Origin of the sequence: Candidatus Contendobacter odensis Run_B_J11 (assembly GCF_000531125.1) — a bacterium.
GTDB classification, from domain to species: Bacteria; Pseudomonadota; Gammaproteobacteria; order Competibacterales; family Competibacteraceae; genus Contendibacter; species Contendibacter odensensis.
Map to the genome: position 1 here is coordinate 1 of NZ_CBTK010000212.1, position 57,277 is coordinate 57,277.

Annotated in this window: 54 protein-coding genes and 1 pseudogene (1 of these 55 cut by a window edge); 36 read left to right on the top strand and 19 right to left on the bottom strand. The window is 57.7% G+C overall.

The window, feature by feature from the left end:
* The first annotated feature begins 20 nt into the window (after positions 1-20).
* The 8 genes from BN874_RS23700 to BN874_RS12430 all read left to right on the top strand — a co-directional run bounded on the left by BN874_RS23700 (position 21) and on the right by BN874_RS12430 (position 6,504).
* A complete protein-coding gene (locus BN874_RS23700; RefSeq protein WP_081756370.1) occupies positions 21-269 on the top strand; it encodes a type II toxin-antitoxin system HigB family toxin in 249 nt (82 codons plus the stop codon).
* Positions 270-272: 3 nt separating this feature from the next.
* Positions 273-503, top strand: a complete 231-nt coding sequence (locus tag BN874_RS12400; protein ID WP_034433814.1) for a hypothetical protein — start codon at positions 273-275, stop codon at positions 501-503.
* A gap of 233 nt (positions 504-736) precedes the next feature.
* Positions 737-1,159, top strand: a complete 423-nt coding sequence (locus BN874_RS12405; protein ID WP_051497790.1) for a hypothetical protein — start codon at positions 737-739, stop codon at positions 1,157-1,159.
* 79 nt (positions 1,160-1,238) lie between these two features.
* The gene (meaB, locus tag BN874_RS12410; protein ID WP_034433914.1) at positions 1,239-2,366 is read left to right on the top strand and encodes a methylmalonyl Co-A mutase-associated GTPase MeaB; all 1,128 of its coding nucleotides are present in this window, start codon (positions 1,239-1,241) and stop codon (positions 2,364-2,366) included.
* 42 nt (positions 2,367-2,408) lie between these two features.
* Positions 2,409-2,888 carry a Uma2 family endonuclease gene (locus BN874_RS12415; RefSeq protein ID WP_230314425.1) on the top strand — a complete coding sequence of 160 codons (480 nt, stop codon included), beginning with the start codon at positions 2,409-2,411 and terminating at the stop codon, positions 2,886-2,888.
* Between the two features lie 13 nt (positions 2,889-2,901).
* The gene (locus BN874_RS12420) at positions 2,902-3,954 is read left to right on the top strand and encodes an HpcH/HpaI aldolase/citrate lyase family protein (RefSeq protein ID WP_034433816.1); all 1,053 of its coding nucleotides are present in this window, start codon (positions 2,902-2,904) and stop codon (positions 3,952-3,954) included.
* Between the two features lie 296 nt (positions 3,955-4,250).
* Complete coding sequence (locus tag BN874_RS12425; RefSeq protein ID WP_034433818.1) at positions 4,251-5,438, top strand: iron-containing alcohol dehydrogenase; 1,188 nt, start codon at positions 4,251-4,253, stop codon at positions 5,436-5,438.
* Between the two features lie 31 nt (positions 5,439-5,469).
* The gene (locus tag BN874_RS12430) at positions 5,470-6,504 is read left to right on the top strand and encodes a metallophosphoesterase (RefSeq protein WP_081756371.1); all 1,035 of its coding nucleotides are present in this window, start codon (positions 5,470-5,472) and stop codon (positions 6,502-6,504) included.
* On the opposite strand, the gene BN874_RS12435 is transcribed toward BN874_RS12430, so the two are convergent.
* Positions 6,498-6,983: a CDP-archaeol synthase gene (locus tag BN874_RS12435; RefSeq protein ID WP_034433822.1), complete on the bottom strand. Its 486-nt coding sequence runs from the start codon at positions 6,981-6,983 to the stop codon at positions 6,498-6,500. The genes BN874_RS12430 and BN874_RS12435 overlap by 7 nt on opposite strands.
* 145 nt (positions 6,984-7,128) lie before the next feature.
* Between BN874_RS12435 and BN874_RS12440 the strand changes: the two genes are divergently transcribed.
* Positions 7,129-7,572, top strand: a complete 444-nt coding sequence (locus BN874_RS12440; protein WP_320411471.1) for a DUF2147 domain-containing protein — start codon at positions 7,129-7,131, stop codon at positions 7,570-7,572.
* Between the two features lie 50 nt (positions 7,573-7,622).
* Here the strand turns inward: BN874_RS12440 and folD are convergent, their stop codons facing one another.
* Positions 7,623-8,525 (bottom strand): bifunctional methylenetetrahydrofolate dehydrogenase/methenyltetrahydrofolate cyclohydrolase FolD, encoded by a 903-nt coding sequence (gene folD, locus BN874_RS12445; protein WP_034433824.1) that lies wholly within the window; start codon positions 8,523-8,525, stop codon positions 7,623-7,625.
* A gap of 175 nt (positions 8,526-8,700) precedes the next feature.
* On the opposite strand from folD, the gene BN874_RS22640 reads away from it, so the two are divergent.
* Both BN874_RS22640 and BN874_RS24590 read left to right on the top strand, forming a co-directional pair.
* Complete coding sequence (locus BN874_RS22640; protein WP_051497792.1) at positions 8,701-9,684, top strand: ACP S-malonyltransferase; 984 nt, start codon at positions 8,701-8,703, stop codon at positions 9,682-9,684.
* Positions 9,681-9,884, top strand: a complete 204-nt coding sequence (locus BN874_RS24590) for a hypothetical protein (RefSeq protein ID WP_154724913.1) — start codon at positions 9,681-9,683, stop codon at positions 9,882-9,884. The genes BN874_RS22640 and BN874_RS24590 overlap by 4 nt, the downstream gene beginning before the upstream one ends.
* A 120-nt stretch (positions 9,885-10,004) precedes the next feature.
* Here the strand turns inward: BN874_RS24590 and BN874_RS12455 are convergent.
* From BN874_RS12455 to BN874_RS12470, 4 genes and pseudogenes are all read right to left on the bottom strand, one after another.
* Positions 10,005-10,354, bottom strand: a pseudogene (locus BN874_RS12455) (transposase); the annotation flags it as partial.
* A 308-nt stretch (positions 10,355-10,662) separates the two neighbouring features.
* On the bottom strand, positions 10,663-11,502 hold the full coding sequence (locus BN874_RS12460; protein ID WP_051497794.1) for a trehalose-phosphatase: 840 nt from the start codon (positions 11,500-11,502) through the stop codon (positions 10,663-10,665).
* Between the two features lie 26 nt (positions 11,503-11,528).
* Positions 11,529-13,844, bottom strand: coding sequence for an alpha,alpha-trehalose-phosphate synthase (UDP-forming) (locus BN874_RS12465; protein ID WP_051497795.1), 2,316 nt, complete (start codon positions 13,842-13,844; stop codon positions 11,529-11,531).
* Positions 13,828-14,700, bottom strand: coding sequence for a diguanylate cyclase (locus tag BN874_RS12470; protein ID WP_154724914.1), 873 nt, complete (start codon positions 14,698-14,700; stop codon positions 13,828-13,830). The genes BN874_RS12465 and BN874_RS12470 overlap by 17 nt, the downstream gene beginning before the upstream one ends.
* 143 nt (positions 14,701-14,843) lie before the next feature.
* Here BN874_RS12470 and BN874_RS25750 point away from each other — a divergent pair, with 143 nt between their 5' ends.
* Both BN874_RS25750 and BN874_RS12475 read left to right on the top strand, forming a co-directional pair.
* Positions 14,844-14,972 (top strand): trehalase-like domain-containing protein, encoded by a 129-nt coding sequence (locus BN874_RS25750; protein WP_230314426.1) that lies wholly within the window; start codon positions 14,844-14,846, stop codon positions 14,970-14,972.
* Between the two features lie 420 nt (positions 14,973-15,392).
* Entirely contained in the window at positions 15,393-17,048 is a 1,656-nt protein-coding gene (locus BN874_RS12475) for a potassium channel family protein (protein ID WP_034433828.1), read from the top strand.
* Positions 17,049-17,063: 15 nt separating this feature from the next.
* Here BN874_RS12475 and BN874_RS12480 read toward each other — a convergent pair whose 3' ends face one another.
* The gene (locus tag BN874_RS12480) at positions 17,064-17,306 is read right to left on the bottom strand and encodes a hypothetical protein (RefSeq protein ID WP_034433830.1); all 243 of its coding nucleotides are present in this window, start codon (positions 17,304-17,306) and stop codon (positions 17,064-17,066) included.
* 188 nt (positions 17,307-17,494) lie between these two features.
* Between BN874_RS12480 and BN874_RS22645 the strand changes: the two genes are divergently transcribed.
* Together BN874_RS22645 and BN874_RS12490 are read left to right on the top strand one after the other, a co-directional pair.
* The gene (locus tag BN874_RS22645) at positions 17,495-18,184 is read left to right on the top strand and encodes a putative metalloprotease CJM1_0395 family protein (protein ID WP_051497796.1); all 690 of its coding nucleotides are present in this window, start codon (positions 17,495-17,497) and stop codon (positions 18,182-18,184) included.
* Between the two features lie 228 nt (positions 18,185-18,412).
* Entirely contained in the window at positions 18,413-19,330 is a 918-nt protein-coding gene (locus tag BN874_RS12490) for an energy-coupling factor ABC transporter permease (protein ID WP_034433832.1), read from the top strand.
* Between the two features lie 4 nt (positions 19,331-19,334).
* On the opposite strand, the gene BN874_RS12495 is transcribed toward BN874_RS12490, so the two are convergent.
* The 4 genes from BN874_RS12495 to gshB are packed head-to-tail and all read right to left on the bottom strand — an operon-like array spanning position 19,335 to position 23,933.
* Positions 19,335-20,702, bottom strand: coding sequence for a GH1 family beta-glucosidase (locus BN874_RS12495; protein WP_034433835.1), 1,368 nt, complete (start codon positions 20,700-20,702; stop codon positions 19,335-19,337).
* A 23-nt stretch (positions 20,703-20,725) separates the two neighbouring features.
* The gene (locus BN874_RS12500) at positions 20,726-21,850 is read right to left on the bottom strand and encodes an ABC transporter ATP-binding protein (RefSeq protein ID WP_034433932.1); all 1,125 of its coding nucleotides are present in this window, start codon (positions 21,848-21,850) and stop codon (positions 20,726-20,728) included.
* A 39-nt stretch (positions 21,851-21,889) separates the two neighbouring features.
* A complete protein-coding gene (locus tag BN874_RS12505) occupies positions 21,890-22,966 on the bottom strand; it encodes an energy transducer TonB family protein (protein ID WP_034433838.1) in 1,077 nt (358 codons plus the stop codon).
* Positions 22,967-22,982: 16 nt separating this feature from the next.
* Entirely contained in the window at positions 22,983-23,933 is a 951-nt protein-coding gene (gene gshB / locus BN874_RS12510; RefSeq protein WP_034433841.1) for a glutathione synthase, read from the bottom strand.
* Between the two features lie 185 nt (positions 23,934-24,118).
* Between gshB and BN874_RS22650 the strand changes: the two genes are divergently transcribed.
* The 7 genes from BN874_RS22650 to ligA all read left to right on the top strand — a co-directional run bounded on the left by BN874_RS22650 (position 24,119) and on the right by ligA (position 38,825).
* Entirely contained in the window at positions 24,119-24,688 is a 570-nt protein-coding gene (locus BN874_RS22650; protein WP_051497797.1) for a chemotaxis protein CheW, read from the top strand.
* Positions 24,689-24,756: 68 nt separating this feature from the next.
* Entirely contained in the window at positions 24,757-26,823 is a 2,067-nt protein-coding gene (locus BN874_RS12520; RefSeq protein WP_034433843.1) for a methyl-accepting chemotaxis protein, read from the top strand.
* Between the two features lie 104 nt (positions 26,824-26,927).
* Positions 26,928-31,706, top strand: a complete 4,779-nt coding sequence (locus BN874_RS12525) for an Hpt domain-containing protein (RefSeq protein ID WP_034433847.1) — start codon at positions 26,928-26,930, stop codon at positions 31,704-31,706.
* Positions 31,707-31,798: 92 nt separating this feature from the next.
* Positions 31,799-32,272 carry a chemotaxis protein CheW gene (locus BN874_RS12530; RefSeq protein WP_081756373.1) on the top strand — a complete coding sequence of 158 codons (474 nt, stop codon included), beginning with the start codon at positions 31,799-31,801 and terminating at the stop codon, positions 32,270-32,272.
* 28 nt (positions 32,273-32,300) lie between these two features.
* The gene (gene smc / locus BN874_RS12535) at positions 32,301-35,822 is read left to right on the top strand and encodes a chromosome segregation protein SMC (protein WP_034433851.1); all 3,522 of its coding nucleotides are present in this window, start codon (positions 32,301-32,303) and stop codon (positions 35,820-35,822) included.
* 141 nt (positions 35,823-35,963) lie between these two features.
* Positions 35,964-36,785, top strand: coding sequence for a cell division protein ZipA (locus tag BN874_RS22655; RefSeq protein ID WP_195912185.1), 822 nt, complete (start codon positions 35,964-35,966; stop codon positions 36,783-36,785).
* Positions 36,786-36,788: 3 nt separating this feature from the next.
* A complete protein-coding gene (gene ligA / locus BN874_RS12545; RefSeq protein ID WP_034433853.1) occupies positions 36,789-38,825 on the top strand; it encodes an NAD-dependent DNA ligase LigA in 2,037 nt (678 codons plus the stop codon).
* A gap of 48 nt (positions 38,826-38,873) precedes the next feature.
* Here the strand turns inward: ligA and BN874_RS12550 are convergent, their stop codons facing one another.
* The 4 genes from BN874_RS12550 to BN874_RS12565 are packed head-to-tail and all read right to left on the bottom strand — an operon-like array spanning position 38,874 to position 40,993.
* Positions 38,874-39,830 carry a peptidylprolyl isomerase gene (locus BN874_RS12550; RefSeq protein WP_051497799.1) on the bottom strand — a complete coding sequence of 319 codons (957 nt, stop codon included), beginning with the start codon at positions 39,828-39,830 and terminating at the stop codon, positions 38,874-38,876.
* Positions 39,831-39,851: 21 nt separating this feature from the next.
* Positions 39,852-40,139 (bottom strand): BolA family protein, encoded by a 288-nt coding sequence (locus BN874_RS12555; protein WP_034433854.1) that lies wholly within the window; start codon positions 40,137-40,139, stop codon positions 39,852-39,854.
* Positions 40,136-40,438, bottom strand: a complete 303-nt coding sequence (locus tag BN874_RS12560; protein WP_034433857.1) for a YciI family protein — start codon at positions 40,436-40,438, stop codon at positions 40,136-40,138. Before BN874_RS12560 ends, BN874_RS12555 begins: the two co-directional genes overlap by 4 nt.
* Before the next feature lie 3 nt (positions 40,439-40,441).
* On the bottom strand, positions 40,442-40,993 hold the full coding sequence (locus tag BN874_RS12565) for a septation protein A (RefSeq protein WP_034433861.1): 552 nt from the start codon (positions 40,991-40,993) through the stop codon (positions 40,442-40,444).
* A 122-nt stretch (positions 40,994-41,115) separates the two neighbouring features.
* On the opposite strand from BN874_RS12565, the gene BN874_RS12570 reads away from it, so the two are divergent.
* From BN874_RS12570 to rluB, 7 genes are all read left to right on the top strand, one after another.
* On the top strand, positions 41,116-41,736 hold the full coding sequence (locus tag BN874_RS12570) for an L-threonylcarbamoyladenylate synthase (RefSeq protein ID WP_034433863.1): 621 nt from the start codon (positions 41,116-41,118) through the stop codon (positions 41,734-41,736).
* A gap of 33 nt (positions 41,737-41,769) precedes the next feature.
* On the top strand, positions 41,770-42,414 hold the full coding sequence (locus tag BN874_RS12575) for a site-2 protease family protein (RefSeq protein ID WP_034433865.1): 645 nt from the start codon (positions 41,770-41,772) through the stop codon (positions 42,412-42,414).
* Between the two features lie 27 nt (positions 42,415-42,441).
* Positions 42,442-43,449 carry a tryptophan--tRNA ligase gene (locus BN874_RS12580; RefSeq protein ID WP_034433867.1) on the top strand — a complete coding sequence of 336 codons (1,008 nt, stop codon included), beginning with the start codon at positions 42,442-42,444 and terminating at the stop codon, positions 43,447-43,449.
* Positions 43,450-43,559: 110 nt separating this feature from the next.
* On the top strand, positions 43,560-45,320 hold the full coding sequence (locus BN874_RS12585; protein WP_034433869.1) for an AIPR family protein: 1,761 nt from the start codon (positions 43,560-43,562) through the stop codon (positions 45,318-45,320).
* 46 nt (positions 45,321-45,366) lie between these two features.
* Complete coding sequence (locus BN874_RS12590; RefSeq protein WP_034433872.1) at positions 45,367-46,158, top strand: segregation and condensation protein A; 792 nt, start codon at positions 45,367-45,369, stop codon at positions 46,156-46,158.
* A 9-nt stretch (positions 46,159-46,167) separates the two neighbouring features.
* The gene (scpB, locus tag BN874_RS12595; protein WP_034433875.1) at positions 46,168-46,767 is read left to right on the top strand and encodes an SMC-Scp complex subunit ScpB; all 600 of its coding nucleotides are present in this window, start codon (positions 46,168-46,170) and stop codon (positions 46,765-46,767) included.
* A complete protein-coding gene (gene rluB, locus BN874_RS12600) occupies positions 46,760-47,743 on the top strand; it encodes a 23S rRNA pseudouridine(2605) synthase RluB (RefSeq protein WP_081756374.1) in 984 nt (327 codons plus the stop codon). The genes scpB and rluB overlap by 8 nt, the downstream gene beginning before the upstream one ends.
* Here the strand turns inward: rluB and BN874_RS12605 are convergent.
* Both BN874_RS12605 and BN874_RS12610 read right to left on the bottom strand, forming a co-directional pair.
* A complete protein-coding gene (locus BN874_RS12605; RefSeq protein ID WP_034433878.1) occupies positions 47,712-48,455 on the bottom strand; it encodes a YciK family oxidoreductase in 744 nt (247 codons plus the stop codon). The genes rluB and BN874_RS12605 overlap by 32 nt on opposite strands.
* 68 nt (positions 48,456-48,523) lie before the next feature.
* Complete coding sequence (locus tag BN874_RS12610; protein ID WP_034433880.1) at positions 48,524-49,378, bottom strand: squalene/phytoene synthase family protein; 855 nt, start codon at positions 49,376-49,378, stop codon at positions 48,524-48,526.
* Between the two features lie 218 nt (positions 49,379-49,596).
* Between BN874_RS12610 and BN874_RS24595 the strand changes: the two genes are divergently transcribed.
* On the top strand, positions 49,597-49,767 hold the full coding sequence (locus BN874_RS24595; RefSeq protein ID WP_154724917.1) for a hypothetical protein: 171 nt from the start codon (positions 49,597-49,599) through the stop codon (positions 49,765-49,767).
* Positions 49,768-49,825: 58 nt separating this feature from the next.
* Here BN874_RS24595 and BN874_RS12615 read toward each other — a convergent pair whose 3' ends face one another.
* Positions 49,826-50,347 carry a universal stress protein gene (locus BN874_RS12615; protein WP_034433882.1) on the bottom strand — a complete coding sequence of 174 codons (522 nt, stop codon included), beginning with the start codon at positions 50,345-50,347 and terminating at the stop codon, positions 49,826-49,828.
* A 229-nt stretch (positions 50,348-50,576) separates the two neighbouring features.
* Here BN874_RS12615 and BN874_RS12620 point away from each other — a divergent pair, with 229 nt between their 5' ends.
* The 4 genes from BN874_RS12620 to BN874_RS12635 all read left to right on the top strand — a co-directional run bounded on the left by BN874_RS12620 (position 50,577) and on the right by BN874_RS12635 (position 54,192).
* Complete coding sequence (locus tag BN874_RS12620) at positions 50,577-51,665, top strand: SPM autocatalytic domain-containing protein (RefSeq protein WP_034433885.1); 1,089 nt, start codon at positions 50,577-50,579, stop codon at positions 51,663-51,665.
* 128 nt (positions 51,666-51,793) lie between these two features.
* Positions 51,794-52,792 carry a tRNA dihydrouridine(20/20a) synthase DusA gene (gene dusA / locus BN874_RS12625; RefSeq protein WP_051497800.1) on the top strand — a complete coding sequence of 333 codons (999 nt, stop codon included), beginning with the start codon at positions 51,794-51,796 and terminating at the stop codon, positions 52,790-52,792.
* Positions 52,793-52,795: 3 nt separating this feature from the next.
* Positions 52,796-53,254, top strand: a complete 459-nt coding sequence (locus tag BN874_RS12630; protein WP_051497801.1) for a CBS domain-containing protein — start codon at positions 52,796-52,798, stop codon at positions 53,252-53,254.
* The gene (locus tag BN874_RS12635; RefSeq protein ID WP_034433888.1) at positions 53,251-54,192 is read left to right on the top strand and encodes a histone deacetylase family protein; all 942 of its coding nucleotides are present in this window, start codon (positions 53,251-53,253) and stop codon (positions 54,190-54,192) included. The genes BN874_RS12630 and BN874_RS12635 overlap by 4 nt, the downstream gene beginning before the upstream one ends.
* Positions 54,193-54,308: 116 nt before the next feature.
* On the opposite strand, the gene BN874_RS12640 is transcribed toward BN874_RS12635, so the two are convergent.
* Positions 54,309-55,286 carry a quinone oxidoreductase family protein gene (locus tag BN874_RS12640; RefSeq protein WP_034433892.1) on the bottom strand — a complete coding sequence of 326 codons (978 nt, stop codon included), beginning with the start codon at positions 55,284-55,286 and terminating at the stop codon, positions 54,309-54,311.
* Between the two features lie 267 nt (positions 55,287-55,553).
* Here BN874_RS12640 and BN874_RS12645 point away from each other — a divergent pair, with 267 nt between their 5' ends.
* Both BN874_RS12645 and hyfB read left to right on the top strand, forming a co-directional pair.
* Complete coding sequence (locus tag BN874_RS12645) at positions 55,554-55,799, top strand: helix-turn-helix domain-containing protein (protein WP_034433895.1); 246 nt, start codon at positions 55,554-55,556, stop codon at positions 55,797-55,799.
* A gap of 58 nt (positions 55,800-55,857) precedes the next feature.
* A protein-coding gene (gene hyfB, locus BN874_RS12650) for a hydrogenase 4 subunit B (protein WP_034433897.1) crosses the window boundary here: on the top strand, positions 55,858-57,277 show its 5' portion. 596 nt of this gene lie beyond the right edge of the window; only the first 1,420 of its 2,016 coding nucleotides appear in the window; its start codon is at positions 55,858-55,860; the stop codon falls past the right edge of the window.

The following is a 57,277-nucleotide window of genomic DNA, read 5'->3' on the forward strand; positions in this document are numbered from 1 at the left end:
TTTAATTTTAGAAAAATAGAATGGTATCTAAAAATTCCACAACCTGCATAGGAGAGCTATATGAACTGGTGAAACAAAATAACTTTACTTCTTTTTCAGAGTTACGCTTGATGTTCCCTAACGCAGATCAGGTAGGCAAGCTAACGGTATTTAATGTTGGTGGAAACAAAGTAAGATTAGTTGCTGCTGTTCACTACAACAGGAGAAAAGTTTACATCAGAGCTGTTTTAACTCACTCAGACTATGATCAAAATAGATGGAGGAAATAAATTATGCAAAACATCAAGATAAAGCAAGCAGAAAAAGCCTGGATTCCTCTTGCGAATTTTATTTATGTCCCTCATACCGAAAAAGAATATGATCAACTTGTCCTTTTGCTAGATGATCTCGTTGATGAAGTTGGTGAAGACGAGACTCATCCTCTAGCTTCTATGATGGAAATACTCGGCATATTAATTGAAAATTATGAAACAAATTATGTGGCTGAATTGACCAATAGTTAACCTTGACTAGTGCGTAGAGCGGGTTAGTGCAGCGTAACCCACCGAAATTGAACGACTCTGTGCAATTAGCGGGTTACGGACTTACACCCTAACCCGCTCTACTTTACGGTTGCTGATGCGACCTAATGACGGGTACGCGATGCGTACCCTACTTGGCTACTGAATTCACTACAAGCGTCGTGGTCAATTAACGCTCTGAAAATATCCATGATACAACCGAACCAAAGGACAGCATGATGACAGCAAGAAAAATTCAAAAGTGGCTGGAAAGCATCATAAAAGTAAAAAGGATTCAAGAAGCACTGGAAAATGCTCTAATTAACGATAGTAAAATGAGATATGAATTATACGAATATGAACTGGAAGAACATCTGGATTACTGGAAGTCATCCATGATTATGGATAAGGATGATTTTGTTTTTGCCGTAACCGTGCGTAGAAATGATGTAACAATGGCGCTCGATATAGCCATGCTGCTCATTGAAAAATCCGAAGAGGCTTATATCAATGAATCTGCCAGAGAACGATTAAAAGAGTTATGGAAAAATGCCTACTCAAATAATATAAAAATGCTGGCGCCGCAATTTGCAAAGCAAATAAATAGCGGTGAAATAGCTTTCACTGGCGTTAAAACTTCCGATACCTTCAAAGCCTAGTCACTTTTGCCCATCACCCTTGGCCTTCTTCTTCGGCTATTCGCCGGGTCATTATTTCCAGCACACCAAAACTATCCCCATGAACGAAATCACACGTAAACCGGACTGGGTTCCTGCTGATGCCGGAGCCGAATTCACTACCAGCGTTATGATCGGCGTTGAAGGCGGTCATGATGGCATTCCCGGCCAAGCCAGCGTAGCCGTGCCGCGCCGACCGATCCCGCGTCGCCGTCGACTGAGCGTGGATGAATATGTGGCGGGAGTCTTGGCCGGCGACCGCAACATTGTCGCGCAGGCGATTACCTTGGTGGAAAGCAATGCTCCAGCCCATTTCGATATGGCGCAAGAGGTATTGCGGCAACTGATTCCCAATACCGGTAATTCCATCCGTGTGGGGATTACCGGCGTGCCGGGCGTCGGCAAAAGCACTTTCATCGAAGTTCTTGGTTTGCAACTGTGTGAACTGGGCCACAAGGTCGCCGTGTTGGCGGTAGACCCCAGCAGCACCGTGACTCATGGCAGCATTCTGGGCGACAAAACCCGAATGGAATTGCTTTCGCGTGATATTCGCGCTTTCATTCGCCCTTCACCCTCCAGCGGCACTTTAGGCGGCGTGACCCGCAAAAGTCGAGAAACCATTTTGATTTGCGAGGCTGCTGGCTTCGATGCGATTCTGGTGGAAACGGTGGGTGTCGGCCAGAGTGAAACTACGGTGCGCTCAATGGTAGATTTCTTCCTGCTGCTGATGTTAGCCGGGGCTGGTGACGAGTTGCAGGGCATTAAAAAAGGTATCATGGAGTTAGCCGACGCTCTGCTGGTTAATAAAGCCGACGGCGATAACAAGGTTCGCGCCAATGCCGCTAAAGCCGATTACAACCGCGCCCTGCACTATCTCGCTCCCGCGACCAAGGGCTGGCACACCCGCGCCTACACCTGTTCGGCAGCGAACGGCGAAGGTATTGAGGCCATTTGGAAAGTGATCGGCGATTTTCGCCAGCAAACTACCGCCAGCGGCGTATTTGAAAAGCGCCGACAGCGCCAAACCCTGGATTGGGTATACTCTATGGTTGAGGAGCATTTGCGTGCCAGCTTCTTTAGTCATAGTGGGGTCGACAGCATTCGCGCCGAGATCGATCATGCAGTGATTGAAGGCCATATACCCCCGACCGTAGCGGCGCAGATGTTGATCAGGAAATATGAGGGTTAGGAAACCTACAGGTGGAACCAAACAATTGCATGGGGAATGTCAATGATGGACTGGGCTGAAATCTGTGCGAATCCAATTCTTAGAGAACTCCCCTTCAAGATACAAACCGACAAATGGGGTCATATCATCATGAGTCCGGCGACCAACGAACACGGAATGTATCAAGCTAAAATTACAGCTTTATTGAGCCGGTTAATTGATAATGGTATCGTTATTACCGAATGCTCGGTCCAAACCCGGGAAGGCGTGAAAGTGACTGATGTTGCTTGGGCTTCAAGTAGTTTCATCGCCAACCATCGAGGTGAAAATCCGTTTCAGCAGGCCCCACAACTTTGCGTGGAGATCTTGTCCCCTTCAAATACAATGATGGAAATGAATGAAAAAAAGGAGTTGTATTTTGCCGGGGGCGCCAGAGAAGTTTGGGTTTGTGATAAAAACGGGAACATTACGTTTCACCAAAACACCGGCGAGATCGAACATAGTGAACTTGCTGGTTATTTTCCTAATCCAGTGCTGATTTGAGGAGGAAAACATTATGCTTCGCAGTCCCCGTGATTTCTTCAAACCTAAAGTTGTTGGCGCTCCAGAACCACTGCGGGAAATTCCCGTATTGCCATCGCGGATGATTCATTTCTTCGATCCCAGCAATCCGAAAATGGCGGTTAAGGTACCGGATATCGCCAAGACGGTAGATATTATGCTGGGCAATCTGGAAGACGCCGTGCCGATTGACCGCAAGGAAGCCGCCCGCGAAGGATTAGTAAAAATCGGCAAGGCCGTGGATTTCGGTAATACCCAGTTCTGGACTCGGGTCAATAGTCTGGATAGTCCATGGTTTATTGATGATTTGACTCGGCTGGTCGGTGAAATCGGCGATAAGCTGGACGTGATCATGCTGCCCAAGATTCAGGGGCCATGGGACATTCATTTCGCTGATCAATTACTGGCGCAATTGGAAGCCAAATATGGTGTGAAAAAGCCGTTATTGATTCATGCCATTCTGGAAACCGCGCTCGGCGTCGCTAATGTGGATGACATTGCTAATGCCAGCCCGCGAATGCAGGGGATGAGCCTCGGTCCTGCCGATTTGGCAGCATCGCGGCGAATGAAGACCACGCGAGTCGGCGGTGGTCATCCCGATTATGTGGTGCGCACCGATCCTGATCCGAATAACCCCAATGCGCTACGACCTACTGCACAACAGGATTTATGGCATTACACCATTGGTCGGATGGTGGACGCCTGCGTCAGTGTGGGTGCGCTGGCTTTCTACGGCCCCTTCGGTGACATCGCCGATTTGGTGGCCTGTGAAGATCAGTTCCGCAATGCGTATCTGATGGGCTGCGTTGGCACCTGGACCCTGCATCCCAACCAAATCGCCATTGCCAAGCGGGTGTTCAGCCCGAAAGCGGAGGAAGTAACCTGGGCCAAGCGAGTGGTCGAGGCCATGCCCGACGGCAGCGGCGCGGTGATGATTGACGGCAAGATGCAGGACGACGCGACCTGGAAACAGTGCAAGGTCGTCTTGAATCTCGCCCAATTGATCGCCAGCCGTGATCCTGAATACAAGGCGTTGTACGGGTTCTAAAAACGCATCAAGCCCTCTCTCCCAGTGGGAGAGGGTTAAGGGGCACTGCCATTAACTTAAGCAATTTCGTGAACGGTTCAGACCTGACCTCAAGGTACGCAGTGCGTACCCTACTTCAATCTTGCCGCTGTAGCCGCTGTAGCCGCTGTAGGGTACGCACTGCGTACCGCTTAAGTTAATGGCAGTTGAGGGTTAAGGGGCAACGGGACCCGCCAAACAACGCTCATTTCCTACCCCTTTCCCAACAACTAGAGGAAGTTTTGGTTTACTCCCCACGCTAATCGGAGCAACCGTTCGTGATCCAGCCGTTCTCCATCGCTCGTTTACCGCGTATCGAATTCGGTGCCGGCTCCATCAGCAAACTACCCAGCCTAATCGCTCAATACGGCAACCGGGTGTTGCTGGTGACCGGCCAACGCTCATTCCTCAATTCGCTGCACTGGCCGACATTACTGGCAGCGTTGGAACAGGCTGAAATCGGTTGGGAACACACGCGGATTGACGATGAACCCTCGCCGCAACGGGTAGATGAAGCCGTCCGGCAATTCCAGGGCAAGGATATTACGGCAGTCGTCGGCATCGGCGGTGGCAGTGTGCTGGACGCCGCTAAAGCGATTGCCGGTTTACTGCACATCGGCGATTCCGTCATGGATTATCTGGAAGGAGTCGGGCCGGAGAAACCGTATCACGGTCCCGCCGCACCGTTCATCGCGGTGCCGACCACTGCAGGCACCGGCAGCGAAGCCACCAAAAATGCCGTACTCAGTGTGCGCGGTCCCGCCGGTTTCAAAAAATCCTTCCGCCATGATCTGCTGGTTCCGGAATACGCCCTGCTGGATCCCGACTTGCTGGCGAATTGTTCTCAGCCGCAGATCGCCGCCAACGCGATGGACGCGCTGACGCAATTGCTGGAATCCTATGTTTCGATCAAAGCCAATCCATTGACTGACGCCTTGGCGGAAAGCGGGCTAAATGCAGTGCGGGAAGGTCTATTCGCCTGGTACGAGGGTAGCGAAGAAGCGGCTGCTGGTCGGTCGCACATGGCCTATGCAGCGCTGCTATCCGGTGTCTGTCTGGCGCAAACCGGGCTAGGCTCGGTGCATGGGCTGGCTTCGCCACTGGGAGCATTTTTCCCCATTCCGCATGGCGTGGTCTGCGGCACACTGGTCGGCGTCGCCACCCGCGTCAATCTCGCCGCACTGCGCGAACGCGATCCCGAAAATCCTGCATGGCGCAAATACGCCCGCGCCGCTGAAATTCTGCACCGGCAGCACTATGCTGATTTTGGTGAAGCTCATGCCGCGTTGCTGGGGTTGCTGGACGACTGGACTGAACAACTGGCTTTACCTCGATTAAGCGCCTACGGGATTCAGGAGAGTGATTTCGCCCAGGTGGTCGCCCATTCGCGGGGCAGCAGCATGAAGACTAATCCGCTGGTGCTGCGTGATGCTGAAATCGCGGCTGTACTCAAACAGCGGCTGTAAACCCACTGAATCACGGCCAGGAGAACCTGTTATGAAAAAACCTCCCGCTCCTGATGATCGCCCTTCTTCCAGACCAGCAGGCACGCGGCCCTCTACCGGCGTAGTCGTGGACCGGGAAACCGTTGAACTCAAGCGGCTGGAAAAGCGGATTGGCCGGGTTCACTTGCAGCAACGATTAGGCATTGAAGCCGACCACGCGACCCAAATCTTCGGACGCGGACGAACGGTCTTTCACATCGAAAACTGGTATTCGATCCATGCCCTGATTCGCCTGACCCTGCGTTGCCTGGGGCTGTACGGTTGGGGGGTGCGCAACGCAACCTCCATTCAGATCCGCCACAACGAAGTTGTTATCCCCCACTTGCCCGCCGCCTTCGACGGCCTGACTCTGCTCCACCTCAGCGACCTGCATCTCGATATGGCCGACGGCTACCCTGCCGCGCTGATCGAGCGCCTACAGCAGGTGCAGTACGACTTTTGCGTGATGACTGGCGATTTCCGGGCCAAGACTTTCGGTGACTACCAAGCCGCCCTCGCCGCCCTGGCCCAAGTGCGCGATGCTCTCCACGGTCCGATCTACGCGGTCCTGGGCAACCATGATTCCATCCGCATGACGCCGGGGATCGAGGCGTTAGGCATCACCCTGCTGCTCAACGAGGCGGTGGCTCTGGAACTCGACGGTGAGGTTATTCATCTGGCGGGTATTGATGATCCGCACTATTTTCAGGTGGATAATTTCGACAAAGCCGCGCAGCACATCCCGCCGGACTCGACCGCCATCCTGCTCTCGCATTCGCCGGAACCCTATCAGCGGGCCGCACACGCCGGTTTCGACCTGATGCTGAGCGGCCACACCCACGGTGGACAGATTTGCCTGCCAGGCGGGGTTGCCCTGATGACCAATGCGGATTGCCCACGCCGCTTCTGCAAGGGTGCTTGGCGCTACCATGCCATGCAGGGTTATACCTCAGTGGGATCGGGCGCTTCGGTGGTTGGAGTCCGGTTCAATTGTCCGCCGGAAATCACCCTGCATCACCTGCGAAGCGGATCGACCCCGGATCAATAAGGCCGGTTACGAATGCCGATCCAGTAGAAGATCGGTGACAACGCAAGTTCCAGCGCGATAAAGCCGACCACCGTCCCGCCAATAACCGGCCAGTTCAATGCAAACTCGCCTGCTATCGCCAGCAGCGGCAACAAGGCTTCGGGAATTTGATCCAGTCCCAGAGCCATCCCGCTGGTGGGTATACCTAACCGCCGTTTGATAAAGCTCGACAGCAGATCCCCGATCATGGCGGCGATGCCGATGATGCCTCCGATCCATGCCGGCACCTCCAACAGCACCGCCCCCACACCCGCTGCCAATGCAGCCGTGATCACTCCCCGCCAGGTCTTTGAATCTCCCAGCCAGCGCCGTCCATCCGCCAGCACCCGGCCTCCGTCAATTGGTTGCTTAGCCCAAGTGCCGCAGACTGCCGCCGCAAGCACCGGGGCGCCATTTGCGATCACAATCAGCAGCAGCAATTTGATTTCGATAGGTAACATGTTGCAATCCGATCCTTCGAGAATCTTTACTACCAAGGTGACCGGTACATACCAGGCAAAAGCGACAGCCTCAGCCTACACTGATCCAACCGTTGCCCGCCCGTTTCTCTCAGCGATCACGCTTCAAAAACCAAGGAGTTCCTCAATGAAGATGCCCCTTATTAGCACCAGTCTCAGTGTTTTGTGCGGATTATTGTTATTGACCACGGCCCAAGCTGCTGATCCTCACTCGCCGGTTGGTCAATGGAAAACAATTGATGACAAATCGGGCAAGCCCAAGAGTATTGTGCAGATTACCGAGGATAACGGAATACTGACCGGCAAGATTGTGGAATTGCTGGAAGGCGCTGCCGAAAAAACTTGCAGTAAATGCGAAGGCAATCTACAGGATAAACCATTAGTCGGGATGCGCATCCTGTGGGATTTGAAGAAAGACGGCGATGAATGGATCGACGGCAAAATCTTTAATCCAGCCGACGGCGGTACCTACACCAGCAAAGCCAAGCTGAGCAGCAACGGCAAGACTCTGGAGGTCACCGGCAAGTGGATGTTCTTCAGCAAGCAACAGCAATGGCAACGAGTGAATTAAGCATGTTGACGCCCCGCTCCCGCTGGTGGGGGCGGGATTGGTAGTGAGGGCTATTCTGCCGCCGGTTTGATCTCTGGAACCGGGATGCCGTGCTGCCGGCAAGCGGCAGTCAAGGTGTTGAGCAGCAGACACGCTATCGTCATTGGCCCGACTCCACCGGGAACCGGAGTGATCGCGCCCGCCACCTCAACCGCCGAGGCAAATTCCACGTCGCCCACCAGCCGGCCTTTACCGTCCGGGGTCGGGAGGCGGTTGATTCCGACATCAATGACCGTCGCTCCCGGTTGCAGCCAGTCGCCCTTGACCATTTCCGGCCGCCCTACCGCCGCCACCACAATCTCCGCCCGCCGACATTCCGCCGCCAGATCGCGGGTACGGGAATGAGCCATCGTGACCGTGCAATGCTCGCGCAGCAGCAGCGCCGCCATTGGCTTGCCGACGATATTGGAACGCCCTAACACCACGGCCCGTTTGCCCGCCAGATCGCCTAATTGATCCTTGAGCAACATCAGGCAACCCAGCGGGGTACACGGCACCATCGCAGCCCCTCCCACCGCCAGCAGGCCGGCATTGAGCGGGTGAAAACCATCCACATCCTTGCTCACCGCAATCGCTTCGATCACCGCCTCTGGATTAATCTGCTTGGGCAGCGGCAGTTGCACCAGAATCCCGTTGACCGCCGGGTCCTGATTCAACCCGGCAATGCACGCCAATAACTCGGTCTGGCTCGCGGTCACCGGCAATCGCTGCTCGAAAGAGTTCATGCCCGTTTCCCGCGCCTGCCGACCCTTGTTGCGGACGTAAATCTGGCTGGCGGGATCTTCGCCCACCAGCACCACCGCCAGACCGGGGGTGATACCGTGATCAGCTTTGAGTTGGGTAATCTGCGCGGTGATGCCGGTGCGCAACCGGGCAGCGAAACTTTTACCGTCAATGATGGTGGCCGTGGCCATGAGATTCCTCGTGATAGACACTTTACTTCGAGTGGCAGGGTGAATTAATTGGGTAAATATCACAAAAAAACAGCGAGCGCGATTGCCCGGCGTTGCCTCTCACCTTGTCTTGTCTGTAACTTGCCCGTAATCTTTGCGTGCTTTCCCAACTACACCCAACAGGAGTGCGCAGGCCGTGTCAAGTCAGGACCAGCAGATCGTGTTCGTATTTCCGGGACAGGGTTCCCAGTACGTCGGAATGGGCAGTGACCTGCTCCGCGATTTTCCAGTCGCCCAGCGGCGCTACGAACAGGCCAATGACATCGTGGGTTACGACCTTGCCAAGCTCTGCCTGGAAGGGCCGGAAGAAGACCTCAAGCTCACCCGTCACACCCAGCCCGCCCTGCTCACCCACTCGCTGGTCTGCCTGGACATTTTCCGCGAACTGACCGAGGGTCAAGTGCAACCGGCGCTAACGGCGGGTCACAGTCTCGGCGAATACTGCGCCCTGGTCGCGGCGGGCGCGCTGGATTTCGAGACTGCCCTGCGGCTGGTGCAAAAGCGCGGTGAGTGCATGGGAACTTACGGTGACGGTGAAATGCTGGCTTTCCCGCTGCACCTTGACAACATTCAGTCCTTGGCCGAGAAGCACTATTGCGCCATTGCGGCCTCCAACCTGCCCGATCAGACCGTGGTCGGCGGACGCGGCGAAGATCTCGACCGGTTGACCGAGGACGCGCTGGCTCACTTTCCCCGCAAAAAGCCGACCCGACTCAAGACCGAAGGCGCCTTCCACACATTCTATATGATTACCGCTGCTCTGCACTTCCGTCCGGTACTGGACGCTGCGGAGATGCATGCACCCACCCTCCGCGTCCTCTCCAACTACAGCGGAACCCACCACGATCCCGATCCGGCCACCATCAAAACCCGGTTGTTCTATCAACTGTTCCACCCCGTCAACTGGATCGGTAACCTGGAAACCGCCTTTCGCGACGGTGTGACCACCATGGTCGAATTTGGCGGTGGGCTGGGCAGCGGCGCGAATCCCGAGGATAAGCGCCCCAATCTGGAAAGCATGGTCAAGAAAGCGCTGCGCGGCTCGGATTACAGCGTCCACTACCACGCCGCCATCAATAGCCAAACCTTGCGTCAAACCGCAGCAGCATTACAACCATGACCCGCATATTTGCTCAGGCTCAACGCGCCCGCCGCCTGCTTAACCAAGTCGCGATGCAACATTTGCATCGCCGTTGCGAGGCGATCCGGGTGTTGCCGGCAGCGGAACCCGCGTCTCCTACCCTGCGATCCAGCGAGAACGTCGCGCCGCAGTCCGAAACAATGGCGGCGGAACGACCCGTCTATAGAAGTCCGGTCTGAGTGGTGAAATCGCCGCTTCAAACCACCCCGGCGCTTCGCGCCACACCTCCTTATCCAAGGAGCAACTGTGTTGAAAACATCAGGCCCTGCACTCCTCAGGAGGCTGCCTGGGGGGGTGGCCTTAAGCATCGTGTTCAGGAGGGTCAACAATTTGCGCATGCAGGCCGTCAGAGCGACCTTGGCCGGTTTGCCTGCGGCCCGCCGCCGTTGGTAAAAGGCGCTTTGATGATGGGATTGAACCGGCGGGCGGTGAAGGTCGCCATGTACAGCGCCGTGCGAACCACTGCCCGCCCGCCGAAAATCGACCGCTGTCCTCGATACTGACCCGAATCCCGATTCAACGGACAGACGCCCACCCAGGCGCTGATTTGACGCCGATCCAGCGTCCCCAACTCGGGCAGCAGGGCCAGCAAGGTCACCGACGTGACTGCGCCAATCCCGGGAACGCTCTGCAACAAATCGTCTTGCTCGCGCCACACCGGACTGGCGCGGAGGCGGCCGTGGAGGTTGTTATCCAGGGCCTGGAGGCGTTGCTCCAGCCCAGTGATGGTCGTGCGGATATCCGCTTGCACCTGACGATGCGCGCTCGCCAAACGATTCTTCTCGGCGGTAAGCATCGCGATCAATCGCCGCCGACGCTGGAGGAGCGCGGTTCACAAAAACCGGAACACGGCGCTGCAAGCTCTTTAACCGGATCATGGATCCCAGAGGGGAATCGCGCTACCACGTTCTGGGAAAATCTACCAAACTTCAAACATACAAAGGGAATTTCACAATTTCAGCCGGATTGCTGCATCCATCCGTTAGCAGATGCCCGCCGCAGGCAAGCCAGACTGTAGGCCAGCGCCTTGCTCATATCCTGTTGTCGCCGCAGATAAAACCGGGCGTGCGAGGCTGGGCTATAACCGACCCGCACGCCCAAAATGGCGGGATGCTCCAGGCGGAATACATCTTCATCGGTGTCATCGTCGCCAAAGAAGATCGCCCGGCCAAAGCTCTGTTCCGCCATTAGCCGCACCAAGGCGCTGCCCTTGTTGGTCTCGGCATCGGGAAACAGGTTAACCACCCGTTTGCCGCCGCTGATCTGCGGGGCCGGCTGCAAATTGGGCAATGCCGCGTTAATGACCGCCAGCGCCTGATCGGGATCGGCTGCGTTGCGGTAGTGCAGAGTCAGGGTGTACTGCTTGTCCTCGACCCACACCCCCGGCAGATCAACCCGCCCCCCGCTCCAGCGCCGGGACCAGCCGGACGGGGCGACCGTCGGCAACGGCGAGACCTGCAATTGCTCCAGCCAGCCGTTTACCAGGCCCTGCACCCGTTGCAATTCGGGATGGGTCGGATCACCCCAGTCCAGCCCGTGGTTGCCGATCATGAAATCGACTTCCACCCCAGCGAGCAGGGTCGCCAGTTCAGGGCGATGCCGCCCGGACAGGACGGCCACCGGGACATAGTGGCGCAGACGGCGCACCAGCGTCTGGATGTTCACCGCCAACAGCGTCTCGCGGGGATCGCTAGCCAGCGCGGTCAGGGTGCCGTCGTAGTCCAGGGCGAACAACGGGCGCTGGCGACACCATTCGCGTAAGGCCGCGATACCGGTTTTGGAGAAGAAGGGTTGCACGAATGATTTCCCGTAGATAGAGGGGTTCAGGAGAGTTCTTTCAGTTGCGGCGCATTAGCGCCCAAACTGGACAGCTTGAGGGCGAAGCGGTTTTTCCGGCGCACCGTCGCCGCATCGAGCAGCATCCGGCCCGCCCAGCGGAAGATGTTGAATTCACTGACGTAGCTCCGCATCGCATGCATCCGCTCCCGCTGCTCGCTGGCCGGCATGGACAAGGCGACATGCAACGCCTCGGCGCACTGCTCGATGTCGTAGGGATTCACAATCAGCGCCTCGGTCAGTTCCCGTGAGGCGCCGGCAAACATGCTGAGAATCAACACGCCTTGTTCATCATCGCGGGCGGACAGATATTCCTTGGCGACCAGATTCATCCCGTCATGCAGGCTGCTGACCAGACACAGCACCGCAGCGCGGAAATACTGAAAGACATCGACCGGCTCATGGTGTTCGATCTTGAGAATGATCGGTTGATAACGGCCATCGCCATACTTGATATTGATCTGCTCGGCCATCGCCCGCACCTCGGCGTCGAAATGCTGATAGGCCGGCAGCGAGGAGCGGGACGGCGCGGCGATCTGCACAAAGGAAAACTGGCCAATCCATTCGGGATGCTTTTCCAGCAGGCGTTCGATAGCGCGAAATCGTTCGACAATGCCCTTGGTGTAATCCAGCCGGTCAACCCCAATCCCGATCAGAATGCCCTCAGGGATGTTGTCGCGGGCATGAATCCGCTGGAGGCATTCCGGACCAGGCGGCACCTCCGCCAACCAGCGTGGCGGCCATTCAATCGAAATCGGGTAGGGCCGCACCAGGGTGATCTTGCCGTTGTAGGAGATCGACGAGGTCTCCCGTTCGATCCGCGACTCCAGAAACCGATCCACCGTATCAATGAAATTGTCGGCGTGATAGCGGGTATGGAAACCCATGATGGTGCTGCCGAGCAAGCCTTCCAGAATCGCTTCCCGCCACGGGCAGATGCCGAAGACTTCCTGATTGGGCCAGGGAATGTGCCAGAAGGTGATGATGGTGGCTTGCGGCAACTGGGCGCGAATCATCTGCGGCAGCAGGGCAAAGTGGTAATCCTGAATCAATACCACCGGGTCGGCGCTCCGCGCATCCCGCACCACGGCATCGGCGAATTTCTGGTTGACCTTGACGTACTCCTCCCAATCCGAACCCCGGAAAATCGGGCGGGTATGGGCGATATGGCACAACGGCCACAGCCCTTCATTAGAGAAGCCGTAGTAGTAGCCGAGTTCCTCTTCCTTGCTGAGCCAGACCCGGTGGATTTCATACTGCGGATTGTCCGGCGGCACCTTGACCCGGTCCCGTTCGTCCACCACCTCACGGTCAGCAGAGCCATTGCCGTGCGCCACCCATACCCCGGAGCAGGCCCGGACAATCGGCTCCATCGCCGTAACCAGCCCGCTGGCCGGAAAATGGACCTCAATCTGATCGCCGACCCGACTATGGATGTAGGGCTGGCGGTTGGACACCACAATGACTTCATCGCCGGACAGTTCAGTGGACAGGATTTCACGCAGTTTTTGCGGGGTCCAGTGCAGTTGCAGGTCGTCGCTGATAGCACGGTTATCTTCCAGATCCCGCATCAGGTTCTTGATGTCGCGCAGGATCGGTTGAAATTCCTGGTGCTGGGGCGCAACCAGGTTATCAGCAAGGCTGGGCTTGCGTACCTCGTTGAGCAGGGTTCGCATCGAATTCATCCATTCCTTGCGGCTCCAGCGGGCTACAAGCACCGCAACCAGCGAGGTCACTACGCCAATGATCAGAATCAGCGCAATCAGATAATTACGGGTGTCGCCGCTGCGCCGCTCGGCCACGCTCAGGTCATGGACGATGATCAGCCGGCTCAACCCAACCGCGACGGATGACGCGCCTTCTGCCTCGACTGACAGCGCGACCAGGGGGGTGGCAGTGATACTGAAGCGGCCCCCCTTGAGCGTCTTGGTCATCAACGGCAACGGCGTATTGGCTGAGGTTTGAGGGTCGGTGGGGATATCCTGACAAGCCAAATCCGCCGGGAACAGGATGGTTTTGAACTCCAATACATTGTTGGCATCGCAATAGCCCATGGCCAGGATGCGTTCATCCTGGGCGACCTTGTCCAGGAGCGCCTGGATCTTGCTTTTCCGCTCGCGGCCCTTCGTTAACAGCAAGGGCTGCAAGCTTTCCTGAAGGGTATTGGTCACCAGTTGGCTACGCAATTCCAGATCCTTGATAAACCAGCGCTGGGTCACTAAATCCATCACCGGAACCATCATTGCGCCAATGATCCCTAACACGATGATCAGGGGAATGACAAACTTAAGAATCAGTTTCATTTTGGTTCCAGTAGGTCATAAATTTGGCCCCGTTTTTAGAGCCTTTCTTAACGGAATACATTAAATGGTCGGCCATTGCAATTATCCTGTCAATAGCCGGAATATTTTCAATGCAGGTTAAAACCCCAAAACTGAAAGTTACCGGCCAGTCATTTTTATCCATGACACTCATCAGATGATTTTGAATTTTGGCGATCACAATCTGTGCTGAGGCCTGATCGGTAACCGGTAGCAGCAAAATAAACTCATCACCGCCAACTCTAGCGACAATATCGCTATCACGCAAATTTTCCCTAATCGCATCGACCACTGCACAGAGCAGCTTATTACCGGCATCATGGCCTCGCGTATCGTTGATCGCTTTAAAATTATCGACATCAATATAGGCCAGACTCAAGGCGTATCCATAGCGGATGGCACGACTAACCTCGACTTCGGCAATCTCATGGAAGGCCCGAAAATTAAGGCTTTTTGTGACAGGATCTTCGCGAGAGAGATCATGTTTTTCCAGAAGAAGGGTTTTCAATGCCCTCAACAGGAGTGCGATAATGATCAGCAAGATAAAGCGCGACAGATAATTCCAGCTATAGACCAATAGATTAGGGTAAATACGGTTTAAAAAATAATCGACCGCGAGCCAAGTCACCGCACTGAATAGCGAGATGGCAATTGCAGTATTTTTGTTGGAAAACCACGCAGCAATAACGACCGGAAACAGGTAAAACAGTGCGAAGGTAATTTGAGACCCTGTTATACAATCGACAACACCAATACCCATAACGCTCAGAAACGCGATGATCACCAAGACCCAATATTGCCTGTTACACATTGTTTGTAGAAAAATTTGTGAATTCACCGACTAACTCTCCGTATGATTGATGTGATACTCACGAAGGGAGGAGACGCTTTTCGCAAGGCTCATCCCCCATTCAGAATCTCTAATATTAACGACATCCGGGTACTCTACAACCGGTAAATATCCCTGAAGGAAAAATCGTCATGTATCCCTACGCCATCATCGGCAATTGCCAAGTCAGTGCCTTGGTCAGTGAGCGAGCCAGCATTGACTGGTACTGTGCGCCGCGCCCCGATTCTGAACCCCTATTCGGGAAATTGCTCCTCCTGTAAATTTTCCTGTGATTCGCACGACGGGTTGGGTGAGTACAACGCACACCTCTCAGCAAGATCAAAGAGTTAGATGAAGCCGATGTTCTAGCCCAGGCCGCAAATCATCGCCATCACAGGAAAATTTACAGGAGGAGTTTTTCCGCTGGATTGATTCCATCGACAACGAGTCATAAAAACAGGACTTTCGCTTTCCGTCATTCCCGCGTAGGCGGGAATCCAGTAAGCCGCTGAAAAGACTGGATACCCGCTTTCGCGGGTATGACGAATTTACGGGTTTAGCGAAAGTCCTGAAAAAATTACAGCAAGCAAATGGTGCGCCGCATAAAGCTGGTTCTTACCATTCAATACCGCTGCACTGATAAATTGGCGATGACCACATAAAGCGAACGATCCCGCAGCCCCTTTCTGGAGAAACATGACGTGTCCCGACGGTTGCAGCGTTCGACCTGGCGCCTGATCGCGCTGCTGGTCAGTATGCCAACAGCGGTACTGATCTTCGGCAGTATTTACCAACTGGGTTCGACCTATCTGGAAGAAAAGCCCATTAACTTCTGGTCGAGTCTGGAATGGGCCTCTGAGACCCTGACCACCACCGGGTACGGTGCCTACGCGCCTTGGCATCATCCGGTGATGACGCTGTTCGTGATCCTGACCCAGTTTGTCGGCATGTTCTTCCTGGTGCTGGTCTTCCCCGTGTACGTGTTGCCCTACATTGAGGAACGGTTCGAGATGCGGCTGCCGCACATTCTGCCGGCGATGGCGGGGCGAGTGCTGTTCTATCGCTATGGCCCTACGATTGACTCGCTGCTGGAGGAATTCCAGCGTGTCGGCGCGGCGTTCGTCATTTTTGAAGAAGACATGACGCTGGCCCGCAGCCTGCGTGATCGGGACTACCCGGTTGTTTTCGGGACGCTCGACGAAAATCCGGGTGTGCTAGCAGGAGTGGAGCGGGCGCAGGCGGTGGTCGCTAACGCCGGCGACCATGCCAACGCGATCTGTATCCTGATCGCCCGCGAGCAGGGCTTTAGCGGTCCGATTTACGCGCTGGCGAACGATCCCCTGTACCGGCCTCCCATGTTAAAGGTGGGGGCATCCGCCGTGTTCACCCCAACCCATGTACTCGGCGCGGCGCTGGCGGCGCGGGCCAGTACCCGCATCAGTCCCCCCGCAGAGGGACTGCATCTCCTCAGTGCGCAGGTGGGCCTTGCCGAATTCCGGGTTCGGGCGGACAGTCCGTTGGCCGGGCAGCGGCTGGGTGAACTGCGGTTGCGCGAACATCACGGCGTCACCGTGATCGGCCAGTGGTGTGGCGGTCACTTCACCATCGCCACGGGGCCGGACACCCGCATCGAGCCAGGCGCGATTCTGGTCGTGGTCGGTGCCCACATCCATCTGGCTCAAGTCGAGCTTCTAGCCGCGCCAATTCGCCGTACCGGTCCTATCGTGGTGGCCGGTTACGGCACCGTCGGTAGCAAGGTGGTGGAAATGCTGCGCGACGCCCATGAACTCACCATTGTGATTGACCAACAACTGGTTCCCGGAGTTGACATCGTTGGCAACATCCTTGAACACGCCACATTGGCCCGAGCCAGTGTGCGTACCGCGAGCGCGGTGGTGTTGGCGTTGAGCAACGATAGCGAAGGGGTCTTTGCTACGGCGGTGGTTCGCGATTACGCGCCCGAAGTTCCGCTCATTGTCCGGGTCAATCGGGCACCGAATATTCCACGGTTGTATCAGGCGGGTGCGGACTTCGCTTTGTCAGTGGGTCAGGTCGCGGGGCAAATTCTCGCTTACCATCTCCTCGGCGAAAAGACGGTCGCGGTTGAACAGCGCCTCAAATTCATCCGGGTGGCAGCAGGCGCTCTAGCAGGCGCGCATCCGTGGCGTACTCAGGTGCGCGAGCGAACCGGGGCCGCCGTGGTGGCGCTAGAGCGGGATCAGACCGTTTTCGTCAAGTTTGATGACGCCTTCCGGGTCCACCCGGACGATATCCTGTTCGTCTGTGGAACGCCGGACAGCCTGAAACAGTACCTGCACGAGTTTCAGGCAACGCCTGCCGAAAATCTGCACACTTGAGAGGGTCGCACCATTTCATGCGAGCGCATCGAACAGGCTGCCGAGCAGGTTGTTGTTCGTCTGGATCACCTTGACTCCGGCTTGAACCTGATACAGCGCCTGTTGCTGATCGATCAGGGGCTGGATCACATCTCCGGTGGCAGAAGCCGGCGACGCGGGATCGGTCATCGATTGGCGGGCGATGGTTTCCGCACTTTGATCCAAGCGCTTTATGCCTGACTGGATCACCGCGATACCTGAAAAGACTGAGCCGATCATTTTCACCTCCATAATACATTAGTCCTACTAAAGAACACTTTTGATTGTATAAAATTCTGGCTGTTTTCGCCAGTCAAAGAGCAAAATAGAATTGACTTCATACGACGCTCCACCACTCTCCGTTTTTTGCAACATTACCCTGGACATCCTCCCCCCTCCATCAACAATTCCCTGTTCAGGAAGCCGCAATGATCTCTCATCTGATCCCTCGCCCCGATCTCGCGTACCGGCCGTGGATTCGCAGTGGCAGCAATTCATCAATAGGTGATGATGTGCAGCCGGGTGGTCCGGGCGCGGTCACTCCGGTTCAATCGGAGACAAAAAATAACACCCGCACTGACAGCATATCCCCTCTGGAGAAGAAGTCTGCGACGGGCAAGGACAAAGCGGTCACTGGAGCCGTGGTTAATAAAATCCAGTTGAATGAAGCAGAGTTAGCCATGGTGCGCGAGTTGAAGCAGCGTGACTTGAAGGTGCGTCAGCACGAGATGGCGCACTTGGCCGCCAGTGGCGGCTTGGCCCAAGGCGGTCCCAGTTATAGCTACCAGCGCGGCCCGGACGGGCAGAATTATGCGATCGGCGGTCACGTCAATATCGATACTTCGCCGGGCAAAACCCCCGAGGAGAATCTGCAAAAAGCGCAGACGGTTCTCGCCGCCGCGCTCGCCCCCGCCGATCCATCCGGCCAGGATCTCGCCATTGCGGCTCAGGCGAGTCAGAGAGCCATGAAAGCAAGAATGGAACTCGCCCAGCAGCAAATGGCGGAAAGGGGCTACCTCTTCCATCGTGGTGAGGAGACACCGGCTGGCCGGTTGGCCCAGCGGTTCGTCTCCGCCATTACGCCCAAACCCCAACCCTTCATTCAGTTAGCGGCTTGATCATTATTCAAATCTGAAGAAATCGTTATGCCCACTTTCAACCGCGAGTTTCGTTCACTGTTTTTTAATATGTTGATTTTTATAGGCATAAAGCTTATCGCGATCCTTGGTATTTCTGTGCAGTCATTCGGAGATTAAATATTTTCTTGCGTTGCAGTGCAGCGCGATTGGGCTATGCTGAAATTTCCCCAGTTCATTCTTTCATTGCTAAATTCAAGGAGTAGCGCCATGCACATCTCACAAGATTTAATCAGTGGCAGTCTCTGCCCGATAACCGCCGCTGTAAGCGGCCTTTTTCTGGCTGGCGCGGCATGGGCTGCTTACCGGTCGGTGGAAAAGCCGCACGCGCTGCGTTTTGCCGCGGTTAGCGCCTTGGTGTTCGCCGCCCAGATGATGAACTTCCCGATCAGTGGCGGCACTTCGGGACATCTGGTTGGCGGGGTCCTGGCCAGTGCGTTGCTCGGGGTGCCGTTCGGGGTACTGGCGTTGGCACTGGTGGTATCGATCCAGGCATTGGTATTCGCCGATGGCGGTTTGACGGTGCTTGGCGCCAATGTGTTGAACATGGCGGTGATTGGCGCTGGATTGGGCGGCTTATTGCGGTTGTGGTTGTTGAAGACACTGCCGGCCAGTGGAACCCGGTTCTGGATCGCCGCCGCGCTGGCCAGTTGGGCCTCGGTGATGCTGGCGGCGCTGGCCTGCTCGGTCGAACTGGCGCTGGATGGCGTACTGCCATTGCAACAGGTGGTTCCGGCGATGCTGGGCGTCCATGCGCTGATCGGAGTGGGTGAGGCGCTGATCACTTGTGCGGCGCTGGCGTTGTTTGATCGCCCAGCGGTGATCGGAGCGGTTCCCGCCTCCCGTCGGTTCGTTGCGCCAACGCTGGCCGCGCTGCTGATCGCGCTGTGCCTGAGTCCGTTTGCTTCAGCGTTGCCGGACGGTCTGGAAGCGGTGATGGCGCAATATCAGCTTCTGCACGAGGCTGCGCCGCTGTTCGTAACCCCGCTGGCGGACTACCAGGTTGCGGGCGTTAGCTCCGAGATGCTGTCTACCGGACTGGCCGGACTGATTGGCGTAGTGCTGACCTTTCTGGCTGCCGGGGCGCTGGCGTTGCCGCTGACGCTGACCCGCGCCCGCACGGCGTAAAGCTCTACTTTCCGGCGCTGCCCGCAACCAGGGCGGCGCCGTGGCTGCGAATGACCTCGGTGTAAAACCGGGCGCTGGCTTTAAAAGTTCGCTGCTGCGTGGCGTAGTCCACATGGATCAGGCCGAAACGCTGCGAATAGCCATGCGCCCACTCGAAATTATCCAGCAGCGACCAGGCGAAATAGCCGCGCAGATTCACCCCGTTTTGTTGCGCCGCCAGCGCCGCGCACAGATGATCACGCAGATAGCGTCGCCGCAGCGGATCGTCCACCTCACCGTTGTTCGCTTGCGGCGGATCGTAAAAAGCCGCGCCGTTTTCAGTGATGTACAGCGGTAGCGAGCCGTAACGGCTGGCGACCCATTGCAGAATATCGGTCAGCCCTTGCGGGTACACTTCCCAGTCCAAACCGGTATGCGTCTGCCGATCCTGCCGGACTTTAGCAGCCGCCAGCGGCCAAGCATTAGGATCGTGGCGCACTACCTGTCGGCTGTAATAGTTGATGCCCAGAAAATCCAGCGGCTGGCGGATGAAATCCAAATCTGATTCGGGAAATACCGGCCAGGCTGGGCCAAAAATCTCCGCCAGTTCTGGCGGATAACTGCCCAAAAACACCGGGTCGAGGTAGTGGCGGTTAAAGTCGGCATCGGCGCGCATGGTGGCGTTCAAATCCTCGACTGTTTCAGTGGCTGGATACTTCGGCTCCAGATTGACCACCAAACCGATTTGGTGCCGACCTTCGGCCCGATAGGCTTGCACCGCAGCAGCGTGCGCCCGCAGCAGGTGGTGGGCAGCGATGGGGGCGGCATAGGGATTGCGCTGGCCCGGCGCCAGCGCGCCATGCAGATAGCCGCCGTCTACGATTACCCACGGTTCGTTCAGCGTGACCCACAGCTTCACCCGATCATCCAGCGCCCGGAATAAGACCTGCGCGTAGTCGGCGAACCAGTGGGCACTCTCAGGATTCAGCCAGCCGCCCCGGCGATCCAGCGCCGCCGGCAAATCCCAGTGATACAGCGTCACCATCGGCTGAATGCCCTGCTCCAGCAACGCATCCACCAACCGCTGGTAGAAGTCCAGCCCGCACCGATTGACCAGCCCTCGCCCTTCCGGCAGCACCCGGCTCCACGACACGCTGAAGCGATAGGCGTTGAGTCCCAACTCCCGCATCAGCGCCACATCGTCCCGATAGCGGTGGTAATGGTCGCAGGCCACATCACCCGTTTCATTGTGGCGAACCCGGCCCGGCGTATGGGCGAACTCGTGCCAGATGCTCGGCCCGGCGCCATCGGCCAAGGGCGATCCTTCAATTTGATACGCCGAGGTGGCAGTGCCCCAGAGGAAATCGGCGGGAAATAACGAATGGGCGGACATAACGGAAAGTTCCAAAGCGGAAGTTATCGGCAGGAACAGGTATCGGCGTTCCCATGATCCAGCGCTGCGCCATCCCCGCCAAAAAAGTGGAGTTGCATCGGATCCAGGCTCAGGCGAACGGTATCGCCCGGATGGAAAATCTGGATGCCGGGCAGTCGCGTCACCAGCGTCGAACCCGGCGCGTCCATCCCGCTCATCCGCGCATACAGCAGCGTTTCATGGCCCAGATATTCAGTGGCGCTAACTTTGGCGTGCAGACCGTTGTGCGCCTCAGCGTTGGCAAGATGCAGATGTTCAGGCCGGAGTCCGGCGGTCAGCAGCCCATCCCACTGGCGATCCGCCATCGGCGCCGGCAGCGGCATGGTTTGTTCGCCCAAGCGAAGTTGACCGCCATCGCCAGCGGAAGTCACCCGAACCGGGAACAGATTCATCGGCGGATTACCGATGAACCCGGCCACGAAGGTATTGGCGGGGCGCTCGTACAACGCCTGCGGCGGCGCGATTTGTTGCAGGCGGCCCTGATCCATCACCGCCACCCGGTCGCCCAGCGTCATCGCCTCGGATTGATCGTGGGTGACATAGAGCGTGGTCGCGCCCAATCGATCCAGTAACTCACTGAGCTCAGAACGAATTTGCACTCGCAAGCGGCTGTCCAGATTCGACAGCGGCTCGTCCATCAGGAATGCCGCCGGTTGTCGCACCAGCGCCCGCCCCATGGCGACCCGCTGCCGCTGACCGCCGGATAATTGCTTCGGGAAGCGGTCGAGTAAAGCGCCGAGACTAAGCAGTTCTGCCGCCCACGCCACTTGCCGGGCGATTTCAGTTCGAGGCAACTTGCGCATTTTCAGCGGAAATTCCAGATTGCCCCGCACTGTCATGTGCGGATAGAGGGCATAATCCTGAAACACCATCGCGACATTGCGTTGTTGAGGCGGCAGGTGATTAATCAGCTCGCCGTTGATCCACAAGCCGCCACGGGTCGCCTGATCCAGTCCTGCCAACAGCCGCAGCAGGGTGGATTTACCACAACCGGACGGTCCGACCAGCGCCACCAGCTCACCGTCGGCAACGGAGAGACTAAGGGCGAAAAGAGCCTGGGTTCCCCCGGGATAAATCTTGTCAATCTGCTCAAAAGCAATGCTGGCCATATCCGCCATCACTCCGGTAGAACGCTTCCACCATAGAATTTAACGCGCCTGGAATTGGCCGCCGGTGTCGAAACGCCAAGGCCGGGAGATTTGCAGAATATCCCACTTTTGGCGTAATTCAGGCGGAAAAGGTGCGTAAGGATCACCCAGCCTGACAATGCGTTGCGCCGCCCGATCCAGTTCAGCGTTACCGGAGGAACGGGCGACCCGAACATCGCGCAGGGAACCATCCGCGCCAATGTGTACATCCAGCACCGGGCCGGTACTCAGACTCAATTTGCGGGCGACTTCAGGAAAATTGGTTTCGCCAATCCGTTCAACCTTGCGAATCCAGGCGGCGATATAGAAGCCTTCCAGGGATTGCGTATCGTTCGGATTGACCCGCCTGCTGCGAATACTTGCGTTTGCCCGCCGCTGAGTTTCCGTGTCCAGGGTCGTGATTTGCCCAAGTAGCGCCCCGCTATCCAGCCGACCGGAAGGATTGGAGGCGGTAGTTTCGGCGCGGCGTTCGATACGGCGGGCCGGGGTTTTTACGACCGGTTGGCGCGTTTCGACTGGCGTAGGCGATGATTTGGGTTGGGCGGGTTTAGCCGGTTTGACAGGTTCCGCCGGTTTCGGAGCGACAGTGGGTTTGACGGATCGTAGGAGCAGTGGCGCGATCCTGGCGACTACAAGCGGTTTAACCGGCTTTGCGGGTTCCGTTGATTTTGGTGGAACAGTGGGTTTGACCGGTCGCGGGGAAGGTGGCGCGATCTTGGCGACTACAGGCGGTTTGACCTGCTTTGCAGCGGGCGGTTGTGACGCTGGTTTGGCGACCACGACGGGAGCCGGCACGGGTGGCGCGGGCGATGGAACCGCGATGGAGGGTGTGACCTCGGACGTTCCGGGCGCTTCGGATTCTGCCGGTTCCGGTACGGCGGTCGGTAGTTCTGGAGTGCTGGGTCGTTCCACCGGCGGCAACAATACCACGTCGAACCGAGGTGGCGCGGGCGCATGGAACCACCGCCAGTTCGTCGGGACGCCGAACAACAATGCAGTATGCAGGCCGAGCGCCAGCAACAGAGCCAGCGTTAGCCGGCGAGCGCCGGCTGCGTCATGGCTGAGGATGCCGTTCATCGATCTCCGGCGGCGGTCAGCGCCGTAACCGTCGTTCGATGGCCGTCATCAACTCGCCGCCAATATCGAGTCCAAACTGGGCGTCCAGCTCCCGTGCGCAGGTCGGGCTGGTGACGTTAATCTCGGTCAGATAGTCGCCGATCACATCCAGCCCGACGAACAACAAGCCCATTTCCCGCAGTTTCGGCGCGACCTGGGCGCAGATCCAGCGGTCGCGCTCGCTGAGCGCGATGCCCTCGCCACGTCCGCCCGCCGCCAGATTAGCGCGAGTCTCGCCGGCCTGTGGAATCCGCGCCAGCGCATAGGGCACCGGGTCGCCATCAATCAGCAGAATGCGTTTGTCGCCGGCGATCACTTCCGGCACATAACGCTGCGCCATGCTCAGTCGTCGCCCATGTGCAGTTAGCGTTTCCAGAATGACATTGATGTTGGGATCGCCCAAGCCCAGCCGGAACACCGATGCTCCACCCATGCCATCCAGCGGCTTGACCACAATGTCCTCCTGTTCGCCGAGAAACGTCTTGAGTCGCGCTGGCTCCCGGCTGACCAGGGTGGGCGGACAGCAGTGCGGGAAATTCAGGGCGAACAATTTCTCGTTGGCGTCGCGCAGGCTGCGGGGCTTGTTCACCACCAGCGCTCCTGCAATCTCGGCCAGTTCCAGCAAGTAGGTCGTGTAGATGTATTCCATGTCGAACGGCGGATCTTTGCGCATCAGGATCACATCCAGTTCCGCCAGCGGCAATTCGCGCTCATCGTGGAAAGCAAACCAGCCGTGCCGGTCATCCTGGACTCGCAGCCGCCGGGATCGACCGAACGCTTCGTTACCGCGAGCGTACAAGTCAGCCTGCTCAAAGTAATGCAGCTCCCAATTCCGGGATTGAGCGGCCAGCAGCATGGCGAAGGTCGTATCTTTCTTGATGGTGATGGTGGCGATGGGATCCATCACCACGCCAAGCTTGAGGGTCATGGTCGGCAGTTCCCTAAAAAAGTTATGGGCGAATACAAGTTCTGTCGTGGCATTGCGATGGTTAGTATGCTAAAAATCGCGCAAAAAAGACCAATCCCTTCTACTATGATTTCACATCAACAGGCTGGTGCATCGGAATCCTCGTTCGCAGCCGTCTGCCTGAATCCCCTTCGGAGGACAGTCCTGTGACAGATGCGGCAACAACCTCCCCGGCGGATCCACTTTCGTTGCATCCCTTCGATATTCTGTTGCAACTTGATCAGCGGGTTCGCGAGCGGGCGCCGGTGGTGGCGGTCAATGCGCAGTTATCGGAAATTCGTGGGCGGCTGGCGCTGCGCCTCGGTTCATGGAACCTGCTATTCTCGATGGACGATGTCGCTGAAATCATCCCGGTTCCCCGTGTTACCCGGGTGCCTGGAGTCAAGCGCTGGCTGCTGGGGATTGCCAACTTGCGCGGCAAGGTGATTTCAGTATCGGACTTGCGGGATTTTTTGATCGGTCGGCCCACCGCGCAGTTGCCGGGCAGTCAGATCGTCGTGGTGCGGGTGGGCGAGTGGGATTACGGCCTGTTAGTAGATGAAGTCGTCGGCATGAGGCATTTCGGTCCGCAGCACCGGCTGCCCACGCTGGATACGGTGGACGAGAGCCTGCGTCCCTATACTGCCGAGGCATTTCTGCATGACAATCAATACTGGCTGGTCTTCAATACCAGCGCGCTGCTTGCGGATCCCCGATTCGCCAACGCGGCCAATTAGATGTTCGAGAACTTCCCCGTCGTGTGTCGGGCGGGGCCGGTCGGGATTAGATTCAACGAGAAATAACAATGCGTGATTCGCGAGATTATTCGGCGTTGAGGGGTTTTTCAGTTACTTACTTGACGTTGTTGGGTACGTTGGTACTGTTTATCGTGCTGATGGGCGTTATTTTTGTGGTGCTGGCTCGGCAGAATCAGCAGAACGAGGTGTACTTCAAAAATGCCAGTGAGCAGCGCTTATTGTCGCGCGCTATTGTCACTGAGGCGCTTGAAGCTGCCCGCGGCAAGGAGACGGCGTTCACCAAGATCAAGGACAGCCGCGACCGCTTTGAACAGGCGTTGAACGACGAGAAGAACGGCAATGCCAGCCTGGGATTACCACCTTCACCCGAAGCGATACAACCGTATCTGGCTGCATTGGAAAGTCGCTGGAAGCCGATCCGAACTGAAATTGACACTATTCTGGCTGGGCGAGATCCGGTGGTATCGGTCAGCAATTTTGTACCCCTGTTGGAAAGCTCGTTAACCCGGATGATCGCCCTGTCCGACGACATCGCCAAAAGTCTGGCCAACAACCGGGTCGATCCACGCCAGGTTTACCTGGCGACCAACCAGCTACTGCTCGGCCAGCGGATCGAGAGCGACCTGAAGCTGATGTTGACGGAAGGCGGTCTGAGCGCTGCGGCGGCCGCCGACCGGTTCAGCCGCAATGTCAGCCTGTTCGGACGGGTACTCAAGGGGATGCGGGAAGGCGATGCGCGACTGGGCATCGATCGCGTCAACATCGCCGACAGCGCCGGCAAACTGAGCGACCTCGCCGAACTGTTCAAATCACTTGAGGCCGAAACCGCACGTATCGTTGAGAAATCGCCGGAACTGGTCAAAGTCCAGAACGCCGCCCGGAGCATTGCTGACAAAGGCGATACCCTGCTGGAGGCCACTACCAAGCTGCTTGAGCAATATACTGAAGGCAGTCGCGACTTGCGGGTGTTCGGTATCCCGCTCAACTATCAGATCGCGTACCTGCTAGGCTTTATTGCCCTGGTGTTGTTGCTGGTGCTGTTCTACGTTCAGAACCGCGAAAGCCGGCAGCGGCTGATTGATAGCGAGAACCGCAAGCAGGAAACCGAAGAGCAGAATCGCCGCAATCAGGACGCCATTCTGCGACTGCTCGACGAACTGGGTAACCTGGCCGAGGGAGACCTGACCGTTCAGGCCAGCGTGACCGAAGATATCACCGGTGCTATTGCCGATTCGGTCAACTATGCCATCGAGGCGCTGCGTGATCTGGTGTCCACCATCAACAACACTTCGGGACTGGTCGCAGCCGCAGTGCAGGAAACCAGCGCTATCGCTGACCGGCTGGCCAAGTCCAGCGAAATCCAGGCTCGACAAATTGAGAATGTCAGTGCCACCGTGATGCAGATGGCGCAGTCCATGGACGAAGTGTCAACCAAGACTGCCGCTTCCGCCGAAGTGGCTGAGAAATCGGTGGGCATCGCTCATGAGGGCGGGGATCGGGTGCGGCACACGATCCACGGAATGAATGTAATCCGTGAGCATATTCAGGACACCTCCAAGCGGATCAAGCGGCTGGGTGAATCCTCACAGGAAATCGGCGATATCGTAGCGCTGATTAATGATATTGCCGACCAGACCAACATCCTGGCGCTGAATGCGGCGATTCAGGCTTCAGCAGCGGGCGACGCCGGGCGTGGCTTTGCGGTCGTGGCCGACGAAGTGCAGCGACTGGCAGAGCGGTCCAGCAACGCCACCAAGCGCATCGAGACTCTGGTCAAAACGATTCAGGCCGATACCAACGAAGCGGTCATCTCGATGGAGAAGAGTACCGCTGAAGTGGTGGGCGGCGCGGGATTGGCAGAAAAAGCAGGCGAGGCGTTGGATGAAATCGAGAAAGTATCAGCCAAGCTGGCTGAATTGATCGACGAAATTTCCAAGTCCGCCGGGCAAGTGTCGGAAATGGCCTCGCGGGTTTCGACCGCGATGATTTCCATCAACGAAATCACTGGTCAGACCGCCGAGAGCAGCGTAGCGACCGCATCGGCCATCGGTACGCTGAATCAACTGGCGCAGGAATTGCGTCAATCGGTAGCCGGTTTCCGCCTGCCCGATTGAACTCATGGGGGTGGGATGCGAACGTGCGCTGTGTCCCGGTATAAGCTCGTTTCTGAACGGCAACCGCCCGATGGGCCGGTTTTCCGTGCGGAGGTGGTAGCGTGATGATTTCGCGTCGTATCGCCGATAATCGGTTAGGTTCCGTTAAAGACGATCTGCTGTTTGCCCTGCGGCGGATTCAGCTTGATCTGGATATGTATGGCGTGGAACCCACGGAACTGGCGCCGCTGGAAACACTGGTTGATGCTCTGGATCAGGTGCGTAGCCCGCTGGCGGCGCTGGAGCATCGTGAGGCGGTCGCCTTGCTGGATGAAATGCGTGCCGTCGTCCAGGATCGGGTGAGTGGGAAGATCGAGTCCCTCGATCTGGCGACGTTGCGGCAAGCGACCGACCGGGTCACGGGCTATCTGGAAGCATGCCTGTCACCAGGCAGTCGACGTTCGGATGCCGATCTGGCAGAGGCGGTAGCGACGTTGCGGCGGTCGCATCCGCACGCTGTGCTAACCGGAAGCAGCACTCAGACGGTTCATCTACCGGAAACACCCGCGATCTACACGCTACAGGAGACCCTGAAGCGACTCCAGCAAACGGTTGCCGGCCCCTTGGAGCAAGCGGCTGATCAGCCGGAGTCCTGGGAGGCGCTGCGCGTTGATTTGCTCGATCTGCGCCAGATGCTGGATAAGCATGACTGGGTGCCCACCACCTTGGTGCTGGATCGGCTGGATCGCATTGTGGGGGTTCTGGCCGCTGGCGCTGCCGAGTATTACGGAACGCTGGTTACCGGGGTTTGCGCGGACATCCTGGCTGGGCTGGAATACTGTCTGGAACCGCTGAGCAGTGGTGACTCCGCGCCGGCTGCGGTCCTGAAGGCCGCGCAAGACCATCTTTCGCAACTGGAAACCCTGCTGCATCTGCCGGCGCTGGCGCAAATACCAACGGCTATGTCCACTCCTCCGATCAAGCCTGTCGCCCCTGCCGCGCCAGTCATTGAACTTTTGTCACTGGATACACCGGAAGCGCTGCTACCCGAAGCGACTCCACCGCACCCGGATGTGAACATGAGCGAGGATATCACTGGGCTGGTGGAACTGATCGGTCTCGCGGAGGCTGATCCGGAATTCATCGAGGTGTTTCTTGAAGAGGCGTGCGGCGAACTGGCCGTGATCCGGGAGCAGTTGGCCCTATGGCGACAGCATCCGGAGGATCACGAGGCGATCACAATCCTGCGGCGTTCCTTCCACACGCTCAAAGGCAGCGGTCGCATGGTCGGGGCCACGGTGATCGGCGATTTCGCCTGGGAATTCGAGAACCTGCTGAATCAGGTGCTCGGCGGCAGCCTGTCCCCCAGCCCGGAGATTACCGCCGTAGTCGAGGCGGCGGCTAATGCCTTGGCACCCCTGGTGGGTGAAGTCGCACCGCACAGAGATGCGCTGGAGGCCTTGGCGCCCCTGGCTGCACGGGCGCAGGCGCTGTTGCGAATCGAACCCGAAGTTGCAGCAGCCCCGCCCGCTCGATGGGTGATTGCGCCCGATATCGATCCGGAGTTTGCCGAGGTATTTCTCGAAGAAGCACGCGGCGAATTGGCTGCGATCCAGGAGCAGTTGGCGATCTGGCGGCAGCATCTGGAGAATCGCGAGGCGCTTACCACCTTGCGTCGTGCCTTCCACACGCTCAAAGGCAGCGGTCGCGTGGTTGGCGCCACGATAATTGGCGATTTTGCCTGGCAATTTGAGAGTCTGTTGAGTCAGGTGCTGAACGGCACTCGTCCGGCTACTCTGGCACTCGCTGATCTGGTCGGCGCGGCAACAACCGCGCTGGAACCGCTGGTCAGCCAGACGCCGGCGACCGCTGAAGATGCTTTGGCGCCATTGGCCCAGTTGAGCGCACAAGCCGATCAACTGTTGCATGAGCAACCGATTGAAGCCCTGCCCGCTGCGCCCGAACCGGACGAGCGGCTCGAAATCGTGTCACTGCCGTTGCCGTTGCCGTTGCCGTTGCCGTTGCCGTTGCCGTTGCCCGCAGTCGAACCGGTGCTGGAACGGATGCCCGCTTTGGAAGCGCTGGCAATGCTGGATGCAGATATGGCGCAGGTTTTCCAGTACGAAGCGACCGAAATTCTCGACGCCAGCGACGCTATTTTGCAGCAGCTCAGCGTCAACCCCGACCAACCGGAGTTACTGAACGACCTGCGCCGGGGTATGCACACGCTCAAGGGCAGCTCGCGTATGGCCGGCATCATGACCATTGGCGACCTGGCCCACGCCGCCGAATCGGTGCTGGACGCCCTTGGCAAGATCGGAGGACGGATAACGCCGGCAGTACTCGACAGCCTGCAACATACCCTGGATCGACTGAACCGGATGCTGGCAGAAGCGGCCAGCGGGACCAGTCCGGCGTCTGCGACGGAGTTGATTGCCGATCTGCACCGCTTGGCGGATGTGGTTACCGCCGGTGAAGTGGCCGAAGAATTGCCATCCACCGCGTTGGCAAATATCCCGGAACCGGCAGCGCCGGTGACTATGATCGCAGAACCCAGTTCATTCCGAACCATGACCGAGCTGGATCAGGAACTGGCTCAGGTATTCCAGACGGAAGCGACCGAGATTCTCGACTCCAGCGACATCATCGTACAACGGTTGCGTGGCGAACCCGACAGCACCGAACTGCTGAACAATTTGCGTCGAGAAATGCATACCCTCAAGGGTAGCTCGCGCATGGCCGGTTTCATGATGGTGGGCGATCTGGCCCATGCGGCAGAATCGGTGCTGGACGCCGTCAGCAAGGGAACAATCAAGGCTTCATCGTCCATTCTCGATCCGGTTCAACGCGCCTTGGACAGCCTGCACCAGATGTTGGCCGGAGTCGTAAGCGGCACCCGCCCGCAGCCGCAACCGGCCTTGATCGATGAGTTGCAGGGCTTAATCGGCGCCAAACCGGTCGAACGTCCGCAACCGGTCGCGCCAGCGGCACCCATGATGGTTTCAACGACCGGCGCGGCGCGGACCGCCGAGAAAAACGCCGCTGCCGCACCCGCCGACAGTATCCGGGTCAGCGCTACGCTGCTCAATACTCTGGTCAATCAGATGGGTGAGAGCAGTATCTTCCGCGCCCGTATTGATCAGGGCGTCGGCGCGATGAGCCTCAACCTCAACGAGTTGGAACAAACCATCACCCGCTTGCGCCGACAGGTGACCCACCTCGCTACTCAGGCCGAGGCTCGCATCCAGTCACGGCAGGATCAGGGCGCCAAGGCGCACCAACTGGAATTCGATCCCTTGGAGCTGGACCGCTTCACCGAGCTGCAACAGGTTGCCCGCTCGCTGATGGAAATTGCCGATGATCTAGGCAACGTCGGTAACACCCTGGGTGATCATTCCCGCGAGATCACCACGCTGCTCGACCAGCAGGGTAAGGTCAACAAGGAAATCCAGCAGGGCCTGATGCGTACCGGTATGGTGCGGTTTGGCAGCATCATTCCGCGCTTGCGCCGAGTGGTGCGGCAGGCGAGCCAGGATATGGGCAAGCGCGCCGAATTGCTGGTCGGTGGTGAAGAATCGGAAGTGGACCGCACCGTGTTGGAAAACATGGTCGCGCCGCTGGAACACATGCTGCGCAATTCATTGGCGCATGGCATTGAGACCCCGGAGCAGCGGCGGTCAGTCGGTAAATCCGATATTGGCACTATCACTCTGAGTCTGCGACGTGAAGGCGCGGAACTGGTGCTGGAACTGGGCGATGACGGCAGCGGCCTGAACTTCAACGCGATCCGCACCAAGGGCGAGGAAAAGGGGCTGCTGCTACCCGGTCAGCCGGCGACCCCGGAAGAACTGATTGCGCTGCTGCTGCGCCCCGGTTTTTCCACCGCCACCGCAGTGACCCAGATCTCCGGGCGCGGCGTGGGTATGGATGTGGTAAACGAGGCCATCCGCGCCATGCGCGGCGCGTTGCTGATTCAGACCGATCCCGGTCAGGGCACCCGCTTCATCGTTCGCCTGCCGTTCTCGCTGTCGGTGACCCAAGCGCTGCTGGTGCGGGCTGGCGAAGCCACCTACGCCATTCCCCTGCTCAGTATCGAACTGGTGACCCGGATCAAGGACAGCGAGTTTCAGGCCTATCTGGCCGGCGAACACATCCAGCATCAATACAGCGACCGGCGTTATCCGCTGCACAACCTGGGCATTCTGATGGGTAGCGATCATATTCTGCCCTTCGAGGAAGTCAGCGACCGCCGACCGCCGACCCTGCTGTTCCGCAGCGCGGAGGCGAGCGCTGCACTGCAAGTTGAGGCGGTACTCGGCAATCAGGAAATCATCGTCAAGCCGGTTGGACCACAGTTCAATGCCGTATCCGGTATCTCCGGAGCCACCGTGCTGGGCGATGGGCGGGTGGTGGTGGTGCTGGAATTGGCGGCACTGGTACGTAACATCGGCTCGCAGGCTCAAAAGCAGGCGGAAAGCCGGGCGCTGCGGGCGGCGCGTCAGGAAGCCCGACCGGAGAAAATCAGCATCATGGTGGTGGACGATTCGATCACCATGCGCAAGGTAACGGCGCGGATTTTGGAGCGTCACGGCATCCAGTCCATGACCGCCAAAGACGGCCTGGATGCAGTGGCGATGCTGCAAACCCAAGTGCCCGACCTGGCTATTCTGGATATTGAAATGCCGCGCATGGACGGCTTCGAGGTGGTCGCCCATGTCCGCAACCAGCCGCATCTACGGCACATGCCGATCATCATGGTGACCTCGCGCGGTGGTGAGAAGCATCGCGAGCGCGCTTTCAAACTCGGAGTCAACGACTACCTGACCAAACCGTATCAGGAAGAACAGTTGATGCAATCCATCCGCAAGATTCTGGGCGAACGGGCGCTTGGGTTGATCACCTGAACAGGTGCGCGGTGGGCAGCGAGCGGGTAGGGCATACCGCTCACTGTCCACTGCCCGTCGCTCATCGTTCACACCGTTTTCATGGACATGTTATGGAAGCCTCTTTGAGTTTGCGTTGCTTGCTGATCACGGTACAGGGCGGGCAGATCATCCTGCCCAACAGTCTGGTCGCCGAAGTGCTGCCCTTCGCTCCGCCCCTGCAAATCGAAATGGCACCGCATTGGGTGACGGGCGCCATGCTGTGGCGGAACCTGACCACGCCGTTAGTCAGCTTGGGGCGGCTGATCTTTCGGGTGAAGGCGGAAGCGGATCTCAATTCCCGCATCATCATTGTCAACACCTTGGGGGCGGATTCCAAGCTGCCGTACTTTGGCATTCTGGGCACTTCGGCCCCTCGCCCACTGAACCTGCGGCATCAGGATATCCAGATGGATCAGGATGTTGCGGCGTCCGAATCGCATCGCCCAGGGGTTCTCGGTTGGGCGCTCTACCAGGATCAGTCGGTCATCATTCCGGATATGGAAGCCATCGAGGCCGTGTTGCAACCTCTGTTGCGCCGATCCTAGTCCCGCGCGATTTGCAGTCGGTCTCTTCATGCGATTGAGTACAGTCAAGCTGGCGGGATTCAAGTCGTTTGTAGATCCCACCGTGCTGCATCTGCCCAGCAATCTGATCGGCATCGTTGGCCCTAACGGTTGCGGCAAATCCAACATCATTGACGCCGTGCGCTGGGTGATGGGGGAAAGCTCGGCCCGCAGCCTGCGCGGCGAGACGATGAGCGATGTGATCTTCAATGGTTCAGCCAGCCGCAAGCCCGTCGGGCAGGCCGTCATTGAATTGGTGTTCGACAACAGTCAAGGTCGGCTGGGCGGACTCTGGGCCAGTTACGGCGAGATTGCTATCAAACGGTCGGTCAGCCGCGACGGTCAATCCAGCTACTTCCTCAATGGTACTCGCTGTCGCCGCCGCGACATCGCCGACATCTTCCTGGGCACCGGACTGGGGCCACGCAGCTACGCCATCATCGAGCAGGGCATGATCTCGCGGGTGATCGAATCCCGCCCGGAAGACCTGCGGGTTTTTCTGGAGGAGGCAGCGGGCATTTCCAAGTACAAGGAGCGACGCCGCGAGACTGAAACCCGCATCCGTCATACCCGCGAAAATCTCGACCGTTTGAACGACGTGCGCGAGGAACTGGGTCGGCAACTCCAGCACCTCCAACGGCAAGCCCGCGCCGCCGAGCAGTATCGCGACTGGCGCGCCGAGGAGCGCCAGTTGCGGGTGGAGCTGCTCAGCCTGCGCTGGCGAAATCTGCAAGCCGATGTGGACCATCGTGACCGTGATCTGCGCCAACGGGAAACCGTGTTGGAAGCAGTAGTAGCTGAGCAACGGCGACTGGAAGCAGAACTGGAAGCGGGACGAATGCGGCGGACGGATTTGAACGATGCGTTCAACGCGGCTCAGGGTCGCTATTACCAGGCCGGCGCGGAAATCAACCGACTCGAACAACATCTGCACCACCAACGCGAATTGCGTCAGCGACGGGAAGAAGATTGGGATCAAGTCGAAACCGCCTTAGCCCAGATCGAAGCGCAACAGACGCAGGATCGGATACAGGAAGAGGAATGGGCCACCCTGCTGATCGCCGCCGAGCCGGCATGGGCGCAGGCGCTGACGGTCGAGGCGGATGCCGGCGCCGCACTGACCGCTGCTGAGAATACCCTGCGTGAGGGGCAAGCGGCTTGGGAAGGGTTTAACCGGCAGCAGGGCGACGCTCAGCGGCAGGCCGAGGTGGAGCGCACCCGGATCGAACATCTGGATCGGCAAGTGTTGCAGGGCGGACGGCGCCTGGAGCGGTTGCAGCTCGAAGTACGGCAACTGGCGGATACCGAATTGGACCACGAAGTCGTCGAGCTGGTTGCAACTGAACAGGCCACGGCTGAGCGCTTGCAGCAGGATCAGGATGCCTTGGCGCGGATTGAAGCTGAGCAGTTTGCGGCAGGAGAAACCCAGCGGCGAACCCGCTTGACCGCGCAAGCTCTGCGCGAGCGGTTGCAGGCCGGACGCGGGCGACTGGCAGCGCTGCACACTTTGCAAGAAGCGGCGCTAGGCCGAAGCGAGGGCGGTTTGGGTAGCTGGCTGCGGGATCAGGGTCTGACCGAAGCGCCGCGATTAGCGGAATGCCTGGAGGTGGATTCAGGCTGGGAAGCCGCTGTAGAGACGGTGTTGGCGGGCTATCTGGATGCCGTTTGCGTACCGAATCTCGACAGCCCAGCGCAAGCCGCGACTGCCCTCGCGCAAGGTCATCTGACCCTGTTTGAGACTTCGGCTGTACCTTCGGCTGTACCGGCAGTAGCCGCATCGGTGACAACGGAACTGGCGGATCGCATCCATGCGCCGTGGCCACTGACTGAATTGCTGGTGGGCGTGCAGACCGCCGACACCATTACCGAAGCGCTGGTACACCGTTCTAAGTTGCGAGCGGGCGAAACGGTGGTGACGCCACAGGGGGTGTGGTTTGGACGCCACTGGCTGCGGCTGGCGCACGGCGGCGGTGATGACGGGATGCTGGGGCGTGAACGGGAAATCCGCCAGTTGGAAGCAACATTGCACGAGGATACGGCCACCCTGGAACAGCAGGATGCGCAACTGGAAGATATTCGCGCCCGCTTGCACGACCTTGAGCAGCAACGTCGCGAGATTCAGCAGGCGGTCAATCAGGGGCATCGCGATCATGCCGCCGCGCAAGGACGCTTGAATGCAGCGCAGACTCGCCGGGAACAAGCCCACGCTCGCCATGCGGCTCTGACCGAGGAACTGACCGAGTTAGCCTATCAAGGCGAACAGGATCAGGAACAGGTGGAACAGGCGCGCTCGCGGCTGGAAGAGGCGCTGCTGCGGTTGGAGAGCCTGCAAGCGGAACGGACGGAACTGAACGCGGCGCGGGAACAGGCGCAAGTTAACCTCCGGGCCTGCCGCGTTCGGGCCGATGCGGCGCGACAGGATCGGGCGCAACAGGCAGCGGCGCTTGAATCACTGCGGGTGCGGGTGGCGGCGACCGAACAGGCGTTGGCGCGATTGCACACGCAATGGCAACAATTGCAGACGCGGCAGGAGCGGTTGGCTATGGAACGCACGACGGATTCCGAAGCTGCGCTGACCACGGTCGAAGACGAACTGGCAGACGGACTGGAGCGGCGGCTGGCGCTCGAAGCGGAGTTGCAGGTGGCCCGCCAGGCGCTTGAAACTCAGGATGCTGAGTTGAAGGCGGGTGAGCAGGCCCGCAGTCGCTGCGAACGGCAGGCGGAAACCCAGCGCCGCGATATTGAAGAACAACGGTTGGTTTTAGGCGAGGCGCGGATTCGTCAGCAGAATTTGCGCGAACAGTTGAGCGAACTCGCCAGCGATCCGGAAACGGTATTGCCGACCTTGCCGGCGGTGGCGGTTGAAAATGACTGGCTGGCGCGGTTGGAACAGGTAGAGCGACGGATTCAGCGGTTGGGCGCGATCAATCTGGCGGCAATTGAGGAATTTGCCCAGTTGTCGGAGCGCAAACAGTATCTCGATGCGCAAAATGCTGATCTGCTGGAGGCGCTGACCACCCTGGAAAATGCCATTCGGAAAATTGACCGCGAGACCCGTGCTCGTTTCCGTGAGACCTTCGAGCAGGTGAATGTCGGTTTGCAAGCACTGTTTCCACGCCTGTTCGGGGGCGGTGAGGCGCATCTGGAACTGACCGGCGAGGATGTACTCGATGCCGGAGTGGCGATCATGGCCAAACCTCCCGGCAAGCGGATCGGTTCGATCAGCCTGATGTCCGGCGGCGAGAAGGCGTTAACGGCAGTTGCGCTGGTGTTCGCCATTTTCCAACTTAATCCGGCGCCGTTCTGTCTGCTGGACGAGGTAGACGCGCCGCTGGATGAAGCCAATGTGGGTCGCTTTGGGGCGCTGGTTCAGGATATGTCAGCGCGAGTGCAGTTCATCTTTATCACCCACAATAAGTCCACCATGGCTATCGCCCAGCATCTGGCCGGCGTGACCATGCAGGAACCGGGGGTATCACGGCTGGTGGCGGTGGATGTCGAGGAGGCTGTGCGGCTGGCCATGGTCAGCTAGATTTGTGCAAGCGCTGCGATTTCAGTATAAACGACGGTGTGTATAGCCCCCAGTCCTGACCGATATGGGGGCTTGGTTTTATAACGGTATTGCGATGCAACATTTTTTGAGCGTGTGGCCTGGGGCTTTCGATTTATGGAAATGGACAGAACACAGTTGCAGTGGCTGCTGATCGGCATCGGTGCCGTGGTCGTAGTCTTAATTTTTCTTTGGGGTATCCGATCCAGCATCAAGGAAGGACTCCGTAACCGTCGCCGGCGGCCAGAGCGGGAGCCGGTATTGGGCGAGACCCAAGCGCCGTTTGCAGGTGATAATGATGGGCCGGTACAGCATGATTTTGGCGATTTAGGCTACCTCACGCCCGATCATCATCTCGCTGACAAGGCGTTGGTGGATGTGGAAATTCGGACCATCCATCGTGAGGTCGAGACCCAATCGGTATTTACCGCCGCAGACCCTGAGGTTGAATCGGATTCGTGGTTATCGCCGGATCTGGATCCGGAAACAGCGCCACAAATGACGGTGGTTCTCACGGTGATGGCGGCCCCACATCGCCCTTTTCGAGGGCCGCGCATCCAGGCGGTTGCCGAGGAACTACAGTTCCGGTTAGGCGCAGGTGGCCTGTTCGAGCGCTTCCCCGATGGTAAGGCCGACGCCGATACGCCAGTATTCAGTCTGGCGCATCTGCGTGAACCGGGTTCGTTCGACTTGCAAACGCTGCCCGAACTCAGAACGCCGGGCTTGTTGCTGTTCATGCACCTGCCTGGCCCGCTGGAAGGAACCCAGGCGCTGAATCTGTTGGTATTCGCCGCCGACCAGTGGGCGCAAAAATTGGGTGGCGTGATTTGCGATGGACGCCGCAACCGGATGAACAATCAGGCGTTAATGCATCTGCGCGCCGAGGTCAGCGATCTGGAACGGCGGCTGCGGGCTTGGGCGCAATCACATGGATGGCAGGAGTAGGACATGGCGGCTTCTTCCGATATGCAGTTTCGCGTCGCCGGGTTGCGTGACCAGATCAACGGACACAATCACCGCTATTACGTTCTGGACGATCCGGCAATCCCCGATGCCGAGTATGACCGGCTGTTTCAAGAGCTACAGGCGCTTGAAGCGGCCCACCCTGAATTATGCAGCGTCTCTTCACCGACCCAGCGGGTGGGTGGTAAACCGCTGGATGCTTTTACGCCGGTGCGGCATCGAGTGCCGATGTTGTCCATTCACACCGAAACCGATACCGGTCCCGGTGGTGCGCTGGCCTTTGATGCCCAGGTGCGGCGCGATCTGGGGTTGAGCGAAGAGTCAGCGCCGGTTGAGTATGCCTGCGAGCTGAAGTTCGACGGTTTGGCTATCAGTCTGCGTTATGAGAACGGGATGCTGGTGCAGGCCGCCACCCGCGGCGACGGCGAGATGGGCGAGGATGTCACCCAGAACGTGCGTACCATCCAGGTGGTGCCGCTCCGGTTGCAGGGCGCTGTACCTGAAGTGCTGGAAGTGCGCGGTGAAGCGTACATGAGCCGTGCGGACTTTGAGCGCTACAATGCCCGACAGCGCGTCGCTGGACGACCTACACTGGTCAATCCGCGCAACGGCGCGGCGGGTAGCCTCCGGCAACTGGATCCGGGCTTGGCGGCGAAGCGGCCGCTTTCCTTTTTTGCTTATGGGCTGGGCGAGGTGCAGGGTTGGGAATGTCCTGTGACCCAAAGCGCGGTACTCGATGCGCTGGCCGCTTTGGGCCTGCCGGTGAGCGGTGAACGCACAGCGGTGCAGGGTGCGGCTGGGCTAATTGCGTTTCATCGCGCTATCGCTGAGAAGCGTGATGCGCTGCCCTTCGAGATTGACGGGGTGGTGTACAAGGTCAACCGGCTGGACTGGCAGCGACAACTGGGTTTTCGCACCCGCGAGCCGCGCTGGGCGGTGGCGCATAAATTTCCGGCGCAGGAACAGTTGACCGTAGTTGAAGCCATTGAGGTGCAAGTCGGGCGCACTGGCGCGATTACGCCGGTGGCGCGACTTAAACCGGTGTTCGTGGGCGGCGTCACTGTCACCAATGCGACCTTGCACAATGCCGACGAGGTGGCGCGCAAGGATGTCCGGGTCGGCGATACCGTGATCGTGCGCCGCGCCGGCGATGTGATTCCCGAAGTGGTCGGCGTGGTGCTGGATCGCCGCCCCGCCGATGCTCAGTCGTTCGTGATGCCGGAAAGCTGTCCGGTGTGTGAGTCGCAAGTGATCCGCCCGGAAGGGGAATCGGTCGCTCGCTGCATCGGCGGCCTGTACTGTCCCGCTCAGCGCAAGGAAGCCCTCCGTCATTTCGCCTCACGTCGCGCAATGGACATCGAAGGATTGGGCGACAAGCTGGTGGATCAACTGGTAGAACGGAACCTGGTACACAATCCCGCTGATCTTTATGCGCTGGATGAATTAGCGCTGGCCGAGTTGGAACGAATGGGCGCCAAATCCGCTACTAAGCTGATCGAGGCGCTGGACCGGAGTAAGACCACTACATTGGCGCGGTTTCTATATGCGCTGGGGATTCGCGAAGTGGGTGAGGCCACCGCGCTTGCCTTGGAGAGACATTTCGGTACTTTGGATGCGGTGATGGTTGCCAACGTGGATCGCCTGCAACAGACCCCGGATGTTGGCCCGGTGGTCGCCGCTGCCCTCCATGCCTTTTTCCAGGAACCGCACAATCAGGATGTGATCGCCCGGTTGCAGAGGGCCGGAGTTCATTGGCCGGAAGCGGCGGCAAAATTCAGCGATAAACAACCTCTCGCGGGCAAAGCCTTGGTGCTGACCGGAACGCTGGATGCGCTAAGTCGCGACGAGGCGACTGATCAGTTGCGGGCGCTGGGCGCCAAGGTGGCGGGCAGCGTGTCGAAGAAAACCGATTACGTTGTCGCAGGCCGCGATCCCGGTTCCAAGCTGGATAAAGCGCGGGAGTTAGGTGTGAAGGTGCTGGACGAGGCGGGATTGTTAGCGTTGCTGGATAACAGCCGTTGAACGATCCGTTCTCCGCACCTTGCGCACGGAAAACGGACCGGCTATCAATTATTTCTTTTCTTCCTTCTTGCTGTCCTTAGCGGCTTCTGGAGCCGGCTTGACTACGCTGACCTGGATTTCCTTGACCTCGATCTTGGCGCCTGATTTCAGCTTTTCCAGATAGTCGTTCACCATCTTGCTTTGCAACATCTGCGCGATCTGCGGCTTCAGCTCATCCAGGGATGGTGGCGTAGCCTCGCGGGTATCTTCCAGCAGGATGACGTGCCAGCCGAACGGGGTTTGCACCGGCTGTTCGCTGTACTTGCCCTTTTCCAGTTTGGCGACTGCTTGCGCGAACGGCGGCACCATCATGCTCGGCGCAAACCAGCCCAAATCGCCACCGTTGGCCGCAGAACTATCGCTGGACTTGGTTTTAGCCAATTCAGCGAATGCGCCGCCCTTCTTCAGTTCGGCGATCACTTCCTTCGCTTTATCCTCGGAGTCCACCAAAATATGGCTGGCCTTGTACTCCTTGCCCTTCATCGCCGCGACAGCGGTATCGTATTCTTTCTTAATCGCCTCTTCGCTGGGCGCATTGGCGCTCAGCATCTTGCGCACCACGGTGCTGGCCAGAAGATTGCGCTGAACCATCTCCATTTGCTGTTTGATCTGCGGATCGTCGGACAGCTTCTGCTTGTTGGCCTCCTGCACCAGCAGCTCTTCCAGAACCAACTGGTCAACCAGAGACTTGCTGGCTTCCGCTGAATCCACCTTGGTTTTGCCACGCAGTTGCTGGGCGTATTGGTCGAACGCCGCCTTTGAAATCGGGGTGCCATTGACCGTTGCAACCGGGTCAGGGATGGTGAATGCCGCCGGCGGCGCGACGGGGGCTGGAGCGGTAGCAGTGGGCGCGGCGGCTGGCGTCACTTCGGTTTTTTTGTCTTCAGCGGCCATTGCCATGCTCGACAAAATGAGGGTCGAGGACAGCGCCAGCAACGGGAAGGTCAATTTATTCAACTTTTTCATGCAGGATTTCCAGAGGTTAGGCTAGGTTTCGAGGGTTAAGGCACTTGCTGCTTCCGGGGTTCGCGCCTGAATGCTGAGGGCGTGAATTTCCCGGTGCATGAGGTCCGCCACCGCTGCATTCACCAACCGGTGGCGCTGAATCAAGGTTTTTCCGATGAACGCGGTGGACACAATATGGACGGTGAAATGACCACCCTCACGCGCCCCGGCGTGGCCGGCATGGCTGGCGCTGTCGTCTACGACCTCTAACTGTTCGGGCGCCAGCGCGGCGCGCAGCCGTTGCTCGATTAAGACGACTCGGTCAGTCATGCCGGCAACACCTTGCGGAAAGGATAGACTTCGACCGCCGTAAACACGCCAGCGGCGACATAAGGATCCGCATTCGCCCATGTCGTGGCCTCTTCCAGCGAGGGGAATTCAACCACCATCAAACTGCCCTGAAAACCCGCCGGACCGGGATCGGCGCTGTCAATCGCGGGTAACGGCCCCGCCAGAATCAGCCGGCCTTCAGCCAGCAACGCATTCAAGCGTTCCAGATGGGCGGGGCGGACCGCCAAGCGCTGGTTCAGACTGTTCGGCGCATCGCGGCCGAGAATGGCGTACAGCATTAATCAGGACTCCTTCGATGGAGAATCATCGCTTTTGATATGGCGGCTCATGTAGGCCGCCTGCGCCAGCACGAACACCAGGGTCAGGCCGAGCATTCCGAACAGCTTGAAATTGACCCAAGTGTTTTCGTCAAAGTTGAACGCGACATAAAGATTAGCCAGACCCATGGTGAGAAAGAAGGCGGCCCAAGCAAGTGTCAGCTTGACCCAGATCGGGGCGGGAAGTTCCAGTTGTCCACCCATCATCCGCTCCAGCAAGGTTTTCTGGCCGATGAAGAGGCTACCCAGAAATACCACCGCAAACAACCCGTTCACCACTGTCGGTTTCCATTTGACGAAGATGGGATCGTGCAAAATCAGGGTCGCGCCGCCTAATACAAGCACCAACCCAGCGGTAAACAGCGGTATCTTCTCGACCCGATGCTGACGCAGCCAGATCCAACCGACTTGAGCCAAGGTTACCCCGATCAATACACCGGTGGCGACATAAATGTCTGCCAGTTTATAGGCGATGAAAAACAGTAGAATGGGCAGGAAATCGAACAGCAGTTTCATATTGGAAGGGCGTGGCAGACGGGCAAAAGAAAGGCGGCCCCACGGTCGCCGTCTTGACCGGACAGCGTTGGGCTGGCAACGTGCTGACCCGACATTATCCGTAGCGTCGAGAATATAAGGCCATGAGCTGCTTTTTACAAATTCATCCCACCAATCCACAACCACGGCTGATCGGGCAAGTCGTGGAACAGTTACGCGGGGGCGCGGTTCTGGTTTATCCCACCGATTCCAGCTATGCCCTGGGGTGTCAACTGGGTGACAAGGCGGCGGCGGAACGCATCCGCCATATCCGCCAGACCGACCGCCACCACAATTTCACTCTGGTCTGCCGCGATCTATCGGAAATTGCTACCTACGCCAAGGTAGACAATCAGCGCTATCGCCTGCTCAAGGCGGCTACGCCGGGGCCATTTACCTTTATTCTGCAAGCGACTCATGAGGTGCCGCGCCGGTTGCAGCATCCGCGTCGCAAAACCATTGGCATCCGGGTGCCTGACAATGCCATCGTGCGCGCTCTGCTGGCGGAACTGGGCGAACCGATCATGAGCTGTACCCTGACGCTGCCCGGCGATGAGTGGCCGCTGCACGATCCGGAAGAAATCGAAGATCGCTTGCGTAATCAGGTGGATTTAATCATTGACGGTGGTCCCGGCCAGCGCGAACCCACCACGGTGATTGACCTGACCGACGCTGCGCCACACCTCATCCGCCAGGGATTGGGCGATGCCAGCCCGTTTCTCTAGTCCGTGCTACCTTAGGCTGCGTATAATCCTCCAATGATTGAACTCAACACGATTCAACTGCTGGTTATCCTGGCGCCGCCACTGCTGTTGGCGATCACTTTGCACGAAGTGGCGCATGGCTGGGTGGCGTTGCGCTGTGGCGACACCACTGCCCAATCGCAAGGTCGGCTCAGCTTGAACCCGCTGCGCCATATTGATCCCATTGGCACCGTGCTGGTACCCGCAGTGATGGCGGTTATTGGCGGCTTCATCTTTGGCTGGGCCAAGCCGGTACCGGTCAGCTATAACCGGCTGCGTCAGCCTAAGCGCGACATGGCGCTGGTGGCGCTGGCCGGGCCAGCGTCGAACCTGCTGATGGCGCTGGGCTGGGCGCTGGCAGCCGTGATCGGCCATGGTTTGCAGACGGCATTGCCGTGGCTGGGCCAACCGCTGATGGCGATGGGTGTGGCGGGGGTGAATGTCAACGCCATGCTCGGCGTACTGAATCTGGTGCCGATTCCGCCGTTGGACGGTTCGCGGGTGCTGGCGGGAATGCTGCCGGATCGCGTGGGTCAAACCATGGCGCAAATCGAGCCTTACGGCCTGATCATCCTGGTACTGCTGCTCTCTAGCGGGGTGTTAAACCTGATGCCGGTAGTCAGTAGCGTCAGTCACTTGATTTTGAGCCTGTTCTTCTAATCCCAATCCTGACCTATCGCCACTATTATGGAAATCACTCTCACCGGCATTACTACCACTGGCGCTCCACATTTAGGGAATTACGTCGGCGCAATTCTGCCCGCTATCGAAGCCAGTCGCCGGCAGGACGTGCAATCCTTCTATTTTCTGGCCGATTACCACGCCTTGGTCAAATGCCAGGATCCCGCCCTGGTTCACCGCTCACGGCTGGAAGTCGCCGCGACCTGGCTGGCGCTGGGGCTGGAGGTGGATAACGTCATTTTCTACGCCCAAACCGACATTCCCGAAATTCTGGAATTGACCTGGATATTGACCTGCGTCACCGCCAAGGGCTTGATGAATCGTGCCCATGCTTACAAAGCAGCGGTCGCCGAAAATCTGGCCGATCCCGACAAGGATCCCGACAAGGCGGTCACAATGGGGTTATTCAGCTATCCGATTTTGATGGCGGCGGACATTCTGATGTTCAAGGCCAGCAAAGTGCCGGTGGGGAAGGATCAGACTCAGCATCTGGAAATGGCTCGCGACATCGCCGCCCGGTTTAATTACCTGTACGGCGAGCATTTTGTGCTGCCCGAAGCGGTGGTGGATGAAAAAGCGTCGGTGCTGGTCGGACTCGACGGGCGCAAGATGAGCAAGAGCTACGGCAACACCATCCCGCTGTTCGAGCCGGAAAAGGCGCTGCGCAAGCTGATTATGCGGATTAAGACCAACTCGCTGCCGCCGGAAGCGCCCAAGGATCCCGATACCTGCACCCTGTTCCAGATTTACCAGGCGTTTGCCACGGCTGATGAAAGCGCGGCGATCCGCCAACGCTATGCCCAAGGCATCGGTTGGGGCGAGATGAAACAAGTGTTGTTTGAATATCTGAATGCCCGCTTGACTGAACCGCGTCAACGCTATCAGGAATTGCTGGAAAAGCCTGATCACATTGAGCAGATTCTCAAACACGGCGCGGCGCGGGCGCGGGAGTACAGCGTACCGTTCCTGCACCAGTTGCGGCGAGCGGTGGGGATTCGACCGTTGGGCGGGTAAGGTGGATTGATTAAATCATCCAGCCGATACATAACGGTTGCACCAGATTCGCGTTCCGGCGGTAGGTACGTTGGTTATCCACCATATGAATTTTCTCAAAGGAAGTGCCAATGTACGAATTAATAAAGAAGCAAATTTCGGCTGATTATTTCCAGCAAAAATTTTCAAACGACGGGCAGCGATTTGTCGCTTGGTATCTTCGCAATGTTCTGTTTCGCGACATGAATGAAACGCGGGATGACATTACTGATGGTGCTGACGATAAGCAAATTGATGCCATAATTATTGACGGTGACAAATCTCTGGTTCACATCATACAAGGCAAATTCATTCAATGCGGTGCTATCGATGCTGAGCCCCTACGCGAAGTTCTATCATCTTGGATGCAAATTAAAAACCTTGCTCGGCTACAGAATGTTGCAAACGCAAAGCTGCAAAGAAAACTCTCAGAACTGGCAACGGCGCTCGAAGAGGATTACGAAGTATCATTTGAACTGATAACTACTGGAGTATTGACCGATTCTGCCAAAAATGATCTTGAAACATTTCAGAAAGAGTTAGCTCGAATTAGTGAAAACGAAGACTTTGATGCAACGATACACGTAATTGAAAACGACGAAATCAAACGTCGCTACGAATACGCAATTGAATCGGATAACCCTAGTATTAACTACAAACTTAATCTTGGTGGTAGTAAGTTTATGTACCATGAAATTGCAGGAACGCCTGTTATTATTGCTGCCCTTCCTCTGAAAGAATGTGTCAAACTACCCGGCATTAAGGATGGCACTCTTTTCCAGAAAAACGTCCGAAAAAGTCTAGGTTCGAGTAACGCAGTAAATAAAGGGATTCGAAATACCATTATTGGGGATAAACGGTCAGATTTTTTCTTCTTTCATAATGGGTTAACGATCTTGTGCAACAAGATGGAAATGGACGGTGAAATACTTTCACTGTATGGCCTGAGCGTAGTTAATGGTTGTCAATCTCTTAATACAATTCTTTCGTGTAGCGAAACAGTTAAGAAGGCTGATGATGCCTTTATTCTTTTCCGATTTTATGAAATACCACAGCGGGATCGTGCAGACAAAATCTCAATTTGCACCAACTCTCAAAGCGCCGTAAAAGCCCGTGACCTGAGAAGTAATGATAAGCGTGTACTAGCAATAAAAAGATCTTACGAGCTTAAATATCCAAGCGGATACTTTATTACTAAGCGAGGAGAAATAGCGCCAGCAGACAAAAATAAAGATCATGTCGTTGAACTATCTGGTTTAGCTAAGAATCTTGTCGCATGGCACTCACAGAGACCAAATCTTTCTTACGGTGAAACTAAGATTTTTGATAAGTATTTTGAAACGCTTTTTAAAAACAAAGATTATCCGCCTGAAAACATTTTTGCTCTTAATGCATGGATGAATCAGGTTCTAAAAACGTGGATTCCTGAAAATCCGCTAAACCTGAATGAAACACTTCTAGCTATGAGGGCTTATGCGCCCTATCACCATTTGTATGCTATAGGCATGTGTTTCTCCATCACAAACAATCATTCTGAACGTGTTCCTAATCCTTCCAAGGCTTATGAGGCTGCATCTAAGCTTGGAATGGTTGATGAAATAGTAAAAGTAGCTGGTATCAGCCTCAACATGGCACTAGAGGCCGCAGCAAATGAGCTACAACCCGCCAATAGGGTTTTCAGTCCGCAGAACTGGGTAAAGACAAAAAGTTGTCTTGCTGGCATAAACGGAGCTATACGTAACTACTTTAATATGCTTCCAATGATGCCAGGAGGCGCGGAAATAAGAAAAAAGCTGAACGAAGCAACTACTTTAAAAAGCGAAGATTTTGAATACCGCTGGTCCGCTGACTAAAAGGTTAGCATTGGTTGAGCGATCCGTTATAGCGGTGTACTAATTTATGATGGACGCCGCCACCGACATTCCACCGTTCGCCAAGGTCGGCGGCGAACCTTATACCCAGTTCCCGCAAGACCTTTACATCCCGCCGGATGCGCTGGAAGTGTTTCTGGAAGCCTTCGAGGGCCCGCTGGATTTACTGCTATATCTAATCAAGCGTCAAAATCTGAACATCCTCGACATTCCTATTGCTGCTATCACCCGGCAATACATGGAGTATCTGGCGTTGATGCAGGAAATGCGGCTGGAACTGGCGGCGGAATATCTGGTGATGGCGGCCTGGCTGGCGGAAATCAAATCGCGGCTACTGCTGCCGCGACCGGTCTCCGCCGAAACTGAGGAAGACGACCCACGCGCTGATCTGATTCGTCGGCTTCAGGAATACGAGCGGTTCCAGCAAGCGGCGCAGGCACTGGATGCACTGCCGCGACTGGAGCGTGACCTGTTCGTTGCCCACGCGGAACCGGCTCATCGGGAAACGCTCCGAACCCCGCCGCCGGTCAGTCTGGCCGATCTGCTCAGCGCCTTGCGGGAGGTGATGAACCGTGCCGAGATGTTTGGACACCACCACATTCACCGCGAAGCGCTGTCGGTGCGGGAACGGATGAGCCAGGTACTGGAACAGTTGGACGCACTGCGCTTTACCGCTTTCACCGCGCTATTTCGCCCGGAGGAAGGACGGGCAGGTTTAGTAGTGACGTTTCTGGCGGTGCTGGAGTTGTTACGCGAAGCGTTGCTGGAACTGGTGCAGACTGAGCCGTTCGCGCCCATTCATGTCCGCCGCCGGATTTGAGCCACCGTCATGCCGCAACTGAAGGCGATTGTAGAAGCGCTATTGCTGGCCACCGATGCACCGCTGAACATAGAGCGGTTATTGGAGGTATTCCCGGAAGCAGAGCGGCCGGATCGGGACACGCTACAAGCGGCACTGGCCGCATTGGCTACTGATTACCACGGGCGCGGAGTGGAACTGGTCGAAGTCGCTAACGGCTTTCGCCTGCAAGTACCCAAAGCCTTCTCGCCGTGGATATCGCGGCTGTGGGAAGAACGCGCCGCCAGCTATTCTCGTGCGCTGTTGGAAACGTTGGCGCTGATCGCCTACCGCCAGCCCATCACTCGTGGTGAGATCGAAGATGTGCGCGGGGTCAGCGTCAGCAGCAGCATTATGAAAACCTTGCAGGAACGCGGCTGGATCAAGGTGATCGGCCATCGTGAAGTGCCGGGGCGTCCGGCGCTGTTTGCTACCACCCGCGTCTTCCTGGATTATTTCAACCTCAAGAGTCTGAGCGAACTGCCGTCGCTGGCCGGGCCGCGCGATCTGGACGCCATCGGCGCCGCGCTGGACAGTCGCAACACTCAGCGCGCTGGTTCGCCACTTCAAACGGAATTTCCCGATGTCTGAACGCTTGCAAAAACTCCTCGCCCGGGTCGGCCTTGGCTCCCGCCGCCAGATTGAAGACTGGATTCGCCAAGGCCGGATCACCGTCAACGGGGTGCCGGCGCAACTGGGCGTCTTGGTCAACGGCGCCGAAAAAATTCATATCGACGGCAAACTGGCGCAGGTACGCCCCTTCGGGCAACAGCGCCGAGTATTGGCCTATTACAAACCGGTCGGTGAAATGACCAGCCGCCATGATCCCGGCGGTCGGCCTACGGTGTTCGAGCATTTGCCGCCCTTGGATAATAGCCGCTGGATCGCAGTGGGGCGGCTCGACCTGAATACCCAGGGCTTGTTGCTGTTGACCAACGATGGCGAACTCGCCAACCGGCTGATGCACCCCTCGTCTCAAATTGAACGGGAATACGCGGTGCGGGTGTTGGGCGCGGTCACGCCGGAGATGTTGCAGCGGTTGCGAGAGGGCGTGGCGCTGGAGGATGGACTGGCTCACTTCGACGAGCTGCGCGATATCGGCGGCGAAGGCGCGAATCACTGGTATCACGTCATCCTGCGGGAAGGTCGCACCCGCGAAGTGCGCCGGTTGTGGGAATCGCAGGGCGTCACCGTCAGTCGGCTGACCCGGGTACGCTATGGGCCGGTGACCTTACGGCGCGGTTTGCATCCCGGACACTGGGACGAACTGGACGATGTGCAAATCCGTGCGGTGCTGGATGCGACGGCCAGTGCGCCTCACGCCAATGCGCCGGCGCCGGTGAAACCCCCGCTGCAAACCAAACCGCGCCGTCCGTCATCGCCCAGAAGTCGGGGCGCGCGCCCCAATCGGTCTCCTGATGGCGATGAGCGCAAGACCAGCGCTGAATCGCGCCAAGCGCAGAAACCGTGGGAAGCCAAGCCCGGCCAGCCCCACAAAGGTCAACATGCGGCACCCCTCCGCCCGCGCCGTCCCGTTAATCCTGGGCGCGGAAAGTCTGACCAGTGACGCCCTTGCTGTCCGGCCCCAGCAGGTACAGATAGGTCGCCATAATATCCTCCGGGTCGGCCCACTCCGCCGGGTCACGTCCTGGGTAAGCGCGCAAGGTCAATTCACTGCGAACCTGCCCTGGATCGATGCTGTTAACTCGAATGTTGGTATTGGTCTCCAGTTCGCTGGCCAATAGCTTCATTAAGGTCTGAGCGCCGCCCTTGGCGACTGCGTAAGCGCCCCAATACGCCCGCCCTTCCTCGCCTACCTGGTCGGTGGTGAAGACGACCGAGGCATCGCTGGAACGGCTCAACAATTCCAAGACCGCCTGCGTCAATAGGAACGGCGCGTTCAAATTGACTTGTAGTATCCGATACCACAGCTCAATGTCGTAATTGGCTATTGGCGTCAGTCCAGCGAACAGAGCGGCATTGTGCAGCACTCCATCCAACCGGCCAAATTCGGTGTCCAGCACCCGAGCCAGATCAGCGTAATCCTTGGGCGTTGCTCCCTCCAGATTCATCGGGTAGATGGCGGGTTTGGGACCACCCGCCTGCTCAATATCGTCGTAGACCTGTTCCAGCTTGCGGATAGTGCGGCCTAGCAAAATCACCGTGGCACCGTAGCCGGCCAGGCGACGGGCGGCGGCACGACCGATGCCTTCCCCGATACCGGTGATCAGAATGACCCGGTTTTTCAGCAGATCAGCGGCGGGTTGGTAATCCTTCATGGTGCCACCTTATCCGACAGTGTTGTTTTCAATTCGCGCCCATCACAAGTAGCGGGCGAATCCAAAGTTCAGGGAGCTACAGCACGGCGATGACGCCGCCGCACCCGCCACGCCAGCCACAACTTGCGTAATGGCGTCAGGCGGGTACGCTGCTCCAGCAACCGATAACCGTCCTCGGCGATTTCCGCCAGCAGCGCCATCGCCAGTTCCAGGCGAATCAGCAAACTGTACTGGGCGTAACGATCCGCATCCGGCAAAGCTTCCAGTGCCCGGCGGTGATAGTCGTGAATGCGCTCCGCCTGGAAGGCGAACAGTTGTCGAACCCGATCTGTAGTCTGGGCCGCCATCAAATCGCCAGGCTGTACACCAAACTGCCGCATTTCATCTTCCGGCAGATAAAACCGCCCCTGTTGAAGGTGTTGGCGCACCTCATAGATGCGCTCGAACAGCAGTAGCAACGCCCCGGCTTCGTGAGCAAAGCGGGGCGTAGCGCGCCGATCCTGGTAGCCCAGGATTTCAGCGACCAGCAGCGCGGGTATGCTGCCGCGTCGGTGAACATACAGTGTCAGTTCAGTGAAACTGGGGTAGGCATCGTAGTCCAGATCCATGATGACCCCATCCAGCATCTCCCGAAAATATTCTTCGGGCAGATTGAACCGGGTCAACCGCAGTTGCAGGGCGCGGGTCACTGGATGCTGCGGATTACCTGCAAACAGCCGATCAATTTCGTTTCGCCACCAGTCCAGTTTGGTCCGGGCAACGCCGATATCCCGGCAATCGTCCACGATCCGGGTTGTTTCAACCTGGAACGCATGAACTGCAACCAAAATCTGGCGCTGCGCCAGCGGCAGTCCCAGCAAACTGTAACGGAAATCCGAACCTTGCTGAACCGCCAAATGGTGGCAGTAGTCGTCTGGAGTCATGGGGTAGTCATCCAGGGTTCACCTAACAACCTTGCTTCGCCCTACCGGCGGAAGCGGGTATGACGAAAAGCGAACTTCCTGTAATCGAGAGCAGTCATTGGGAGTACCTATCCAACCGCCAAAAGGGTTGCACGAGTTTCTCGATAAATAGGCATATTTATTGCTTACGACTGTATCAGGTTTCATGAGTTTCACATTATCAGGGCGGGAGGCTTGCCATGATGACTATCGGTGACATCGAAAAGTTACCCGAATGCGAGCGAGCGGTTGCGCGTGCATCTTACCAATACTATCGCGCCCTGTTACATGGAGCGCCGAACCCAGCGCGCCTGCGTCTGCGGCAGATCTGGCTGGCCGAGATTGCACGACGCTGGCCGGGTGTCTGGTGATACGGACGAAGGCATCTTCGCCGGCCCCGGTATCCGGTGCCAGCGGGTTACGCACGGTTCAGATCAAGGCTTGAGGCCATTGAGTGTCGGGCGCATCGGCGACGGGAACAATCAGCACCGGACGCTTGGACGACAGGGTCAGCCGGCGAGTGGTCGATCCCAAAAGATCGGTTCGCGATCGAGAGCCGCTGTGTGCGCCCACCACGATCAGATCGGCGTTGCAGCGGTCGGCTTCGTGCAGGATCACTTCGCAAGGCAGGCCGCTGATCACTCGGATTTCCGAGAGCAGCGTGGTTTGTTCGAGCGTAGCGCCCAGTTCCTCCTCACAGAACGTTTCCAGCCGCTGGTGGAATTTTTCCAGGATGCCTCGGGTGTTTTGCTTATGTAGGTTATCCACGACATCCGATGGTAGATAGGAGTCCAGCAAGAACCGAGTCGAGTGATTGAGTGGCTCGACCACATGCAGCAACACAATTCCAGCGTCGATCTGCTTGGCCAGGCTGACCGCGAAGCGAAAAACCGGTCGCGTGTGGGGACCCAGCGCCGTCGTGTATAGAATGGTTTTGATCTGGGGGAACATGGCACGCTCCGAACAGGTTGAAAGGATAGCGAAGAATAACCGAATTGCGGGTCCCCAAGCTCTCGCTTGGACACTCAAATCATAGTCTAACAGGGATTCCTTCAAAGCTTTTCCGAACGCAACGGCGGTAAAGTTCTGTCTATCTCCGCCGATAGCCTAACGAGATAGCCCTTCTATTCGATTAGCGGCGCATCACGACAAGCGACAGGATTCAACCGGAGGTTCCGCCATGAAGATTGCCAGTTCGAACATTGAATTAATCAGCCAGCATAGCTCTGTCACCAAGCACGAAAGCAAGGAGTCGCTGCGAATGTGGGTGGGGGATCAGCGCCCGGATTTTGAAGGCCGGAATCCGCCCCCCGGTCGCCTGCAAGCCGACGCTGTACACCTCTCACAGGCCGCCCGCACTCTCCAGCCCAGCAAGCAGGTCGCACCCACCGATACGGACATAGCGCCAGAAGACGAACCCAAGCTGGCCTTGATCATTCGCATGGTCGAAATGTTGACCGGCAAGAAAATCAAACTGGTTTCGCCCAAGGAGCTGCACGAAAAACTCGGCGCGGCGCAGGAACAGGCTCAATCAGTGACCGAGGCGCTCTCCAAGATTCAACAGCAGCAGGGTAACCCCGCAGCGGCACCACAGCCGGCGGGCTTTGGGATTGAGTACGATGCGTATGAACGTCATTACGAAGCTGAGAAAACTACGTTTTCGGCGGCAGGCGTGATCCAGACGCAGGATGGACGGGAAATTAAATTTTCGGTGGATTTGAGTATGAGCCGGGAATTTATGAGCGAGCAAAGCGTCAGTCTGCGGGCAGGCGATGCCAAGCTAAAAGACCCGCTGGTGCTGAATTTCAACGGCAATGCCGCCGAGTTGACTACGACCCGCTTCAGTTTTGACATAGATTCCGATGGGCAGCAGGATCAGATTGCTTTCACTGGCCCTAACAGCGGTTTTCTGGCGCTGGATCGTAATAACGACGGCGTTATCAATAATGGCAGCGAACTGTTTGGACCGACCACCGGGCAGGGATTCGCTGAGCTGGCTGCCTATGACCAGGACGGTAATCAGTGGATTGATGAAAACGATTCTATCTACAACAAGCTGCGCATTTGGTCCAAGGATGCCCAAGGCCAGGATCAACTGATCGCACTCGGGCAACGGGGCGTAGGCGCTATTTATCTAGGGCAGGTTACCAGTCCGTTCGCCCTCAAGGACAGCGATAATAATTTACTGGGTCAGATCCGTTCGTCGGGAGTTTTTCTTCAGGAGAACGGCGTAGCAGGCACGGTGCAGCAGATTGACTTGAAGGCTTGATGCCGGGTCAAAGTATTTCTCGCCAGTGATTCGTTACATAAAAAACTCTGGAATAGTTCGTACAGAGTCCAGCGTTGTACCTGGGTGATCCTCAAGATATCCAGCGGGTTAATGAAGGTAACTAATCAATGGAACCAGGGAAGTTGGATCGACTCATCAGCGTTGCGCCGATGCTGGATTGGACGGATCGGCACTGTCGGATGTTTTTACGGTTGTTGACTCGCCACACGCTGCTCTATACCGAGATGGTCACGACCGGTGCAGTGTTGCATGGCCACCGGGAACGATTGCTGAACTATGATTCCGCCGAGCATCCGTTGGCATTGCAACTGGGCGGTAGTCATCCCGCCGACTTGGCTCGCTGTGCCCGCATCGCCGCTGACCTCGATTACGATGAAGTAAATCTGAATGTTGGCTGTCCCAGCGACCGGGTACAGTCAGGCCGTTTTGGCGCCTGCCTGATGGCCGAGCCTGATTTGGTCGCCGACTGCGTGGCGGCGATGCGGGCAGCAGTGGACATCCCGATCACGGTTAAAACCCGCATTGGTATTGACGACCGCGATTCCTACATCGAACTGGTGGACTTCGTTGGGCGGGTCGCAGCCGGTGGTTGCGGCATCTTTATTGTCCACGCCCGCAAGGCATGGCTGAGTGGACTCAGCCCCAAGGAAAACCGTGAAATCCCGCCGCTGCGCTATGACGTGGTATATCAATTGAAGCGGGATTTTCCGCAGCTTACGATTATTCTCAACGGTGGTCTAAGCGACCTGGAACAAACTGCGGTGCAATTACCGCAAGTGGACGGGGTAATGATCGGTCGCGCCGCTTACGAAAATCCCTATCTGTTGGCCGAGATGGATCGGCGCTTCTTCGGCTCAGTCCAGCAGCCGCCCAGCCGCCATGCCATCATTCAGGCTTTCCTGCCCTATGTGGAGAATCAGTTGCAGCAGGGGACGCCGCTGAACAGCATAACCCGGCATATCCTGGGGCTGTTTCAGGGCATACCGGGCGCACGCGCCTGGCGACGATTTCTCAGTGAACACACTCATCGGCGCGGAGCCGGCGTGGAAGTGCTGGAAGCAGCGCTGCGACAGGTACCCATTTTATCCACCAGAACCGAGAGTTAAAGAATGTACGAATTTCTGAAATACGAGGTCCGCCATGCCATGACGGCTGATCCCATCGCCATCGGTCCCAACGCCAAGCTGCGTGAAGTCCAGGAACTGTTCGAGACTCGCGATTTCAATGGGGTGCCGGTGGTAGATGCACAGCGGCGCTTGCTCGGCATCCTGACCAAGTTTGATTTACTCAAGGCGTTCAGTTTCGATTCGCAGATGATGGCTCCCCATTATGACGAGATCATGGAACGGACCGCTGAGTCGGTGATGACCCGCAATCCGGTCAGCGTTGATCCACGCTTGCCCCTCAGTCGCTTGCTGCAAAAACTGGTGGAGATGCGAACCAAGAGCTTGCCCGTGGTCGAGGAGGGCCTGCTGGTGGGAATTATTGCCCGCGAGGATGTACTGAAAGCGCTACGCCACGCCACGGTCACGCATGAAATCCCCGCTCACCAGGATTCGCAATCATGACCACCCTGCTCTACACCCATCCGGTTTGTTTGGAGCATGACACCGGCTTCGGCCACCCCGAGTGCCCGGCTCGGTTGACCGCCATTCTCAATGCGCTCCGCTCCGCGCCGTTCGCCGCCCTGAAATGGCATGACGCCCCACCTGCCACGGTCGAGCAACTCACCCGCATTCATACTCCGGCCTACATTGATCGCGTATTTGCCCGAGTTCCCAAACAGGGGCATCACGCACTCGATGGTGACACTATCCTTTCGTCGCAATCGGGGGAGGCAGCACTACGCGCAGCAGGCGCAGTTTGCGCGGCGGTAGATGCCGTGCTGGGGCAGGAAGCCAGCAACGCTTTTTGCGCCATCCGCCCGCCGGGTCATCACGCCGAGCCGAATCAGGCCATGGGCTTTTGCCTGTTCAACAATGTCGCCCTCGGCGCCGCTCATGCCCGCGCCGTTCACGGTCTGGAACGGGTGGCGGTGATTGATTTTGATGTCCATCACGGCAATGGCACTCAAGCTGCGTTCGAACATGATCCCGGTTATCTCTACATTTCCACCCACCAGGCTTATATCTATCCCGGCACCGGTCGCCGTGACGAAGTTGGGGTCGGTAACATCGTTAATATACCGCTACTAGCCGGTAGCGGTTCAGCGGATCTGCGTCACGTTTGGCGACAGGACATTGAACCGGCGCTACGTGAATTTCGGCCACAACTGATCCTGATCTCCGCCGGTTTTGATGCACATTACCTGGATCCACTGGCCGAACTCGATTTTAACGAGGGTGATTATGCGTGGCTGACCCAACAGATTCTGGCGGTAGCAGCGGAATCCTGCGAGGGGCGGGTGGTATCGGTGCTGGAAGGCGGCTACAACCTGCCAGCGCTGGCGGCCAGTGCGGTGGTGCACGTCGAGGCGCTGATGTCCCATGCGGAGATCGGCGCATAGGCCGCTCCTTAAAATGGGTAATGCGGAGTTCAGGCTGAACGGCTCTCCATCAGTTACAGACACCCGCCCAGCCGCCGCGCCACTTCCTCCTTGCGTAGTCCCTGAAACTCTCCTGATCAAGGCAGCAAAACAGTCGATCCGGTGGTTTTACGTGCTTCCAGATCACGATGTGCCTGGGCGGCATCGGCCAGCGGATAGGTCTGACGCACCTCGATGTTGACTGCGCCGTTTTGTACTGCCTCAAACAGCTCGGCAGCACTGGCGAGCAAGTCCGCCCGTTTGGCGGTATAGGTCATTAGCGTGGGCCGGGTCAGGAACAGCGAACCTTTGGCCGCCAAAAGGCCCGGATCGAAGGGTTGCACCGGCCCGGATGCATTGCCGAAGCTGACCATCATTCCCAGCGGTCGCAAACAATTCAGCGATCCCATAAAGGTGGCCTGGCCGACTGAGTCGTAAACTGCTGCTACACCCTGACCGTTCGTGATTTCGCGGACCCGTTCAGCGAAATTCTCGCGGCTGTAGACGATGACGTGATGGCAGCCGTGGGCACGAGCCAGTTCGGCCTTGGCGTCATCACCGACCGTGCCGATCACCGTCGCCCCCAGATGCCGCGCCCATTGGCTCGCGATCAGACCCACTCCGCCAGCGGCAGCGTGCAGCAGAATGGCGTCGCCCGGCTGCACCCGGTAGGTGCGCCGCAAAAGGTATTGAGCGGTCATGCCTTGCAGCATCATGGCGGCGGCAGTGCGGTCGTCAATCCCATCCGGCAACGCCACCACCCGATCCGCTGGAATCAGCCGAACTTCGGCGTAGGCTCCCACCGGCGGGCTGGCATACGCCACCCGGTCGCCGATTTTGAATTCGCTTACGCCCTCGCCAACCGCTTCGACGCGCCCTGCCCCTTCCATCCCCAGGGTCCAGGGCAGCGCTGGCAACGGATACAGGCCGGTACGGTGATAAACATCAATGTAGTTGAGACCAACAGCGGCATGACGAATCCGCAGTTGGCCGGGACCTGGATTGCCGATTTCGACTTCTTCCCAGCGCAGAACTTCGGGACCGCCGTATTGATGAATGCGAATCGCGTTAGGCATGACCTTATCCTCGGCCGTAGATTGAATGGAGACGCCAATAGTCTAGGCGATGGGCGGAGCCGGCGTGGATTCCTGTGTGGCGTCCCATGACCCGCTGTTCCCGAATCCAGCCTCCTCATCCCAACCGATCAGCAGCTTTGCGTGATCCGCTCGACAGCCCACTAAAACCACTTAAATTTAATGTATTAAACATAAAAATATCAATATAAAAATTGATTTATCACTTCTAAAGTGCTAAATAATCATTTTGAAAATGTAAATTGAACTATGGTTACAGCAGCACAATTGAAAGCAGCACGGGCGTTGTTAAGCATGGATCAGCGGATGCTCGCGGAGGTATCTGGACTGTCCTTGCCCACTATCCAGCGGATGGAGACTAGCGACGGCATCATCCGTGGCAATGTTGATTCCCTGGTCAAACTGATCGCCGCGCTTGATGCCGTTGGTGTGGAATTGCTTAATGAAGGGACTGTCAGCGAAGGTGGCGGGCGTGGGGTACGGTTGAAACGCTGAATCGCCAATCATTGCAGGGCCTAACGTGCGTTAATTATAGGGAGCGAATTTCGCCACCATGTTGTTGCCACTGCTGTTAAGTTTATTGCTGATCCTGGTTGCCGCCAGCATCTACGCGGTCGCTGCGACCCACCAGCCAGATTGCAGCCGTCGCATTTATGGCATCACCTTGGCTGTCACTACCGTTGCGTTGGGAACGGCGCTCACTCACCTGCTAACCGCTCCCGCGCCGGAGATGCTCACGCTGCCGCTGGGCCTACCGTGGTTGGGCGCACATTTCCGGCTGGATGCGCTGTCCGCTTTTTTCCTGATCGTGGTCAATCTGGGCGGCGCGGTCGCCAGCCTGTTCGCTTTGGGTTATGGGCAGCATGAAAAAGCGCCTGAACGGGTGTTGCCGTTCTTCCCGGCGTTTCTGGCGGGTATGAATCTGGTGCTGCTGGCCGATGACGCCTATGCCTTTCTGTTCTGCTGGGAACTGATGTCGCTGACCTCGTGGGCGCTGGTCATGGCCCATCATCAGGAACCGGCCAATGTTCGCGCCGGTTATCTCTATCTGGTCATGGCCTGCTTCGGTACCCTGGCGCTGCTGCTGGCTTTCGGCCTGCTGGCCGGCACCAGCGGCGGTTACGACTTCGCCACCATCCGCGCCGGTACTGTAACCCCCGGATTCGCCGGGCTGGTGCTGGCGCTGGCACTGTTAGGCGCCGGTTCCAAGGCCGGTTTGGTTCCGCTGCACGTCTGGCTGCCGCTGGCGCATCCTGCCGCGCCTAGCCATGTCTCGGCGCTGATGAGCGGGGTGATGACCAAGGTGGCGGTCTATGGCTTCATCCGCATTGTATTCGATCTATTGGGTGAACCGGTGCTGTGGTGGTGGGGCGGGGTGGTGTTGGCCCTGGGCGGGATCACCGCCGTGCTGGGAGTGCTGTACGCGCTGATGCAGCATGATTTGAAGCGGTTGCTCGCCTATCACACGGTGGAGAACATCGGCATTATCTTCATCGGCTTGGGTTTGGCGCTGGCGTTTCAGGCCAATCAAATGTACGCCAGCGCCGCGCTGGCGCTGACCGCCGCGCTGTTTCATGTCCTCAACCACTCACTGTTCAAAAGCCTGCTGTTCCTCGGCACCGGTGCAGTGCTAACCGCCACCGGCGAGCGCGATATGGAACGGCTGGGCGGTCTGATTCACCCGATGCCGTGGACTGCGCTGGCGTTTCTGATCGGCGCGGCGGCGATTTCGGCGCTGCCGCCGCTGAACGGCTTTGTGTCGGAATGGTTGACGTTTCAAGCCATTCTGATTAGCCCGGAACTGCCGCAATGGCTACTCAAATTCCTGGTGCCGGCCATCGGCGCGGCACTGGCTTTGTCCGCCGCGCTGGCCGCCGCCTGTTTCGTCAAAGCCTTCGGGATTACCTTCTTGGGTCGTCCGCGCTCCCCAGCCGCCGCCCAGGCGCAGGAGACCGACCGCTACTCGCTGGCCG

Excerpts from the sequence above, each read along its gene's own strand:
- BN874_RS23700 (WP_081756370.1), top strand. The coding sequence starts at position 21 with ATGGTATCTAAAAATTCCACAACCTGCATAGGAGAGCTATATGAACTG.
- BN874_RS12400 (WP_034433814.1), top strand. The coding sequence starts at position 273 with ATGCAAAACATCAAGATAAAGCAAGCAGAAAAAGCCTGGATTCCTCTT.
- BN874_RS12405 (WP_051497790.1), top strand. The coding sequence starts at position 737 with ATGATGACAGCAAGAAAAATTCAAAAGTGGCTGGAAAGCATCATAAAA.
- meaB (WP_034433914.1), top strand. The coding sequence starts at position 1,239 with ATGAACGAAATCACACGTAAACCGGACTGGGTTCCTGCTGATGCCGGA.
- BN874_RS12415 (WP_230314425.1), top strand. The coding sequence starts at position 2,409 with ATGATGGACTGGGCTGAAATCTGTGCGAATCCAATTCTTAGAGAACTC.
- BN874_RS12420 (WP_034433816.1), top strand. The coding sequence starts at position 2,902 with ATGCTTCGCAGTCCCCGTGATTTCTTCAAACCTAAAGTTGTTGGCGCT.
- BN874_RS12430 (WP_081756371.1), top strand. The coding sequence starts at position 5,470 with ATGAAAAAACCTCCCGCTCCTGATGATCGCCCTTCTTCCAGACCAGCA.
- BN874_RS12435 (WP_034433822.1), bottom strand. The coding sequence starts at position 6,983 with ATGTTACCTATCGAAATCAAATTGCTGCTGCTGATTGTGATCGCAAAT.
- BN874_RS12440 (WP_320411471.1), top strand. The coding sequence starts at position 7,129 with ATGAAGATGCCCCTTATTAGCACCAGTCTCAGTGTTTTGTGCGGATTA.
- folD (WP_034433824.1), bottom strand. The coding sequence starts at position 8,525 with ATGGCCACGGCCACCATCATTGACGGTAAAAGTTTCGCTGCCCGGTTG.
- BN874_RS24590 (WP_154724913.1), top strand. The coding sequence starts at position 9,681 with ATGACCCGCATATTTGCTCAGGCTCAACGCGCCCGCCGCCTGCTTAAC.
- BN874_RS12465 (WP_051497795.1), bottom strand. The coding sequence starts at position 13,844 with ATGAAACTGATTCTTAAGTTTGTCATTCCCCTGATCATCGTGTTAGGG.
- BN874_RS25750 (WP_230314426.1), top strand. The coding sequence starts at position 14,844 with ATGTATCCCTACGCCATCATCGGCAATTGCCAAGTCAGTGCCTTGGTC.
- BN874_RS12480 (WP_034433830.1), bottom strand. The coding sequence starts at position 17,306 with ATGATCGGCTCAGTCTTTTCAGGTATCGCGGTGATCCAGTCAGGCATA.
- BN874_RS22645 (WP_051497796.1), top strand. The coding sequence starts at position 17,495 with ATGATCTCTCATCTGATCCCTCGCCCCGATCTCGCGTACCGGCCGTGG.
- BN874_RS12490 (WP_034433832.1), top strand. The coding sequence starts at position 18,413 with ATGCACATCTCACAAGATTTAATCAGTGGCAGTCTCTGCCCGATAACC.
- BN874_RS12495 (WP_034433835.1), bottom strand. The coding sequence starts at position 20,702 with ATGTCCGCCCATTCGTTATTTCCCGCCGATTTCCTCTGGGGCACTGCC.
- BN874_RS12500 (WP_034433932.1), bottom strand. The coding sequence starts at position 21,850 with ATGGCCAGCATTGCTTTTGAGCAGATTGACAAGATTTATCCCGGGGGA.
- BN874_RS12505 (WP_034433838.1), bottom strand. The coding sequence starts at position 22,966 with ATGAACGGCATCCTCAGCCATGACGCAGCCGGCGCTCGCCGGCTAACG.
- gshB (WP_034433841.1), bottom strand. The coding sequence starts at position 23,933 with ATGACCCTCAAGCTTGGCGTGGTGATGGATCCCATCGCCACCATCACC.
- BN874_RS12520 (WP_034433843.1), top strand. The coding sequence starts at position 24,757 with ATGCGTGATTCGCGAGATTATTCGGCGTTGAGGGGTTTTTCAGTTACT.
- BN874_RS12525 (WP_034433847.1), top strand. The coding sequence starts at position 26,928 with ATGATTTCGCGTCGTATCGCCGATAATCGGTTAGGTTCCGTTAAAGAC.
- BN874_RS12530 (WP_081756373.1), top strand. The coding sequence starts at position 31,799 with ATGGAAGCCTCTTTGAGTTTGCGTTGCTTGCTGATCACGGTACAGGGC.
- smc (WP_034433851.1), top strand. The coding sequence starts at position 32,301 with ATGCGATTGAGTACAGTCAAGCTGGCGGGATTCAAGTCGTTTGTAGAT.
- BN874_RS22655 (WP_195912185.1), top strand. The coding sequence starts at position 35,964 with ATGGACAGAACACAGTTGCAGTGGCTGCTGATCGGCATCGGTGCCGTG.
- ligA (WP_034433853.1), top strand. The coding sequence starts at position 36,789 with ATGGCGGCTTCTTCCGATATGCAGTTTCGCGTCGCCGGGTTGCGTGAC.
- BN874_RS12550 (WP_051497799.1), bottom strand. The coding sequence starts at position 39,830 with ATGAAAAAGTTGAATAAATTGACCTTCCCGTTGCTGGCGCTGTCCTCG.
- BN874_RS12555 (WP_034433854.1), bottom strand. The coding sequence starts at position 40,139 with ATGACTGACCGAGTCGTCTTAATCGAGCAACGGCTGCGCGCCGCGCTG.
- BN874_RS12560 (WP_034433857.1), bottom strand. The coding sequence starts at position 40,438 with ATGCTGTACGCCATTCTCGGCCGCGATGCGCCGAACAGTCTGAACCAG.
- BN874_RS12565 (WP_034433861.1), bottom strand. The coding sequence starts at position 40,993 with ATGAAACTGCTGTTCGATTTCCTGCCCATTCTACTGTTTTTCATCGCC.
- BN874_RS12570 (WP_034433863.1), top strand. The coding sequence starts at position 41,116 with ATGAGCTGCTTTTTACAAATTCATCCCACCAATCCACAACCACGGCTG.
- BN874_RS12575 (WP_034433865.1), top strand. The coding sequence starts at position 41,770 with ATGATTGAACTCAACACGATTCAACTGCTGGTTATCCTGGCGCCGCCA.
- BN874_RS12580 (WP_034433867.1), top strand. The coding sequence starts at position 42,442 with ATGGAAATCACTCTCACCGGCATTACTACCACTGGCGCTCCACATTTA.
- BN874_RS12585 (WP_034433869.1), top strand. The coding sequence starts at position 43,560 with ATGTACGAATTAATAAAGAAGCAAATTTCGGCTGATTATTTCCAGCAA.
- BN874_RS12590 (WP_034433872.1), top strand. The coding sequence starts at position 45,367 with ATGATGGACGCCGCCACCGACATTCCACCGTTCGCCAAGGTCGGCGGC.
- scpB (WP_034433875.1), top strand. The coding sequence starts at position 46,168 with ATGCCGCAACTGAAGGCGATTGTAGAAGCGCTATTGCTGGCCACCGAT.
- rluB (WP_081756374.1), top strand. The coding sequence starts at position 46,760 with ATGTCTGAACGCTTGCAAAAACTCCTCGCCCGGGTCGGCCTTGGCTCC.
- BN874_RS12605 (WP_034433878.1), bottom strand. The coding sequence starts at position 48,455 with ATGAAGGATTACCAACCCGCCGCTGATCTGCTGAAAAACCGGGTCATT.
- BN874_RS12610 (WP_034433880.1), bottom strand. The coding sequence starts at position 49,378 with ATGACTCCAGACGACTACTGCCACCATTTGGCGGTTCAGCAAGGTTCG.
- BN874_RS24595 (WP_154724917.1), top strand. The coding sequence starts at position 49,597 with ATGATGACTATCGGTGACATCGAAAAGTTACCCGAATGCGAGCGAGCG.
- BN874_RS12615 (WP_034433882.1), bottom strand. The coding sequence starts at position 50,347 with ATGTTCCCCCAGATCAAAACCATTCTATACACGACGGCGCTGGGTCCC.
- BN874_RS12620 (WP_034433885.1), top strand. The coding sequence starts at position 50,577 with ATGAAGATTGCCAGTTCGAACATTGAATTAATCAGCCAGCATAGCTCT.
- dusA (WP_051497800.1), top strand. The coding sequence starts at position 51,794 with ATGGAACCAGGGAAGTTGGATCGACTCATCAGCGTTGCGCCGATGCTG.
- BN874_RS12630 (WP_051497801.1), top strand. The coding sequence starts at position 52,796 with ATGTACGAATTTCTGAAATACGAGGTCCGCCATGCCATGACGGCTGAT.
- BN874_RS12635 (WP_034433888.1), top strand. The coding sequence starts at position 53,251 with ATGACCACCCTGCTCTACACCCATCCGGTTTGTTTGGAGCATGACACC.
- BN874_RS12640 (WP_034433892.1), bottom strand. The coding sequence starts at position 55,286 with ATGCCTAACGCGATTCGCATTCATCAATACGGCGGTCCCGAAGTTCTG.
- BN874_RS12645 (WP_034433895.1), top strand. The coding sequence starts at position 55,554 with ATGGTTACAGCAGCACAATTGAAAGCAGCACGGGCGTTGTTAAGCATG.